The 57,671-nt window shown below is 49.7% G+C and carries 46 protein-coding genes, 1 tRNA gene and 1 pseudogene (2 of these 48 only partly in view); 27 read left to right on the forward strand and 21 right to left on the reverse strand.

The window, feature by feature from the left end; genetic code table 11:
* Together C1752_RS13190 and C1752_RS13195 are read left to right on the forward strand one after the other, a co-directional pair.
* Positions 1 to 142, forward strand: partial view of a precorrin-2 C(20)-methyltransferase gene (locus C1752_RS13190; protein WP_110986535.1) — the end only. The gene continues 632 nt to the left of window position 1, outside the view; only the last 142 of its 774 coding nucleotides appear in the window; its start codon lies off the left edge, out of view; the stop codon is at positions 140 to 142.
* A 219-nt stretch (positions 143 to 361) separates the two neighbouring features.
* Complete coding sequence (locus C1752_RS13195) at positions 362 to 1,480, forward strand: ABC transporter ATP-binding protein (protein WP_110986536.1); 1,119 nt, start codon at positions 362 to 364, stop codon at positions 1,478 to 1,480.
* Between the two features lie 71 nt (positions 1,481 to 1,551).
* Here C1752_RS13195 and C1752_RS13200 read toward each other — a convergent pair whose 3' ends face one another.
* Entirely contained in the window at positions 1,552 to 2,523 is a 972-nt protein-coding gene (locus tag C1752_RS13200) for a serine/threonine-protein kinase (RefSeq protein WP_110986537.1), read from the reverse strand.
* Positions 2,524 to 2,675: 152 nt separating this feature from the next.
* Positions 2,676 to 3,056 (reverse strand): PadR family transcriptional regulator, encoded by a 381-nt coding sequence (locus C1752_RS13205; RefSeq protein ID WP_110986538.1) that lies wholly within the window; start codon positions 3,054 to 3,056, stop codon positions 2,676 to 2,678.
* 566 nt (positions 3,057 to 3,622) lie between these two features.
* Between C1752_RS13205 and C1752_RS13210 the strand changes: the two genes are divergently transcribed.
* Positions 3,623 to 5,242, forward strand: coding sequence for a protein kinase domain-containing protein (locus tag C1752_RS13210; RefSeq protein ID WP_110986539.1), 1,620 nt, complete (start codon positions 3,623 to 3,625; stop codon positions 5,240 to 5,242).
* A 28-nt stretch (positions 5,243 to 5,270) separates the two neighbouring features.
* Here C1752_RS13210 and C1752_RS13215 read toward each other — a convergent pair whose 3' ends face one another.
* Positions 5,271 to 6,152, reverse strand: a complete 882-nt coding sequence (locus tag C1752_RS13215; RefSeq protein ID WP_110986540.1) for a universal stress protein — start codon at positions 6,150 to 6,152, stop codon at positions 5,271 to 5,273.
* 108 nt (positions 6,153 to 6,260) lie between these two features.
* On the opposite strand from C1752_RS13215, the gene C1752_RS13220 reads away from it, so the two are divergent.
* From C1752_RS13220 to C1752_RS13235, 4 genes are all read left to right on the forward strand, one after another.
* Positions 6,261 to 7,298: a DMT family transporter gene (locus C1752_RS13220; protein ID WP_110986541.1), complete on the forward strand. Its 1,038-nt coding sequence runs from the start codon at positions 6,261 to 6,263 to the stop codon at positions 7,296 to 7,298.
* A 342-nt stretch (positions 7,299 to 7,640) separates the two neighbouring features.
* On the forward strand, positions 7,641 to 9,566 hold the full coding sequence (locus tag C1752_RS13225; RefSeq protein WP_199464387.1) for a two-component system response regulator: 1,926 nt from the start codon (positions 7,641 to 7,643) through the stop codon (positions 9,564 to 9,566).
* A 108-nt stretch (positions 9,567 to 9,674) separates the two neighbouring features.
* The gene (locus C1752_RS13230) at positions 9,675 to 10,784 is read left to right on the forward strand and encodes a Gfo/Idh/MocA family protein (protein WP_110986542.1); all 1,110 of its coding nucleotides are present in this window, start codon (positions 9,675 to 9,677) and stop codon (positions 10,782 to 10,784) included.
* A 92-nt stretch (positions 10,785 to 10,876) separates the two neighbouring features.
* Positions 10,877 to 13,099: a transglutaminase TgpA family protein gene (locus C1752_RS13235; RefSeq protein ID WP_110986543.1), complete on the forward strand. Its 2,223-nt coding sequence runs from the start codon at positions 10,877 to 10,879 to the stop codon at positions 13,097 to 13,099.
* An 11-nt stretch (positions 13,100 to 13,110) separates the two neighbouring features.
* Here C1752_RS13235 and C1752_RS13240 read toward each other — a convergent pair whose 3' ends face one another.
* On the reverse strand, positions 13,111 to 13,668 hold the full coding sequence (locus tag C1752_RS13240; protein ID WP_233501587.1) for a hypothetical protein: 558 nt from the start codon (positions 13,666 to 13,668) through the stop codon (positions 13,111 to 13,113).
* A gap of 119 nt (positions 13,669 to 13,787) precedes the next feature.
* Between C1752_RS13240 and thiD the strand changes: the two genes are divergently transcribed.
* A complete protein-coding gene (gene thiD, locus C1752_RS13245; protein ID WP_110986545.1) occupies positions 13,788 to 14,630 on the forward strand; it encodes a bifunctional hydroxymethylpyrimidine kinase/phosphomethylpyrimidine kinase in 843 nt (280 codons plus the stop codon).
* Positions 14,631 to 14,666: 36 nt separating this feature from the next.
* Positions 14,667 to 15,209 carry a hypothetical protein gene (locus tag C1752_RS13250; protein ID WP_110986546.1) on the forward strand — a complete coding sequence of 181 codons (543 nt, stop codon included), beginning with the start codon at positions 14,667 to 14,669 and terminating at the stop codon, positions 15,207 to 15,209.
* A gap of 40 nt (positions 15,210 to 15,249) precedes the next feature.
* On the opposite strand, the gene C1752_RS13255 is transcribed toward C1752_RS13250, so the two are convergent.
* From C1752_RS13255 to psbO, 7 genes are all read right to left on the reverse strand, one after another.
* On the reverse strand, positions 15,250 to 16,335 hold the full coding sequence (locus tag C1752_RS13255; RefSeq protein WP_110986547.1) for an LOG family protein: 1,086 nt from the start codon (positions 16,333 to 16,335) through the stop codon (positions 15,250 to 15,252).
* Positions 16,336 to 16,535: 200 nt separating this feature from the next.
* A complete protein-coding gene (gene trxA, locus C1752_RS13260; RefSeq protein WP_110986548.1) occupies positions 16,536 to 16,871 on the reverse strand; it encodes a thioredoxin in 336 nt (111 codons plus the stop codon).
* 269 nt (positions 16,872 to 17,140) lie between these two features.
* Entirely contained in the window at positions 17,141 to 18,304 is a 1,164-nt protein-coding gene (locus tag C1752_RS13265; RefSeq protein ID WP_110986612.1) for a GuaB3 family IMP dehydrogenase-related protein, read from the reverse strand.
* Between the two features lie 98 nt (positions 18,305 to 18,402).
* On the reverse strand, positions 18,403 to 19,392 hold the full coding sequence (gene patR, locus C1752_RS13270) for a heterocyst master regulator PatR (protein ID WP_199464388.1): 990 nt from the start codon (positions 19,390 to 19,392) through the stop codon (positions 18,403 to 18,405).
* 247 nt (positions 19,393 to 19,639) lie between these two features.
* On the reverse strand, positions 19,640 to 20,629 hold the full coding sequence (gene fmt, locus C1752_RS13275) for a methionyl-tRNA formyltransferase (RefSeq protein ID WP_110986613.1): 990 nt from the start codon (positions 20,627 to 20,629) through the stop codon (positions 19,640 to 19,642).
* A gap of 67 nt (positions 20,630 to 20,696) precedes the next feature.
* Positions 20,697 to 21,494, reverse strand: coding sequence for an RNA polymerase sigma factor SigF (locus C1752_RS13280; protein WP_110986549.1), 798 nt, complete (start codon positions 21,492 to 21,494; stop codon positions 20,697 to 20,699).
* A gap of 260 nt (positions 21,495 to 21,754) precedes the next feature.
* Positions 21,755 to 22,558, reverse strand: a complete 804-nt coding sequence (gene psbO / locus C1752_RS13285) for a photosystem II manganese-stabilizing polypeptide (RefSeq protein WP_110986550.1) — start codon at positions 22,556 to 22,558, stop codon at positions 21,755 to 21,757.
* A 121-nt stretch (positions 22,559 to 22,679) separates the two neighbouring features.
* Between psbO and C1752_RS28440 the strand changes: the two genes are divergently transcribed.
* Entirely contained in the window at positions 22,680 to 22,829 is a 150-nt protein-coding gene (locus C1752_RS28440; protein ID WP_158535090.1) for a hypothetical protein, read from the forward strand.
* A gap of 261 nt (positions 22,830 to 23,090) precedes the next feature.
* Here C1752_RS28440 and C1752_RS13290 read toward each other — a convergent pair whose 3' ends face one another.
* Entirely contained in the window at positions 23,091 to 24,005 is a 915-nt protein-coding gene (locus C1752_RS13290; RefSeq protein WP_110986551.1) for a branched-chain amino acid transaminase, read from the reverse strand.
* Between the two features lie 634 nt (positions 24,006 to 24,639).
* Here C1752_RS13290 and C1752_RS13295 point away from each other — a divergent pair.
* A complete protein-coding gene (locus C1752_RS13295; RefSeq protein WP_110986552.1) occupies positions 24,640 to 27,264 on the forward strand; it encodes an EAL domain-containing protein in 2,625 nt (874 codons plus the stop codon).
* A 42-nt stretch (positions 27,265 to 27,306) separates the two neighbouring features.
* Here the strand turns inward: C1752_RS13295 and topA are convergent, their stop codons facing one another.
* Complete coding sequence (gene topA, locus C1752_RS13300; RefSeq protein ID WP_110986553.1) at positions 27,307 to 30,000, reverse strand: type I DNA topoisomerase; 2,694 nt, start codon at positions 29,998 to 30,000, stop codon at positions 27,307 to 27,309.
* 437 nt (positions 30,001 to 30,437) lie between these two features.
* On the opposite strand from topA, the gene C1752_RS13305 reads away from it, so the two are divergent.
* From C1752_RS13305 to C1752_RS13335, 7 genes are all read left to right on the forward strand, one after another.
* Positions 30,438 to 32,009 carry an NAD(P)H-quinone oxidoreductase subunit N gene (locus C1752_RS13305; RefSeq protein WP_110986554.1) on the forward strand — a complete coding sequence of 524 codons (1,572 nt, stop codon included), beginning with the start codon at positions 30,438 to 30,440 and terminating at the stop codon, positions 32,007 to 32,009.
* 59 nt (positions 32,010 to 32,068) lie between these two features.
* A complete protein-coding gene (locus C1752_RS13310) occupies positions 32,069 to 32,356 on the forward strand; it encodes a DUF2288 domain-containing protein (protein ID WP_110986555.1) in 288 nt (95 codons plus the stop codon).
* Positions 32,353 to 32,781: a dUTP diphosphatase gene (dut, locus tag C1752_RS13315; protein ID WP_110986556.1), complete on the forward strand. Its 429-nt coding sequence runs from the start codon at positions 32,353 to 32,355 to the stop codon at positions 32,779 to 32,781. The genes C1752_RS13310 and dut overlap by 4 nt, the downstream gene beginning before the upstream one ends.
* A gap of 50 nt (positions 32,782 to 32,831) precedes the next feature.
* Positions 32,832 to 33,407 carry a Uma2 family endonuclease gene (locus C1752_RS13320; RefSeq protein ID WP_110986557.1) on the forward strand — a complete coding sequence of 192 codons (576 nt, stop codon included), beginning with the start codon at positions 32,832 to 32,834 and terminating at the stop codon, positions 33,405 to 33,407.
* A 67-nt stretch (positions 33,408 to 33,474) separates the two neighbouring features.
* Positions 33,475 to 34,050, forward strand: a complete 576-nt coding sequence (locus C1752_RS13325; RefSeq protein ID WP_110986558.1) for a hypothetical protein — start codon at positions 33,475 to 33,477, stop codon at positions 34,048 to 34,050.
* A gap of 129 nt (positions 34,051 to 34,179) precedes the next feature.
* Complete coding sequence (gene clpB, locus C1752_RS13330; protein WP_110986559.1) at positions 34,180 to 36,900, forward strand: ATP-dependent chaperone ClpB; 2,721 nt, start codon at positions 34,180 to 34,182, stop codon at positions 36,898 to 36,900.
* A gap of 89 nt (positions 36,901 to 36,989) precedes the next feature.
* On the forward strand, positions 36,990 to 37,574 hold the full coding sequence (locus C1752_RS13335) for a YdeI/OmpD-associated family protein (protein ID WP_110986560.1): 585 nt from the start codon (positions 36,990 to 36,992) through the stop codon (positions 37,572 to 37,574).
* A 34-nt stretch (positions 37,575 to 37,608) separates the two neighbouring features.
* Here C1752_RS13335 and C1752_RS13340 read toward each other — a convergent pair whose 3' ends face one another.
* The 3 genes from C1752_RS13340 to C1752_RS13350 all read right to left on the reverse strand — a co-directional run bounded on the left by C1752_RS13340 (position 37,609) and on the right by C1752_RS13350 (position 40,420).
* Positions 37,609 to 38,334, reverse strand: coding sequence for a hypothetical protein (locus tag C1752_RS13340; protein ID WP_110986561.1), 726 nt, complete (start codon positions 38,332 to 38,334; stop codon positions 37,609 to 37,611).
* 121 nt (positions 38,335 to 38,455) lie between these two features.
* Positions 38,456 to 39,127 (reverse strand): CAP domain-containing protein, encoded by a 672-nt coding sequence (locus C1752_RS13345; RefSeq protein ID WP_110986562.1) that lies wholly within the window; start codon positions 39,125 to 39,127, stop codon positions 38,456 to 38,458.
* A gap of 162 nt (positions 39,128 to 39,289) precedes the next feature.
* Positions 39,290 to 40,420, reverse strand: coding sequence for a DegT/DnrJ/EryC1/StrS family aminotransferase (locus tag C1752_RS13350; RefSeq protein WP_110986563.1), 1,131 nt, complete (start codon positions 40,418 to 40,420; stop codon positions 39,290 to 39,292).
* 144 nt (positions 40,421 to 40,564) lie between these two features.
* Here C1752_RS13350 and pyk point away from each other — a divergent pair, with 144 nt between their 5' ends.
* A complete protein-coding gene (gene pyk / locus C1752_RS13355) occupies positions 40,565 to 42,052 on the forward strand; it encodes a pyruvate kinase (RefSeq protein ID WP_315865260.1) in 1,488 nt (495 codons plus the stop codon).
* A complete protein-coding gene (locus C1752_RS13360; protein ID WP_110986564.1) occupies positions 42,033 to 43,022 on the forward strand; it encodes a 2-hydroxyacid dehydrogenase in 990 nt (329 codons plus the stop codon). Before pyk ends, C1752_RS13360 begins: the two co-directional genes overlap by 20 nt.
* Before the next feature lie 98 nt (positions 43,023 to 43,120).
* Here the strand turns inward: C1752_RS13360 and C1752_RS13365 are convergent.
* The 4 genes and pseudogenes from C1752_RS13365 to C1752_RS13380 form a co-directional block, all read right to left on the reverse strand.
* Positions 43,121 to 43,194, reverse strand: a tRNA-Pro gene (locus tag C1752_RS13365).
* Between the two features lie 175 nt (positions 43,195 to 43,369).
* The gene (locus C1752_RS13370; protein ID WP_110986615.1) at positions 43,370 to 43,894 is read right to left on the reverse strand and encodes a globin family protein; all 525 of its coding nucleotides are present in this window, start codon (positions 43,892 to 43,894) and stop codon (positions 43,370 to 43,372) included.
* 326 nt (positions 43,895 to 44,220) lie between these two features.
* A pseudogene (locus tag C1752_RS30290) lies at positions 44,221 to 44,412 on the reverse strand (hypothetical protein); the annotation flags it as partial.
* 54 nt (positions 44,413 to 44,466) lie between these two features.
* Entirely contained in the window at positions 44,467 to 45,117 is a 651-nt protein-coding gene (locus C1752_RS13380; protein ID WP_110986565.1) for a DUF1361 domain-containing protein, read from the reverse strand.
* 146 nt (positions 45,118 to 45,263) lie between these two features.
* On the opposite strand from C1752_RS13380, the gene C1752_RS13385 reads away from it, so the two are divergent.
* Complete coding sequence (locus C1752_RS13385) at positions 45,264 to 46,172, forward strand: class I SAM-dependent methyltransferase (protein ID WP_110986566.1); 909 nt, start codon at positions 45,264 to 45,266, stop codon at positions 46,170 to 46,172.
* A gap of 15 nt (positions 46,173 to 46,187) precedes the next feature.
* Here C1752_RS13385 and C1752_RS13390 read toward each other — a convergent pair whose 3' ends face one another.
* Positions 46,188 to 47,813, reverse strand: a complete 1,626-nt coding sequence (locus C1752_RS13390) for a B12-binding domain-containing radical SAM protein (protein WP_110986567.1) — start codon at positions 47,811 to 47,813, stop codon at positions 46,188 to 46,190.
* Between the two features lie 439 nt (positions 47,814 to 48,252).
* On the opposite strand from C1752_RS13390, the gene C1752_RS13395 reads away from it, so the two are divergent.
* The 6 genes from C1752_RS13395 to C1752_RS13420 form a co-directional block, all read left to right on the forward strand.
* Positions 48,253 to 49,182 (forward strand): pentapeptide repeat-containing protein, encoded by a 930-nt coding sequence (locus C1752_RS13395; protein WP_110986568.1) that lies wholly within the window; start codon positions 48,253 to 48,255, stop codon positions 49,180 to 49,182.
* Positions 49,183 to 49,233: 51 nt separating this feature from the next.
* The gene (locus C1752_RS13400) at positions 49,234 to 49,851 is read left to right on the forward strand and encodes a hypothetical protein (protein ID WP_110986569.1); all 618 of its coding nucleotides are present in this window, start codon (positions 49,234 to 49,236) and stop codon (positions 49,849 to 49,851) included.
* Positions 49,852 to 50,718: 867 nt separating this feature from the next.
* Complete coding sequence (locus C1752_RS13405; RefSeq protein ID WP_110986570.1) at positions 50,719 to 52,173, forward strand: sensor histidine kinase; 1,455 nt, start codon at positions 50,719 to 50,721, stop codon at positions 52,171 to 52,173.
* 21 nt (positions 52,174 to 52,194) lie between these two features.
* Positions 52,195 to 54,339 carry a putative bifunctional diguanylate cyclase/phosphodiesterase gene (locus tag C1752_RS13410; protein WP_110986571.1) on the forward strand — a complete coding sequence of 715 codons (2,145 nt, stop codon included), beginning with the start codon at positions 52,195 to 52,197 and terminating at the stop codon, positions 54,337 to 54,339.
* Positions 54,340 to 54,420: 81 nt separating this feature from the next.
* Positions 54,421 to 56,646 carry a DNA helicase RecQ gene (recQ, locus tag C1752_RS13415; protein ID WP_110986572.1) on the forward strand — a complete coding sequence of 742 codons (2,226 nt, stop codon included), beginning with the start codon at positions 54,421 to 54,423 and terminating at the stop codon, positions 56,644 to 56,646.
* Positions 56,647 to 56,847: 201 nt separating this feature from the next.
* On the forward strand, positions 56,848 to 57,671 hold the 5' portion of the coding sequence (locus tag C1752_RS13420; RefSeq protein WP_233501590.1) for a putative bifunctional diguanylate cyclase/phosphodiesterase. Its footprint extends 811 nt past the window's final position; only the first 824 of its 1,635 coding nucleotides appear in the window; its start codon is at positions 56,848 to 56,850; its stop codon lies off the right edge, out of view.

Below are 57,671 nucleotides of genomic sequence, written 5' to 3' on the forward strand. Positions count from 1 at the left end.
CAGCACTACTCAACAGCAAATTTATCAGAATTTACAAAATTATCCCCAGCTTGAGCTGCCCTACTTTTCGTTGCTGATTATTCACGTCAAGGTCACTAAAGAAAAGGCATTGCCGAACTCGAGAGGGCTGTCTCGCACCTAAAATGGTGGAGCTGATTCAAAGAATAGGGTTGTGAGTAGTCATTTCTAATCGCCTTGGATTGAGCCTCAACAAGTGTTTCTTTCGATACCTTCACTCTCATCTACCCCAGGCTTAATGAGAATTCTTGCGGATACCGCAGATAATGTAGACAATAGAAAAACACTCGCCAGTGGTAGGCCCATCGCAAGCGATGTCATGTACACCTGCATCTTGTCTTAAATGGAGTTCTCCTCAATCCTTCAACTCGAAGAGATTACTAAGTCTTTTTCTCCTAAAATCCCTCCAGCGGTTGACCACGTTACCCTTGAGCTTGAGAAAGGGAATATTTTGGGTCTACTGGGGCCATCAGGGTGTGGTAAGACCACCTTACTGAGAATTATTGCTGGTTTTGAGCAGCCGCAAGGCTATCTATGTTTAGATGGTGTTCTCGTCTGTGGTCAAGGCGTTTGGGTTGCACCCGAGCATCGCTCGGTGGGAATGGTTTTTCAGGATTTTGCTTTATTCCCGCACCTGACGGTTGGCGATAATGTGGGGTTTGGGTTACAGGGCAGTCGAAAGACCGGCGATCTTTCCCGACGAGTGGCTGAAGTAATGGATCTTGTCGGTTTGCGGGGCATGGAAAAGCGCTATCCCCACGAGCTATCGGGAGGGCAGCAGCAGCGGGTGGCGCTGGCGCGGGCCTTGGCGCCCCAACCGAATTTAGTGTTGCTTGATGAACCCCTTAGCAATTTAGATGTGCAGGTGCGGCTGCGACTGCGGCAAGAGCTTCGAGATATTCTCAAGATTGCTGGGACGTCTGCTGTTTTCGTGACCCACGATCAAGAAGAAGCAATGGCAATGGCTGATCAAGTGGCCGTGATGCGAGCCGGTAAACTTGAGCAGGTCGGCAGGCCAGAAGATATTTATCAGCACCCTCAGTCTCAATTTGTGGCTGAATTTGTAACTCAGGCTAATTTCTTGCGCGTCCACCGTCAAGGAAATGACTGGCAAACGGAGGTGTCAGATTTTGCCATCGTTCCAGATGACTCAGAGACCCTCATTGATGCCGCACTGCTTGACAGCTGCTCTACAGGCACCCTTATGATTCGTCAAGAGGATTTGCAACTACGGCCTAATGCTGAATCTACCACCACGATTCGAGATCGCCAGTTCCTTGGGCGTGAATATCGTTATTGTCTCCAAACTGATTCTGGCAAGGAGTTACACGCCCGTACAGGAATCGGCCAGGCGCTGGCTATTGGTACGGCTGTGAAGTTGTCGCTGGCAACTCAACGCGTCCAGATTTTCCCAGACCTAGCCTCACCGAAATTGTCTCGCCCTATGACCTTGCAATGTTAATCCCACCGGATTGTTACCGTCGGGATCAATCGGTAATTTACTGTGGGAGATGCTTCTATTGTTGGTGCGCACTACTGGCGGCTGCTTATTTCCCTGTTTGCTGCAGCAGAAAATATTTTCTTTAGCGCCTGGGACAATGATGGATTGCGCTTGAAGGCTTCGTAGGCAACTCCAGAGCCGAGTAAAGCCATCCCCCAGAAACCGACGGCTTGAAACACTCGGCGACGCGAAAAGAAACCGCCCTGAGCAAGAGGCTCAATTGCTTCCAGTGCATCCATTGCTGATGAATACCGCTGCCGAAAATCGTAGCGCACCATCTTATCCAAGACCTCAGCCAATGCAGGGGTAACGTTGGCATACCGTCGCCAAAGAATCTCACCTGTCTTCGGATTGGCCGACAGTTTTCCCTTCGCTGGATCCCGTCCCGTTAGTGCCTGGATCGCAATCATGCCTGCTGCGTAAACGTCGCTACTGTAGTTGGGACGTCCCATCGATTGTTCCCCTGGCATGTATCCTGAGGTTCCAATCACGACGGTTCGAGAGGGTTGTCGCTGACTTTTTACAGAGCCAAAGTCAATCAAAACTACTTTTTTGTCTTTGCGTCGCCGGATTATATTAGCGGGCTTGAGATCGCGATGAATTACGCTTTGCCGATGTACAAATGCTAGCGTCGTCAGAATATCCTGAAGAAAAGCAATAACCTTCGCTTCACTCCAGCGCCGTCCCCACTGCAGCTCCTGCTTCAGATTTCGCCCATCAATATATTGCTCAACCAGAAAAAAATCTTGGTCTTCAACGAAATTGTCAAAAAGTTCAGGGACTTGGTCATACTTTCCTAAACGTTTAAGAACCTTGATTTCAGTTGAAAAGAGCCGTCTAGCCGTCCGAACCGTAAAATTATCATCGGAGTCTGTCTGCAGCTTCTTGACAATGCAGCGTCGTCTGTCTTGCTGCGTATCAATGGCGAGAAAAGTTTTGCTAAATCCACCGCCTCCCAAACTCTTGACTATTTTATAGCGATCAGCGAGCTTGCGTCCTAACATGAATTGCGAATGCCCTTGCCGTGCCTGCAGTAAACTATCATACGGCACAGCCAAACCGCGCCGGACGACTACATAGTCGTCCGGCCGATACTTTCTCTAACGAGGGAAGATATGGGTCAATCTTTCCCGTATAAAGAGAGGGTGAGGATGTCTTAGCCTGATTGTCGCTGTTGAGGCTTGACCGCCGATTCTTGCTCGCCGATGTACTTATGCCACAAACGGCCTAGGCTTCTGGCTTCATCCCGCTTTTCTGTATCAATTTGGTACATTCGCCGAGGTCGACCTCGACCCTGTACCTTCTGCCAGTAGCCTCTGATTACCCCTTCTTCTTCTAAAAACTTAAGGGCACCATATAGAACGGTATCCGATAAGCGATAAAGCGAATGCTCAGCTTCGACTAGCTGAATCAGAGCGGTTCCGTAGGAATCACCATGTTCTACTAAGACTGCCAGAATATAGCAGACAGCTACTTCCTTGCTGAGATAGATAGGTGGTGGATCTTGAAAATACTGGTAAATATCTTGAAATTTCATATTCCTGTCTCTACCAATTGGCCCCCCGATAGCAATGCAAACAGGTCTGTGCACTTGCGTAATTGTGTGATTAAAACCTCACAACTGTCGATATAAGTCAAAAATAGCGATTTTTATCACGATTTTTAACTTAACGGCATGCATTAACCTGCGATTAGGATATTATCATGTACTTTCACCAACAAGAGTTAAATTCCCCTCGACAGGCATCCTTATTTAAGGTACTTAATCTAGGCTCGAAAACCACCCCATTCTCTTAGACCTCCATTCAATATTTTATTTGATGTGTTGTTGAGGCCAGAGAACCTGTATTCTTAGCTCCTTTTGTTCTATCGACTGCAATGCTTGACTCGTGGTTCTATTGGTACCGTAAAACCGAGTGATTTACGGTTGAAGACGTCAATCAATTTGGCACTATCGACCCCATGACCCTTTGTCTACCAGCAGTATGCAATTGCCGGTTTTGCTGTGGATAAACCGAAGGAGTAGGTATCTTATACGCTAACTGCATGCTTTTTTGAGCCTAACGCTACAATCAGAGGCAGGTTTAAGGAATGAGTTAAAGAATGGCGTCGCAGGCAGATCCCAACCTTGGTCAACTTCTTCTCAATCGATATCGACTCGCTAAGTTGGTGGGGCAAGGCTCGATGGGTAGAGTCTATCTGGCTGAAGATCAAACATTGGATGGTGTTCCAGTGGCTGCAAAATTCCTGTCCCAGGCATTACTGAGCGAGAAGATGAAAACTCGGTTTGCTCAAGAAGCCCGAACTGGAGCTAAGCTGGGTCACCGTAGTAACCATATTGTCCGCGTGATTGATTACGGCGTTAATCATGCTGACGTTCCGTTCTACATCATGGAGTACATGGAGTCTGGTGGTAGTCTTAGCGATTTGATTGCGACCAAGCCGCTGGTGCTCGATCGGTTCCTCAACTTGATGCGTCAGGTTTGTCTGGGTCTTCAGGCTGCCCACGCGGGAATCAAACTCGATGGTCAGCTCTATCAGGTTGTCCATCGGGATATTAAACCGAGTAATGTGTTCATCATTCCAGATCCAGCTTTGGGAGAACTGGCTAAGGTGCTGGATTTTGGAATTGCCCAGTTTCTGTCGGACGGGATCGAAGGAACCCAGAACCGCTCATTTATGGGGACACTAGCCTATGCCTCTCCTGAGCAAATTGAGGGACAAGATATTGACGGGCGTTCTGATATCTATAGCTTAGGTATCACAATGTTTGAGGTGCTAACAGGAAGAATGCCTGTTGAACCCGCCACGAACTCCATTGGTAGCTGGTATAAAGCTCACCGTTCTCAATCTCCACGAAAGTTTTCAGAGGTTGCACCTCATCTGCAGCTGCCGGAGACTTTGGTTGATTTGATTATGGGTTGCTTGGAAAAGGGACCTGCTAATCGCCCCCAAAATATGGCTGAAATCTTAGATGTTCTTCAGCTTCTGGATCATCCTACTCCTGTAGATCCCTCTCCGGTACGTGAGCCACGGGTTGAACCAGCCTTGCCAAATCAGCAGACTCCTGAGCCAGTTCTTGAGCCAGTCCCTGAGCCAGCAGCCAAAGAAAAATCCGCTCACGGGCCAGCAACTCCCAATCCGCAACAGCTCATTTGGTCAATTGAGGGCGCTGGCTGGGATGTGCAGTGGCCTGCTGATAAGCCGATTAAAGACATTGTGTTCCCGAGTGTACTGGAGTCTGAGCACCAAGAGGCGATCGGGCTCTGGATGATGTTGTCAAGGAATGAGATTCAGCAGCGTCTTTTGAATGCTCGCTATAACCAGTTTTTGTGTACGATGCAGCCCCATCCCATGATTCTGTGGATTACGACGCTTTATGATCGTAGCCTTGGTGCGCGTTGGCTGCCTTGTTACCTAGATCTGAAGCATGCACGAGGGCGAAAGATTGCCAATTTACTGAGTCAGACAGGTTACTATCCGGTACTCTTTTTTGCTCGTGAAGATCCTGAACAGCCTGCAAATGTCCGTACGTTTTCGATTGCGCCGGATCAGCGCGTGAGGTTCCAAGAGTGGTTGCAACAGTCTAAACATGCTCTTTCGGTAGATTCCTCGATGACGAGCAAGCGGCTTCTAAAGGCTGAATTAGAAAAAAATAAGCCTAAAATTCTGCGGAAGCTGCAGCTATCGCAAGGTCAGAGTATTGCGAGTTTATTCTCTTGAGTGCAGGGGCGAAACCCCAATTTTGAGGCTATGACTTTGAAGGCGGTACAAACAGGATCGGATGCCAACTTCGGCGAATCATTTCACCCGTAAAGCTGGGAATTGACAGTTCCCATAAACGACCGAAGTGCCGAGAGGATACTGCAATGGCGCTAATGTCGAACTCAAGCGCAACCTGGTTGACTTCTGCAATGGCATTGCCGGTGCGTACCTGATAGTTAACGGTGAGATTGAGCTGTTGCAGATCTGCTTGGAGCTTTTGTAGAATCACCTGCTTATCATCAAGATGGGGCTGAAGAGATCTTTTTGCTCGTCCTGATGCCTCTACGACCCAGCAAAGCATGCAGGATTCTAGGGAATGGGGCGGACGGTTGATGGCCTGCTGTTGAATAAAAGCGATCAGTTGCTGTCCTGAAGCACTACCGTCATAGGGAATCAACAGGTAGCGAAACAGATGGCGACAGCGTAAAGAAAGCTCTTCGACTGTATACGCTGAGACTAATTGAGGTCTCAAAATGAGTAGCGGAACTGCCACAAGTTGGGCCAGCTTACAGGTCGTGCTACCAAATAGCTTCTCGTTGAGCAGGCTGTGGGTCGACATGCCTACCATCAATAGATCGCTATCGTATTTATCGATTGCTTTAACAATTGCTTCTGAGGGTTTGCCTGCGGTGACCTCAATGTTGACTGTTATGGAGTCTAGATGTGTTTCTAGAGCAGGTGCTAGCCGCTGACGAGCCTCGGACAGTTTTGTCTCGTCAACACGGGGAATGCTGCGGTCCTCTTTGAGGGGAACGCAGTGCAGAAAGGTAATCTGCTGCAGGCCCGTCTGCGCAAGGTCAGGGATAAACTGAACCAGGCGTTGAAGGCCATCAGAAAAATCTGTTGCAATGAGAAGCCGATGAAACATAGGGTAGACGAGTGATGCGGGAGTGTATCTTCATTATGCGGTGTTGGCTGACCGAATTGACTCAGTGCTAATTGATAAAGAGCCGTTTTAGAACTACCAGATTTGCTTATGTCTCAGCTCCTTTCTTTTTGGCGACGCATCTCGGGACGGGTTTATCTGGGGATCGCCGTTTTGCTGTTTGGCTCTGCTAGTGCTGTGACCCGAAGGCTAATGCAGGTTGGTGCTCTGCACAGCATTGATGGGCGCAATCCGCTCTCGTTCTGTAATGTTTTGCTGGTGGGTAATCTCTGTGCGCTGCTGGTCTTGTGTTTGGTCTATGGTCGCCCCCAGCTTTTGACTTCATTCCAGCGACTTTCGGGACGAGACTATCTGGCTCTATTGAGTGTTGCCTTGCTGGCCGGAGCGCTCGCCCCATCTCTCTTTTTCATTGCTTTGGAGCAAACTAATGTTAACAACGTTATTCTCATTGGCCGCATCGAGCCGCCTTTGACGCTGGCTCTTGCCGTGGTTTTTTTAAAGGAGCGAACGAATATTTGGATTGTTGGGGGGGGCGCTTTAGCTTTTGTCGGCGTTTTGCTCACGATTATTCTGCAGGCCCACGGTGCGGAAGAGGTGATGGTAAGTATGGGTCGCTTTGAGATCGGTCGTGGAGAACTGTGGACGCTGATGGGTGCGATCGCAACTGCCATTGCCACCGTCATCAGTCAAATTGGCCTGCGTCAGGTACCCCTAGGTTTGTTTGCAATCGTCCGTACTGCGGTCGGCTCTGCTATTTTCTTTCTGATCGTGCTTCAATTTTTTGGGGTCAACCACTTTGCTGATATTCTTACCCCTTCTGTTTGGCAGTGGATGCTGATCTATGGAGCCGTTATTGTTGCCGGCGGACAGCTTTGCTGGTTCCAAGGTCTCAAAACGACCAGCGCTGCGGAAGTGTCTCTTGCCAGTGCCTTCGGACCAATCGCAGGCTTCCTGGCAGCCTACTTTATTCTTGGGGAGCCTCCGACCGTGGCTCAATGGATTGGAGGTCTTGTACTTATGGCAGGGATTGCTCTCAATCAATTGGGTGTTTCTCGACAGATTGCGAAGCAGAAAACCAGCGTAGGGTTACAGGAGCTGGACCTCGAAGTTGGGTTTAAAGGTATTTAGCACAACGATCAGGGTACTTTAGAGATAGTCGGCATGAGATTGTATCGCATTGTGTGCAATCAGAGGCAATTTGTATCTGTTTCCGTACAAGCACGGTGTGCGCTAAGCCTTAACAAATACTACACTTAAGTCAACATTCGTTTGTCTTTATTGTGTAAGCACCTATCTAATTGGGCTGCCGATTGTCCGTTCTAGCTCCTCGTTCTTGGCTGGAAAAAGCAAGTATTGAAAGCTTCACTGCTTGCACCCCCAAGTCTTTAGCGAGGTTACTGGTTGATATCTATGGCCTGCAAGCCGTCATGCTAGGACCGACTGTAGACACCCTGAAGATCGTCTCTCATTATGAGTTCAGCGCAATCTATCACTAGCCTCCCGCAGGAGATGAAAGCTTTGGCCAGTAAAGGTCTAGTGCTGATTGTTGACGATACTCCTAACAATATTCAAATTCTTTCTGAAGCACTGATCCAGCAGGGATATCAAGTGCGAGGTGCCGTCAACGGTTCTATGAGCCTGATCAGTGTCAAGCATCTGAGGCCGGACGTAATCTTGCTGGATATCAAAATGTCCGATATGGACGGCTACGAAGTCTGCCGTCAGCTCAAGTCTGACCCTGAGACGGCGAGTATCCCAGTGATTTTTATCAGTGCGCTGGATGATGCCTTAAACAAGGTGAAGGCCTTTGCCGTGGGGGGCGTTGATTACGTCACGAAGCCCTTTCAGTTTCCTGAGGTGCTCGCTCGAATTGAAAATCAGTTGACCATTGGCCGACTACAGGATGACTTGCAGAGTCAAAATCTGCGCTTGCAGCAAGAAGTGCGAGAGCGCATCGCGGTGGAAGCACAGGTGCATCGCTTAAATGCAGAGCTTGAAGAACGTGTGAAGCAGCGAACGCTGCAGCTCGAACAAGAAATTGTTGAACGGGAGCAAGCTCAGGAGCAGTTACGGTATCGAGCGATGCATGATCCGCTCACGCGCCTGCCCAACCGGACATTGCTGATGCAGTGTTTAGAGGAGGCGATCGATAAAACGCAGCAGTCCTCTGGCTTTGCCTTTGCGGTTCTCTTTTTGGATTGCGATCGCTTCAAAATTGTCAATGATTCCCTTGGACACTTTGTGGGTGATCAGTTTCTAATTGCCATTGCTGAGCGTCTTCAGTGTTGTTTGCCACCGGAGACTACCTTGGCCCGTCTCGGAGGCGATGAGTTTACGGTTCTCCTTGACGATCTCAGCCAGCTATCTGAGGCAACGGCAGTGGCCCAAACCATTCAAGCTGCTTTGAGCGCGCCTTTCCAGATTGACGGTCACGAATTTTTTATCACGGCCAGCATTGGTATCGTGCATAGCTGCTGGGGTTATCTGACCCCCGTCGATATTCTTAGAGATGCCGACACCGCTATGTATCGGGCTAAAGCACAGGGGCGTAACGGTAGCCGCTATCAGGTTTTTGATCCGAGTATGCATGCCGATGCCCAGACGAGTCTGCTACTGGATACCGATTTGCACCGGGCTATCGAGCGCCAAGAGTTTTTCCTGCATTACCAGCCCATTGTTTCGTTAGCTACTGGAGAAATTCAAGGATTTGAAGCGTTAGTGCGCTGGCAGCATCCTGAACGGGGTCCGGTTTCGCCGGGGGACTTCATCCCTGTTGCGGAAGAGACGGGTTTGATTGTTCCCATTGGCCAGTGGGTTTTTCGTGAAGCCTGCCGTCAGTTGAAGACCTGGCAGCATCAAAAGCTGCTGCGTGGACCGATGTATATCTGTATAAATTTGTCAGTCAAACAATTCTCACAGCCTGATTTAATCGAGCAGATTGATCAGGTTTTGCAGGAGACAGGACTTGAGGGGCGCTACCTAAAGCTAGAAATCACAGAAAGCGCGATCATGAATAATTCGACCTCTGCCGCTGAAATTCTAGAACGGTTAAGCGATCGCAACATTCAGCTCAGTATTGATGACTTTGGCACCGGCTATTCTTCCTTGAGCTATCTTCATTATTTCCCCGTTGATACCCTCAAGGTCGATCGTTCTTTTATTAACAGCATGGCGCAGACCCATAAAACCCCTGCAATTGTGCAAGCCATCATCACCCTCGCCCATAATTTGGGGATGGACGTCGTTGCGGAAGGAATTGAAACACCTGAGCAACGCCATCGCTTGGCAGAGCTAGGTTGTCAATATGGTCAGGGCTATTTATTCTCGAAGCCCGTTGACACTCAAGCCGTTGTTGGGATGCTTAGCCATCGGGATCAGATTTTGCTTGGTTCTTAAACCATGACTCTCTTCGTCAGTATTCGACGTACTTGCAGTCAGAAAATTGTGGTACCTATAGATTTGAGCGGTTCTTAGATCCGCTGCCCTAATCAAACCCCTCAACCTATGACATCTGACACCTCCATTGGTATTGCTGTTGTCGGCACTGGCTTCGGTCAAAAAGTGCATATTCCAGCCTTTCAAGATGCTGCAGCCACTGAAGTCGTGGCCGTCTACAACCGCGATCGTTCCAAGGCTCAGCAGGTTGCTGCTGCTCATCAGATTGACAATGCGGCTGACTCCCTCGAGGAAATTGTCAGTCTGCCGGGTGTGCAAGGTGTGAGTCTTTCTACGCCTCCCTTCTTGCACTATGAGATGGCCCAAAAGATTCTTAAGGCCGGGAAGCATCTGTTTCTAGAGAAGCCCACCACACTCACCGCATCTGAGGCTAAGTCTCTGCATGTTCTGGCGCAGCAACATCAGGTACAGGCAACCTTGAACTTTGAATTTAGATTTGTCCCTGCCTGGATGCATCTGAAGCACCTTTTAGACCAGACCTACGTCGGGCAAACGCGGCTGATTAAGGTTGATTGGCTTGTAGGTGGACGGGCGGATCCCCAGCGTCCCTGGAGCTGGCATGCAAGCAAAGAACTGGGTGGCGGCTCTCTAGGGGCTTTGGGTTCTCACACCTTCGACTACATTGCCTGGTTATTTGGCTCTGTTAAGCGTCTATCGGCGCAGCTGATCACCTCTATTCAGCAGAGACCTGACCCCCAGACTGGGCGGGCAAAGTCGGTGGATGCTGACGATACCTGCGTTCTGATGCTGGAGCTGATGAGTGGCACGATCTGCCAAGTGAATATCAGCGCGACTGCCTATGCCGGACGGGGGCACTGGGTTGAGGTCTATGGCGATCGCGGCACCTTGGTGCTGGGCATGAATACCCCCAACGATTATGTTCACGGTTTTGAGCTTCAGGGCAGCCAAAGCGGTGCGCCACTGGAGACGATTGAGATTCCTGATTTTCTGGAGTTTCAGCAAACCTATGATGATGGCCGTATTGCCCCCACTAAACGGGTGATCGATCACTGGGCTGAGATGATTCAAACGGGTAAGGAAACGGCTCCCTCTCTGCGAGAGGGAGTTTATTCGCAGTTGTTAATGGACTTAGCCCATCAATCTCATCAACAGCAGTGCTGGGTCGATGTCCCGGTGCTGGAGACCTTCCTGGCGTAGTCTTGTGGTTCTCTGGAGCCGTTAATGGATGGCGTTGGGCCCACTGAGGGCAGACTAAGACAGAGTATTGCCCTACCGTTTGAAGACTACCCATGAGCACTGCACTGCGCCAAAGATTCCAGCAATTGAGGTTTCCTAAAACTTCGTCTCATGCTGTGGCGCTTGTGGAGGACTCCGTGGCGCTGCGCGTCAGCGTGCAGGCTTTGGTGTCGGTTGGTATCCTGGCGACGGATATGGCTGCCGCTACAGGGAACGGGCTATGGGCCATTCCCTTGAGTTTGATGGGGGCAGCTTGGAGCTACCGCCAACGGCGTCGACGTAATCTGGGGGCCAAGATTGGTATTGCAGTGGGAATGCTGCTGGTTTTATTCTTTTTTCTGTCTCGGCTGGTGACGCAATTGGGCGATTCACGAGTTGCCCTCGCTGAACTCTTGATTCAGCTGCAGGTTTTACATACCTTCGATATGCCTCGGCGAAAAGATCTGGGCTATTCTGCCGTGATTGGCGTTATTTTGCTGGGGGTTGCGGCGACAATCAGTGAGACGACAGCTTTTGGGGGATTTTTACTTCTATTTTTAGCGATTGCTCTCCCGGTGTTGATGCTGGACTATCGCTCTCGCTTGGGTCTGGGAGCAGTCAAGCAGCAGATCTCCCTTGCGCCGCGCAGGCTTCTCGGGGTTCTGCTCACCGTAGTTATCCTGGGGCTAACGATTTTTGCGCTATTGCCTCGACTTCCGGGGTATCAAATCCGAACGTTTCCAGTCAGCAATCCCATTGAGTTTCAGGGACAGTTTGATGGTCAAAAGATTGTCAACCCTGGCTATGTGAAGGGCGATCCCTCTCAGGCTGGAGAAGGCGGTCAAACTTTTGCTGATGGGGCTGAAACCGGCCAGCTTGATTCTGAGTTTTACAGTGGTTTCAACCAGACCATGAACCAGAATTTGCGCGGTAGCCTGACGCCAAAGGTAGTGATGCGGGTGAGATCGCAAGCTGAGGGATTTTGGCGAGTTCTCTCCTTTGACCAATACACCGGCCAAGGCTGGACCATCTCACGCAATGACAACGTCAAGACCCTGAAGCGTCCGGCTTGGTCCTATCGCTTTTTTACGCCTCCGACAGTGGCCCAAGGTCAAAGCAAAGAGATTGTTCAAACCTATTCTATTCTGGCGGATTTCCCGAATCTGATTCCGGCCCTGAGTCAGCCTAAAGAGATTTATTTCCCTACCCGAGAGATTGCTGTTGATTTAGAGGGAAGCTTACGATCGCCCGTTCAGCTAGAGGAGGGGCTTACCTACACCGTGATTTCAGAGGTGCCCTACCGTGATCGCACCCTACTGAGCCAAGCGACCACAGACTATCCCGCAAAGATTCAGCCCTATCTCCAGATTCCGGTTGAGATTGCCCAACCTGTGCGCCAGCAGGCAGAGGAATTACTGTCTAAGGCTGACCAGATGCCCACCTCGGCCTATGAAAAGTCTCTGTTCCTTGCCCAGGCACTCAAGCAAAACTACACCCTCCAGCCCAATCTGCCGCCGCTAACTGACGATCAGGATTTGGTGGATGCCTTTTTGTTTCAGTATGAGGGCGGGTACCCTGATCATTTCTCCACGACGCTGACGGTGATGCTGCGCTCTTTGGGCATTCCGGCCCGGTTGACGACGGGATTTGGTTCGGGTCAGTTCAATGCTTTGACGGGCATGTACGTGGTCAAGAACACCGATGCCTATGCGATTACTGAAGTGTACTTTCCGAAGTATGGCTGGTTCGCTTTTGATCCGATTCCAGGCCATGCTTTGGTTCCGCCTTCGGTGGAGCAGAATCAGACCTTCACGGTGCTGCGTCAGTTCTGGAACTGGGTGGCAGGATGGTTGCCGTCTCCGCTCACGGGACTGCTGAGTGGTTTATTCGCCCTAATTGCGTCTGCTTTTGCTCGCCTCAGCCTTTTGAGCGGCTGGCAAGGGATTGTGACCGGGTTGCTCTTGGTTGTGGGGCTTGTATTCGCTGGCTGGCTAGGCCGACTGCTGTGGCGTAGCTGGCGCTATCGTCGCTGGCTGTCAACGCTACCGCCAATTGTGCGGCTCTACCAGCAAATGCTGAAGCAGCTTAGGGAACGTGGTCTACCCAAGCGATCTCAACAGACACCGCAGGAATACGTCCAGCAGATTCAACAGCAGTCTCCTGGACTAGCTGATATTGTTGCTGAAATTTCCCATGCCTATGTGGGGTGGCGTTATGGAGGACGACCGGCCAATTTGCCTTACCTGCGTCAGCAGCTCCGGGCGTTGATGAAAATGAGGTCTCGATCCGTTAAGTAGATCGCACAGGGCTATGTTTTTTTCGCTCCGCGCTGCTTTCTGAGCTTTTTTTTCAGCCATTTCCTGGGGTAAAGAGGGGCAATGGTTTCATAGCGGGCAACAATGCCCTCTTTGCTGACCACGTAGGGGATGCCATCAGTGCTGTAGTAAGAGTCGGAAATGACGCCCACCTCTTCTGCTAATCTGGCCCAAAACTGGAAGTCGAGATCTCTTAGCTTCAGGGTTCCCTGGGAGGTGACAACGTAGGACTTGCCGATGTAGCCAGAGAGATCGTAGAACACTTGATGAATGTGCAGATCAAGTTCCTGTTCATCTTGAAACTGAGGCCGATAATAGTCCTTGATTTCGTTTTCGATGTTTAGCTCTTGCAGCCGGTCGTGCAGCGTAGCCTTATCCTTGTCGAAGTATGCTTCGCGGGCTGGACCGTCTGTTAAAAACTTAAAAATAATTGGCAGCGGCACCCCTTTAAGGGTGAGGGAAGGTGCGATCGCAACTCCAATGCCAACAACAATGGCGACACTGACTAGAACCTTTCCCCATTTTGTTGCGGATCTGGGCTTTGATGGCATCCGTTCTCGGTCAAACCAAAACTTTACGTTTCCAAGATAGCCCATGAATTTTTGGACTGCGCTCGTTCACGCCGTTTGTAAATAACCCCTTATGATTTGAGATAAATTGCGTACCTTATATGCTGCCTCTAACTTACCGCCCTGTTCCAGTCGCCTTAACCATTGCCGGTTCTGATAGCGGTGGTGGTGCTGGCATCCAAGCTGATTTGCGGACCTTTGCCTTCAACCAAGTACACGGCACCAGCGCGATTACCTGCGTGACGGCCCAGAATACTATGGCGGTCACGCGAGTAGATGTCTTATCCCCTGAGGCTGTGATTGCTCAAATTGAGGCAGTTGCTGAAGATATTGGCTTTGATGCTGTCAAGACTGGCATGTTGCCCAATGCTGAGATTATCTTGGCCGTTGCTCAGACTGTTCAGAAAAACAATCTTCAGACCCTGGTGGTGGATCCAGTGATGGTGTCCCGAGCTGGAGCGCGGTTGATTGATGAAGATGCGATCTCAACCCTAAAAACCCATCTAATCCCTCACGCCCTCATCCTGACCCCCAATCGCTATGAAGCCGAAATCCTCAGTGATCAGTCCATTGAGACCCTACAGGATATGAAAGCCGTCGCTATCGCCATTCACCAGCTTGGCTCTCAGTCTGTCCTCATTAAGGGCGGTGGCTGCACAGGCGACCTGCAGGGCACCGATGTTTGGTTCGATGGTCAGCAACTTGAAGTCCTAAAGGCTGACCCTGTGCCCACTCCTAACACCCACGGTACTGGCTGTACCCTCTCCGCTGCGATTGCAGCCCAGTTAGCCCTCAGTCAACCGCCTCTCAACGCCGTTAAAGCCGCTAAAGACTACATTACCCAAGCTCTCCATCATGCTCTGCAGATTGGTCAAGGCCCCGGCCCCGTGGGTCACTGGTTTCCCCTAATCCAGGCCGCCCCCTTGCCGCCCGTAACCGAATAAGAGACGATAGGCCCATCGCTTACAGGGTCAGGATCGTTGAATATCGAATGCGACACCCGTATCCCCTTTCCCCGCCCCTTGGTTTTCCAGACCTATCGAGATCAGCTTTTAGATCTGATTCCCTACCTGCCCAACGTCCGCAGCATCGACATCAAGTCCCGACGTGACGTTCGCGGGCAGCTTTTTTGCATCAACCATTGGCACGGCGGCGGAGAGATTCCAGCCCTGGCTCGCAGCATTCTCAGTGACGATATGCTGTCCTGGACCGAGCACAATATTTGGGATTCAGACACTTATACTTTGATCTGGCGTATTGAAACCCATGCCTTTACCAAGGCCGTGAGCTGTGGTGGAGAAAATCGGTTTGTTGAAGATGGTTCCCACACCGTCGTGGAAAATCGGGGCCGTCTCGCCATCAATCCTCAGCAGCTAGAGGGCATTCCCGATCTGGTCAGAGGCCACGTTGCCTCGGTTGTAGAAAACTATCTGTCTCAGAAAATTGCGCCCAATTTACTGGAAATGAGTCAGGGCGTCCAACAGTATCTAGAAGCTTCATCGCTATCCAGCCAAGACATCTAAAAATTCTGTATTCCAGCATCAAAGTTAACTAAGGGCCGCTTTACTTACGCTCAGGATGCTTATCAGCCTTCTGGCCCATTTGATTGAGCACCCTGATCATCTGGTAGAGGCGACCGTGATCACGCTGGTTAAAGTGGAAGATCAATCGAGGCAGATGCTCCGTTGCATCTTGGGTTTGATGGGGTTGGGGCATCTGGCTTTCCTCAGGAAGGGCAGCACAGGTCTCAATCTGGCCCGAAAGCAAAATGTCGCTAAACTGCTGATTGAGGGTTGTCAATTCAGCCTCTGAAAGTGTCTGGTTGAGGCGGATCACGAAGCGGTCGCCCACATAGCGACTAGAGTGGTAGACCCGATAGAAGTCAGAAATGGCCGAGCAGGCCGTCGCCAAATCATCGGTAATCATGTATAAATTGCGATCGTCGGGATTAATGAGGCCGCGATCGGCCAGATTCTTCTTGATGTAGGCATCCCACTCTGACCAGTACGTTCCGCCGGGTTTGTCGATTAGCACCAACGGAATCGGAGCAGATTTCCCTGTTTGAATCAACGTTAGACATTCAAAGGCTTCGTCTTGGGTTCCAAATCCCCCCGGAAAAAGTGCGATCGCATCTGTCTCCCGGAGAAAAAACAGCTTGCGGGTGAAAAAGTACTTGAAGTCAATCAGCTTGTCATTATGGGTGATGAAGGGATTTGCGCCCTGCTCAAACGGAAGTTGAATATTGAGACCAAAGGATTTTTCTGCCCCTGCCCCTTGATTCCCGGCCTCCATAATCCCACCGCCAGCTCCCGTCATTACCATGAATCCTTGCTCTACCACGCAGCGAGCAAATGCAATGGCGAGCTGATACTCTGGGCTATCTGACGGGATGCGAGCAGACCCAAAGATAGAAATCTTACGCACGTGTCGATAGGGATGAAAGGTCTCAAATCCCTTTTCTAAATCCTGCAGCGAAGCACTAAGAATCTTCCAGTCGAGGCGATCTGCTTGCCCCGCCGCTATCTGCAGCACCGTCATCAGCGCCTGATGGATTAAATCATTGTTCTCCAAATCTGGCAGATGATCGACGAGCTTCTGCAGACGGCTATAGAGAATATCAATATCGTTTACATCAGAAAAAGAGGCCATAGACCTTGATCCAAACCCTATGAGTGAACGGATTGCCGTGTGGCATCAAAGTACGGCAGACGCAGCATCCCTTGCCCAGCACCAGTCTGACCTCCAAAACAAAGGGAGCCTAATACTAGACTCCCTCTATTCTTCGTGCTCACCGTAACAATTTCGGCTGGAAACTTTGAGATATCTCCAAGACCTAGTAAATACAGGGCTTACAAATATTTCTCAAGTGTCGTTGCTAAGGTTGTTTTTGGAACCGCGCCCACAACCATATCAACACGCTGACCTCCTTTAAAGATCATCAGAGTTGGGATGCTGCGGATGCCGTACTGACTGGCAACCTGAGGATTCTCATCCGTATTGACTTTGAAGACTTGGATTTGACCTTCGTATTGCTCAGCAATTTCAGCAACAACAGGTCCAACCATGCGACAAGGACCACACCAGGGAGCCCAAAAGTCTACTAATACCGGAACATCACAATCGATTACTTTCTCTTTAAACGTATCGTCCGTGACGTCCAAAACTAACTTTGAACCTTCTGACATGCTTGGAGACCCTTGCGATCATTTTATCTACAGTTCTCACGATACCAGGAACTCCTGCACTTCGATGTAAATTTAGCTATCGAATCCCGTATACAACAAAGCTATATACAGGAAGCCGCCCGAACATACGCTCAGGCGGAGTGTGGTGTGAGGAGTGAACGGAAACATTTGTCTCCGCACATATCTATTGTATGCAAGTCATCTCCGTTTGCCACGTCTTTTGCCGTAAAGTCCTATGACGAACTCCTCGTACACAGAATAAAATGGGCCTACTTGCCCATTCCTAAGTGCTGAGCCTTCTGATAAACTTTTCCTTCTGTTAACAGTGAGGGAGCAATGACAACTTCCACTTGTTGCATTTCTTTGATGTCTTTCGCGCCCAACGTACCCATGCTAGTTTGCAGAGAGCCTAAAAAGTTATGGGTGCCGTCGTCGAGCTGAGCTGGCCCCTTCAGGATCTGCTCTAACGTGCCTGTCGTACCCACGCGAATTCGGGTGCCTCGCGGCAGAACGGGGCTAGGTGTCGCCATCCCCCAGTGAAAGCCTTGACCAGGGGCTTCGCTGGCTCTGGCAAAGGGAGATCCCATCATGACGGCATCGGCCCCGCAGGCAATACACTTACAAACATCACCGCCCGTCACCAAGCCGCCATCGGCAATAATGGGGATGTACTGACCGCTTTGTTGGTAGTAGTCATCGCGGGCTGCTGCGCAGTCAGAAATGGCGGTTGCTTGAGGAACACCGACGCCCAGTACTCCCCGAGACGTACAGGCGGCTCCTGGACCAATCCCGACCATCACACCCGCAGCACCCGCTTTGAGCAAATTAAGGGTCACGTCGTAGGTGACACAGTTGCCCATCACTACAGGAATCGGCATTTCTTGGCAAAAACCTGCTAAATCAAGAGGTGTGACCGATTCCGGTGATAGGTGGGCCGTTGAGACCACGGTTCCCTGGACAAAAAACAAGTCAGCACCGGCTTCTGCGGCAATAATGCCGTACTGACTGGCTGCAACAGGAGTGCCGCTCACTGCTGCAATACCACCCTGCTGCTTAATCTCCTGAATCCGCTGACGTACTAGCTCCGGCTTGATCGGTTCAGCATAAAGCTTTTGCATTAACGTCACAAAACCTGTGACTTCGACCTGAGCAATTTGTTTGAGAATTGGCTCTGGGTCTGCGTATCGAGTTTGAATGCCCTCTAGATTGAGGACACCCAGGGCACCAAGCTGAGAGAGCTGAACCGCCATCCTGACATCGACAACACCATCCATTGCGCTAGCAATAATGGGAATGTCTCGATGAATGCCACCAATCTCCCAACGGGTATCTGCTAATCGCGGGTCCAATGTCCGCTGTCCTGGAACCAGAGCAATCTCGTCCATGCCATAGGCGCGGCGCGCGATTTTACTCCGACCAATCTGAATATCCACTCTGTATTCCCCTTCCAGAACCATTTAGCTAGACTAGCAAAGCCCAAAATGCCCTGTCAAAAGGAGATTTATCGAGCAGCCGTTAGATTGTTATTGACTTACTCATTCCCTGAAGAACGGGCCTGCCGCTTGATGGGAGGCTCAATGGTGCGTGGCCCCCTCTTCGGTGCAGTTACCGGCTTACCGTGACCTACCCGGGGTGCGTCTGATTTCTTCTTAGGATGTGGAGACCCAGACTTTTTGCGTTTCTTCAGGGGGACCATGGCCACGGAGGTGCCAGCTGTGATGGCTAGGGCGTTGCCTTGGCGTTGGACCTGTAGATCCCAGAAGTAGCCAATGGGCTGCCCTTCAAGAGTCCCCAGCAGCTTGAGCTTGAAGTCTTTAGGGCGATCAGAGCTTTTGCGCGGTGCCTGCTGAATCTTGACCAGTACAAACTGCTTCTCCGGCGAGTGAAAGACGACTTGGCCCCGCACTGAGAAGTAGCCATCTTGAAGGGGGGCTGCTAATCCAGCGCTATTGGCTGTGTTGGTTTCGGATGGCTCATCAGCTGACTCTTCTTCTGCCCCAAATCCTTCATCTGACCAGACACCTACTATTTGGACGTGTAGGGTCTCTTGTTTGTCACGGGTTCTGGGATAAACCACCCAAAGGTAGGGTTGCTCTAAATCGAGATACTTTTTGACGAGGCTCATGACCTGCCCTAGCAGGACTGCATCTAAATGCGTCCCGTCTTCCGTGACGAGGGTCCCTCGATTGAATTGTTCCTCTGATGGCTTGTACGTGCCCCGTACAAGCCCAATGGCCCGATACTGCATTGGCTCACTGGGAGAGGGAATGGGCTGTTGTGCACCCAAGTCGGCGGTTGAGCTGTCGTCTGGAATAGGGGTGGTGGCTTCTGCGGGTGTCTCAGACTCCGGCTGCGGCTCCGGTGGTGTGGGGCGACGAGGGCGATGCAGAAGGATCTCGCTGGCCGTGTGTCCTTTCGAGCCACCTGTCTTTTTTATATCCGGTGCCTGTGGAGACACAGCACTGGAGCGGTCCTTCTGTGAAGGATCAGTAAATTTAGAAGACTGTTCGGAGGAACTCATAGGTATTGCAGACTGATCAACCGGACTATTGCATGGGTTTGTTGTGGGTTTGTTTTACCATCCTAACTGGGGAATAGCTAAAACACTAACTTGAACGGAGGAACACAGCTTGGCCACAGCGATTCTAAAATAGACCAGGTTTTGCAATTTCTTTGCATGATAAATAATTGTAATTGATGCGCTGGTGTAACAACAGGATCGAATTGTATCTAGCAATAAATGAGATTGAAACAGATCTTAGGACAATCTATCCATTTTCCAGAGTTTCTTCAATTGATAAATGTAAGCCGTTGGCGAAATCCCAGCCAGACTGACGTTTTTTGCCAGATAGCTGTACTGTTTTTAGCAAAAGATATCCCTCTCCTGTTTGGATGATAGGGCCTTTATTCTTGGCGATGGACACAACATCCCCTGGTACTTTGTTGACGAGCTGTTCAAGAGCTGGGAGCGATCTGCTTCCGCTCAATAGTGGGGTGCCTTGGGCGTCGAAGGGGACTGTCGCAGTGATTTTAAGGGGCTGTCCTCGAAAGCTAGCTATGCAGAATGGGAAAAAACCGCGCACCTGATTATGGAGTAACAGGGCTGGGTTGGCCCAGTCTAAGCGAAAATCGTCTTTCTTGATCAGACGTGCATAGGTTGCTTGCGCTTCATCTTGGGGGATGGGAACAATCGTGTGTTTCTCCAGTTGGGTTAGGGTCTCTACCAATAGATTCCCAGAGAGTTGTGATAGCCTTTCTGCAAGCTCGTGGGCGTTCTCAAAAGGATCAATATTAGTGGTTGACTTCAACAACATATCCCCCGTGTCCATGCCGACATCCATCAACATTGTTGTTAGGCCCGTGGCTTTTTGACCGTCATGTAAAGCCCATTGAATAGGGGCTGCACCTCGATAAGCTGGCAGTAGGGATCCATGACTGTTAATGCAGCCTAAACGAGGAATGGCGAGTATCTCCGGGGACAGGATTTGGCCGTAAGCAACAACGATGAATGCATCGACGGGTTGCGATCGCAACACCTCCAGCGTCTCCGCATCTTTTTTGACAGAATGCGGCTGCCATACCGGCAAACCATGCTTTAACGCTGTTTCTTTGACAGCTGAGGGAAGCAACTGCTTCCCCCGTCCTCGTCGCCGATCGGGTTGAGTGACAGCTCCCAAAACCTCAATATCTGGCTCTTCAAGCAAGCGTACAAGACTTGGTACAGCAAATTGAGGCGTTCCCCAAAAAATGAGCTTAATCACACCGTTATTCCTATTAAAATCTGCTGCAAAGCTTATTATAAATACTTTTCAGAATATCGATGGACTAAACGTCAACTTCCTCCGTAGCCTCGTCGGCTCCCTTAAGCAGGTGTCGCAGCGCCGTCAATCCTTTCTTGACCTGCCGAGAAACCGTGACCGCACTGATTCCTAAACGCTCTGCGGTTTCTTTCTGAGTCAAATCGTACAGAAAGACAAACTCCAGTACCTGAGACGTTCGCTTTTCCAGCTTTGCTAAAGCCTGCTGAACCCGAATCTGATCTTCTTGAGCCAGTTGGAAACTTCGATAGTGGCCATCCGTTAACAGATCGCCCAAAGACGTTGACTCACTCTCAGCCTGCTGAATAGGCATATCTAAACTGAGGGGCGAACGGTTAGACATCGCTACCTTGGCCTCCTGCCATTCCGTCAGCGAAATGCCCAACGCTTCAACAACCTCAGCCTCGGTTGGTTGTCGCTGCAGATTGTCCCGCATCCGATGTGTGACCTGAGCTGCCTGTCGCTGCAGCTCCTGCCATCGGCGTGGAATCCGAACCTGCGGACTCTTATCCCGTAGATAGTGCTGAATCTCACCTCGAATATAGGGCGTTGCAAAGGAACTGAACGCACTACCCTTTGTTAGATCGAATCTCTCAATCGCCTGAATTAAACCAAAGCAACCGACCTGTAGCAAGTCCTCAAAATTTTCTCCCGAATTGTGGACCCATCGATGAGCTTCTTTGCGCACCAACCCCAAGTTCATCTGCACTAACTTGTTTCGGACCTGTGTACTGGGATTAGACTGATAGCCCTGCAGAAGTTGTAGACTTTCGCTCTTAAGCTCTTGAGTGCAGGTTGAAAGCATGCGTGTAAGTAATAGATGAACTGATCGATCGGAAATTATTACCATGGAGAGGCCCTCTATTAACCGATAGAGCCTTCTCTAAGATTAGAAATCTCGGTCACAATAAGCATCAGCAAAATTACTGATTTCTCATCTGAAGCTCTACACCGCTAGTCTTCATGCTGCATTTTCCCCACGCCAAAAATGCAAAAAACGACTGAGAGAATACTGAACTCTCCCAGTCGTTGAAAATACCGAAGCTATAGTCGAACTCAGAAGAACTACTCTACTCGGCCGTAAACAATACCTTCAATTCTGACTTCAAGCGGGTCAACAGCACCTAAATCAGAGTCTGCAAACTGCTCGCTTGCAAAAGTTCCCGTGAACTCACCAGTTTCACTATCAACGGCTGAGACGTTCAGTGCAATCTCACCCTTCGACACGTCAAAACGTTTTGCATTGGCGCGATTTAGTTCATCAGCATCAGCGCCTGCAGGTATCGCAACTGCATTGTCGTAACCCGCCGCAACACCTCGTCCCTTGGGATCAAGGAAGTTTGATGTTCGGTAAGAAGGAACCGTATATTGTCCTTCAAACGCCGTACCTGGCTCAATAGAGCTACCGCTTGCCTCTGCAACTAGCTGTTTAACTGTAAACAGCATAGGAACCCGCTCACCGTTAGGAATCTGAACAGTGATGGCCTGAAAATCAATTCCATCTTTTTCTGTGAAAGTAAGACCGCTTCCACTAGAAGAAAGCGGACCTGACACTGATTCCAGCGTCGTGGTGAATCGAGTCATCACGTTTGCCGTGACAAACTCAGCCTCTCTGCGAGCATTCTTAGGTTCTTCCTTTACATAGAAAGAAGTTGGATGCATACACAGATCAACGATGGACTGACCTGAACTCACTGATATGGAGCCACTGGTGTCACCCACTAAGCTTGGGCAGTTATCAGCAAGGCCAGTATTTTTGACTTGGTCGTAGGTTAGACCAGCCGGGGTAACAGCTAAAGCAGTCTGAGTAGCTGCAAACATCCCTAAACAAACTGCAAAGAATGCAACAATTAAAGCGCGAAATCTCATTGATTACCCTCAGTATCAAAAGTATGTAAATATCTAGTACCAGCTTCGAGAGGGGCACCCCTACTGCAACCTGATATGAGAAGAAGTTCAGCCTTCAGTCCAATAATAATTTCTATCAGTAATGGCACATCACGGGTACTACAAAATAAATGTAACGACCGGTGACAAACTCCATGCTCTACAGCAGAGCTGTACCAATACGATGGTCTTTGACCGGCTTTCGGCCATCGTAAAAGAGGGTTACAAACGCATGACTTTGGCTGATGTGTAGAACACCAAAGGGTAAAAGGTATTCACTCAAAGGACAAAGTAGGGTTCGCTCTCTCTTAAAGCATTGTACACGGGGTTGTCGCCTTTACCGTGACTGGGTCTAGAAAACAAATATCTAACCCCATTCATGCAGCTTCGCTAGTGGGCTTTCATGACTTTGCAAAACTTAATGATATGTGAATTCTGCTAATGTGTGGGTCCAGCTTTATGGTTCTGTTCAGATATCATTCGGTCTGATTAGAAATGAGATTTGAATCGTCAATTAGTCTAGTGAAATCGGAAAGGTCCAATCCTGATAGGTCGGATCCCGGTTTTCAGTGATGGCCGTCAACTTGTCTCTCAGTTTTTGCGTGAGGGGATTGTTGCTGGGCAGAACAAAGTTCTCGACCCGCTTGACCGGCGTAACTTTGGCCGCCGTTCCACTGAGAAACACTTCGTCTGCAATAATCAGCTCTGACTTATCGATGGGGCGCTCCACTACTTCTAAGCCAATGTCACGGGCGAGCTGAATGAGGCTATCGCGGGTAATGCCTTCCAGGATGTCTTGATCGGTGGGGGGAGTGAAAATGCGTCCCTGTCTAATCACAAAAATGTTCATGCCCGAGGCCTCGCTGACCTTGCCCTGGGTATTCATTAAAATAGCTTCATCAAAGCCTGACTCTACGGCCTCAGTTTTAGCCAGTGAAGATGTGATGTAAGCACCACTGATCTTGCCTCTGAGCGGTAGACTACGGTCTTCCTGCCGTAGCCACGAGCTGATGCGGCAGCTCACACCGTCTGGTGACAGATAATCTCCCAACTCAATGCCATAAATAAAGAAGCTTTTTTCAATTTTGTGCAATCGTGGCGCAATCCCCAGATCAGAGGTATAGACAAAGGGGCGAATATAGAAGGGGTTCTGAGGCTGATTCTGGTGCACAAATTCAGTAATTGCTTTTTGGATTTGCTCAGCAGGCAACTCGTAGTGGAGAAACTGGGCACTCTGGCTCAGGCGTTGACAATGGCGATCAAGTCTAAACAGCAAAATCTCGCGTGGATTTTGCGGATTGGGCAGACCCCGCATCCCTCCGAAGGCGCCTGTCCCATAGTGCAGGGCATGGGTTGCAATGGAGATATTGGCCTCTGCAAACGGAACAAATTTTTCTTGAAAGTAAGCGATGGGGAGGAAATTGTCCATAAATCTAAGGGTGGCAGTGGGCTGTTCTCAGCCTATTGGACGGCAGAGGTGATGGCAACCACAACAGAATATAGATTCTGTCGCAGATGGATACTCTCTCTCAAGTGATATCCCAGATGTTCTGTGCTGCCTTTTTTCTTCGGTTTTTCCACTGTTTAGACCATCAACTTGCAGAAATATCGATGTTTATACGGATGCTGATCTCAACGCCAGTCTTTAAGCTGGGGATGTAATTGTGACAGTGCAAAATAAATGTGTTCGCCAAATGAGTTGCAGGGCAATTAGCTTGTTGCTGAGCTGTTTTCGGGCTGTCAAGGGTAGCGATATCAATCTTTAGTGATTAAAAGAATTTAAGACTCATGAGTGAGTTTGTGTCACTGCTCCCATGATTCTGCGAATACTAGCGCCTGTAAAAATCTACGCTGTCATTCTCTGAAAGAAGAGATCTTGGTCGTGTTTCCCATGGAAAAAATGTGGATATTTCAAGTGCCCCTTATGCATCTCATTGGGGCGTTTTTGGGCATCTTAAGACAAGAGAGATGAATCTATCGCTGCTAAGCACACCTTACTTTTGCATGGGAACGTGGCTGTAACTGTTACGACCAATTTAAAGAGAACGAGACACCTACTGGTCATGGATGAAGGTGAGGGGCATCGCGTTATTGAATTGAAGGCCTCTTCCTATTTTGTGGGTAGGGATCCAACCAATGCGATTGTATTAGAGTCTAAAGATGTTTCAAGGCAGCATGCTATCTTTTTGCGGCTAACGAGCACAAATCCTAATGACTATAGCTTCTTGCTAATTGATGGCAATCTTCAAGGGACAGCTAGCTCAAACGGAACTAAGGTCAATGCTGAACCCTGTCTATCTACACGTCTTGGCCATGGCGACCAGATTCGATTTGGCTGTCAGGCAAAGGCTAATTATTTCATTTTAGATCCACTGACGGATCAAGAATTTCAAGATTACTGCGAGGGACGTGGCTACGAAGATTTACTGACTGAAGTGCATAATGCACGCGGTACGATTATTATCGATCACCCTCAGCAGCCTAACTTTGAGGCGGCTTCCCTTGTTCGTTTAGCCTCCTTTCCCGAAATTATCCCGAGTCCTATGTTTGAGGTTAATCTTCGGGGAGAGCTGACCTATCTGAATCCTGCGGCAATGCAGGATTTCCCGAATTTGCATAGCTTGGGCCTGGATCATCCGGTGATGCAGGGGTTGATGGCTCTCATTAAGCAATCGAGTCACAACATCCTTAGTCGTGAAGTTGAGATTGCAGGTAAAGTTTTTGAGCAGTCGATTCACTACATTTCAGAATCAAGCCTGGTTCGCTGCTGCTTATTTGATGTCACTCAGCGCAAGCATGCAGAATCTGAGCTTCTCAAACGCGATCATCTTCTGCAGAGTGTGGCTAAGTCCACAGCGCATCTACTTACCAATGTTGATTATGAAACAGCCATCTCCAAAGCATTAGCAACCTTCGGAGAGGTGGCGGGTGTTGATCGCATTTGTGTTGTCGAAAATCATCTTCAAGCTGAGTCCCTGCTCGCTAGCCTGCGCTTTGAATGGAGGCGGGATGCTGTTTCTTCAGTGCGTGGTACCTCTCATCGACAGCAGCAGCCTTACAATAATTCATATCTGCAGCGATGGCTGCCAATTTTGGCGAACGGCGGTATCATTCGAGACTCGGTTCGGGCGTTGCCTGAGCTAGAACGTCAGCAACTTGTCCAGGATGACATTTTGTCATTAATGGTTGTCCCCATTATCGTCAGCGGTAGTTTTTGGGGCTTTATTGAATTAGATAGCTGCGTTGAGGAGCATCGTTGGTCTGCTCAGGAAGAGTCAATCGTTTCAACCCTAGCTACTAGCATTAGTGCCGCACTGCAGCGTCAGTATAAAGATGAGATTATTCAGCTACAGGCTTTTCATGATGCTTTGACGGGTTTACCTAACCGCATTTTGTTTACGGATCGCCTTAACCTTTCTTTGGCTGAAGCACGGCGATCTCAACACAGCTTAGCGGTCATGTTTATGGACTTAGATCGGTTCAAAACAATCAATGATACCCTGGGCCACTCTGCAGGCGACGCCCTGCTGCAGGAAGTGGCTAATCGCGTTAAGCACTGCTTGCGAGAGAGCGACACCGTTGCTCGATGGGGCGGTGATGAATTTACGCTGCTGCTGCCAAATATCGATCATGTTGAGGATGCAACTCGAACGGCACAGCGTATCTTAGAAGCTTTTCGAGAGGTCATTCCCCTTGAAGGCCATGATATCTATGTCAATACCAGCATTGGCATTGCCTTCTATCCGGCTGACGGTAAGGAAGCCGAGACGCTCTTAAAAAATGCAGACGTAGCGCTCTACCAAGCTAAAGAACGAGGACGCGGAATCTATCAACTCTATAATCGAGTCATGAACTCTGAAGCCTCTGAACAGTTTGTGCTTCGCAACGGACTCCGCCATGCCCTAGATCGTCAGGAGCTATTACTGCACTATCAGCCCCAGGTTGATCTCTTAAGTGGCAGATTTATTGGGATTGAAGCGCTTTTGCGATGGCAGCATCCTGAGAAGGGCTTGATTCCTCCGGCAACCTTTATTCCTCTGGCAGAAGAAACGGGCCTAATTATTGAAATTGGAGAGTGGGTATTGCGCACGGCCTGTCAGCAAGCTGTGGAATGGCAACAAGAGGGCCTGCAGCCTCTATCAATTGCTGTCAATTTATCTGCGCGTCAGTTCTATGAGCCAAACCTAGTAGAAATGATTGCTGACATTCTGCAAGAGACTCAGCTCGACCCCAGCTCTCTTGAACTAGAAATTACTGAATCGACTGCCATTAAGAATATTGATGTGACCCAAGGGATCCTGGCACAGATTCAAGCGATGGGTGTTCGTATTGCGATGGATGACTTCGGTACAGGGTACTCGTCTCTGAATTACTTAACTCAGCTACCGTTGGATACTCTCAAGATTGATCGAGCTTTTATCCAAAATCTGTGGTCAGAAGCCAAAGAACTAGAAATTATTCATGCCGTTATTGCCCTAGGACGAGCACTCGATCTAACGGTGATTGCCGAAGGCATTGATAATACAGAACAACTGGACCTGTTAAGGTCTCTCAATTGCCCCATCGTGCAGGGCTATCTAACCGGACGTCCCTCACCTGCGAATGAGCTTAGAGGTGTTCTGCAGGCAAATTGGCAGCAGCACTGTCCTAGTGCTGAAGTTGAGCTTGCGCTTCAGACATTCTCTTGAACGGCGCCGATCATAAGGACATGACTCGGTGAAGTGACTTGCTCAGGATTTTTTAGATGTTGCCTTCTTAGATGTTGCTTTCTTCGCCGTTGTCTGTTTTGCCGTTGTTTTTTTAGCTGCTGTCTTTTTTGTCGTTGTTTTTTTTGTTTTCGATGCTGTTCGCGTTGATTTTCGCTTTGTTGACTTACTTGATTCTTTTGTTGCCAATAGGTCTACGGCCTGTTCTAGTGTTAGATCTTCTACCTTTTGTCCTTCGGGAATCGATACGTTGGTTTTGTTGTGCTTAATATAGGGGCCGTAGGGACCGTCGTAGACGTTGACTGGTGCTTCATCACCGGGATGGGCACCTAGTTCCTTTAGGGCAGTCTTTTGTGATCGTTGTCCTCGTCCCCTTTTGGGTTGAGCTAGTAGCTCTAAGGCCCGCTCTAAGCCAATAGTGAATAAATCATCCTCTTTTTTTAGAGAACGATAGTCTTTGCCCTCTTTGCCCTGATCATGCAGAACATAGGGGCCAAACCGTCCGAGACCCACCTTAATGTTGCGGCCTGATTCAGGGTGAACCCCTAATAAACGCGGAAGGGCCAATAGGTTCACAGCCTGCTCTAGTGTGACGGTTTCCATTGCCACACCCTTGGGCAGAGAAGAGCGCTTTGGTTTTTTGTTTTCTTCTGTGACGTCACCTAACTGCACATAGGGACCGTAGGCTCCTAACAGAACGTAAATTGGCTCTCCTGTTTCTGGATGGAGACCTAGCTTCTCTGGTCCCTCTAGCTTTTGTTTCAGAACTTGCTGAATTTGTTCAGGACTCAGATCGGCGGGCGTTAGATCCTTTGGTAGCGATGCTTTAACAGATTTTTCGCTGTCTCCATCCACAGATTCTACATAGGGGCCAAATCGCCCAATTCGAACGGTTGCTTCGAGGTCCGCAAGATCAATAGTCCGAGCTTCTGCTGGATCAATTTGTGTTTCCCGTTCTTTGACCTGACCTTCTAGACCTGTGTCGCCAGAGTAAAACTTTGTGAGGTAGGGGAGCCACTCTGCTTCACCCATGGAAATTTCATCCAGGGTTTTTTCCATTCGAGCAGTAAAGCTGGTATCCACGAGATCGGGGAAGTGTTTCTCGAGTAGCGTTGTGACAGCAAAGGCCGTGAAGGTGGGTATTAAAGCATTGCCACCTTTTTGGGCATAGCCACGATCAATAATTGTGCCGATGACAGAAGCGTAGGTACTGGGTCGACCAATGCCTTCTTTTTCTAAGGTTTTGACGAGGCTGGCTTCGGTGAAGCGAGCGGGAGGCTGCGTTTCGTGGCCGATGGCGCTGAGTTCTTTGCATTCAGGTGTATCGCCTTCTTTGAGCGGCGGCAGGATTACCTCTTGATCATCCAGTGCCGCATCAGGATTATCGGACCCTTCAACGTAGGCCCGGAAGAAGCCCGGAAAATCGATGCGTTTACCGCTGGCTCGGAAGCCCGCGTCCTCGACCTGCAAGTTCACTGTGATGAAAGTTTGGCGGGCCTCTGCCATCTGGGTTGCAATAGTACGCTTCCAAATCAGATCGTAGAGGGCCAACTCGTTTTTCTGCAGCTTTGTTTCTTTGGGGGTGCGGAAGCTGCTGCCTGCGGGGCGAATGGCTTCATGGGCCTCTTGAGCGCCTTTGCTTTTGGTGGTGTACTGACGTGGTTTAGGGCTGAGGTAGGACTTGCCATATAGAGTCTCGACTCCACTGCGGGCGGCTTCGATGGCCTGCTGGGACAGATGAACGGAGTCCGTTCTCATATAGGTAATAAAGCCCTTTTCGTACAAGCTTTGGGCGGTCCGCATGGTGTCTCGGGCCGACAGACGCAGCTTGCGGTTGGCTTCTTGCTGCAGGGTGGAAGTGATGAAGGGAGGGGCTGGTTTACGTGTGCTGGGGCGCTCTTCTAGGCCAGACACCCGCCAGGCTTTATCTTCTAAACGGGCCTGAAGACTACGGGTCTCGGCTTCGTTGAGCAATACAACGTCCCGACCCTCAATGATTTGGCCGGTGTTCTCATCAAAGTCATTGCCGGTTGCCAGTCGCTTTCCGGCGAGGGTGGTGAGCTTGGCTTCAAAAGGGAGCTTTTCTTGCTCAAGAGCGGCTTTGAGATCCCAGTAGCTACCTTGTCTGAAGGCTCTGCGCTCTCGCTCGCGCACGACCAAAAGCCTTACGGCAACGGACTGTACACGCCCTGCGGAGAGACTGGGAGCAATCTTTTTCCACAAGAGGGGGGAGAGGGTGTAGCCCACTAGGCGATCTAAAATACGTCGGGTTTCTTGGGCGCGGACGAGGCGCTGATCTACTTCGCGACAGTTGTCGAGGGCGGCTTTGATGGCTTCGTCGGTAATCTCGTGGAAGACCATCCGCTTGATGGGCACCTTGGGCTTGAGAACCTGTAGCAGGTGCCAGCTAATACTTTCGCCTTCGCGGTCTTCGTCAGTTGCCAGAATCAGTTCGTCTGATTCTTTGAGCGCGTCTTTCAGCTCTTTGACAATTTTCTTTTTGTCTTTGGGAATAACGTAGAGGGGATCGAAGTCGGACGAGACATTGACGCCCAGGCTCGACCATTTTTCGCCTTTGACTGCTGCTGGAATTTCGGTGGCGTCGCGGGGTAAGTCGCGCACATGCCCCATCGAAGCGGTGACGTGATAGCTCGACGGGAGGTAGTTCCGAATAGTACGGGCTTTGGTGGGAGACTCAACGATAACCAGGGTGGACATGGTCTCAGCGGGTTGTAAGGACGGATGGACTTAACTTTAGTATAGGGACAGCTTTTGGGGATGACGATTTTTTGATGACCGTTCGCCAGATGCTTTGTTGGCAGACCGATCGATCAGAGGGGCGTACAGCTCTTTAGGCTGCACTACTGTCCTCAAGTCCTGAAGCCAGGATATCATCGGTCAAGCACGGTGGTGGGTTCGTTCGCAGATTGAGTGTTGCGACTTCTTTGTGGGGGTGAGATATATAAATCCGGCAGGTCCAGCGAAGTTCACTGCATTTCGGCTGTTGGGGATGGCCGCAATCTTGTTATCCTGTTGAATGGTAACGGCACTTTGAAAATCTTAGTTCTTTAAGAGATACAGGGAGTTCCTTGTGGTTCACCTCGCGCTCTCGAAGCTGAATTAAGTGCTAATGGTCCTACAATAACCCGCCAACTATGGATGTCGCTAATCTCGCTACTCAACTGAACGCTGCTACGATTTTGCCGGAGGGGATTGTGATTATCACCCTCCTGCTGGTGTTAGTGGGTGATATTGCCTATGGTCAAGCCTCGGCACGCTGGACGCCCTATGTTGCGATCGCAGGTCTGTTAACCTCCGTCGCATGTCTCTATTTACAGTGGGATCAGCCCGATTCAATTAGCTTTTTGGGCAGCTTTAACGGCGATAACCTCAGCATTGTTTTCCGAGGGATTGTGGCGCTGTCGTCTGTGGTGACGATTTTGATGTCGATTCGCTACGTAGAGCAATCTGGCAGCGCCATCGGCGAATTTATGACAATTTTGCTGGCGGCCACTGTGGGCGGCATGTTCCTATGCGGTGCCGAAGAGTTGGTAATGATTTTCGTCTCGCTGGAGACGCTGAGTATTGCCTCTTATTTAATGACGGGCTATATGAAGCGCGATCCCCGTTCTAATGAGGCGGCGTTGAAGTATTTGCTGATTGGGGCTTCGAGCTCGGCGATCTTTCTCTATGGTCTCTCGCTTCTCTATGGCTTGTCTGGGGGTGAAACCCATTTAGGCGATATTGCTGCAGCCTTGCCTGATAGTTCTGGATCCCTGGCTCTGGCTATCTCGTTGGTGTTTGTGATTGCGGGGATTAGCTTCAAGATTGCAGCGGTTCCGTTTCACCAGTGGACGCCGGATGTTTATGAAGGAGCGCCGACGCCGGTTGTTGCGTTTTTATCTGTTGGTTCTAAAGCGGCGGGATTTGCGTTGGCGATTCGGCTGTTGACGACAGCGTTCCCGATGTTGGCGGCCCAGTGGCAGCTGATCTTCACTGCCTTGGCGATTTTGAGCATGATCTTGGGGAATATAGTTGCGATCGCACAAACCAGCATGAAGCGGATGTTGGCCTATTCTTCGATTGGTCAAGCCGGATTCATCATGATTGGCTTTATCGTCGGCACTGAGGCCGGTTACGCCAGCATGTTGTTCTATCTACTGATTTATCTATTTATGAACCTGGGAGCCTTTGCCTGCGTGATTCTGTTCTCGCTACGGACGGGCACCGACCAAATCAGTGACTATGCGGGTCTCTATCAGAAGGATCCCTTTCTAACGTTGGCGATGAGCATGTGTTTGTTGTCCCTGGGTGGGATTCCGCCGTTGGCTGGGTTCTTTGGTAAGCTTTACCTCTTCTGGGCCGGTTGGCAGGCAGGGGCTTATGGTCTGGTGATCTTGGCGCTGCTAACCAGCGTGGTCTCGATCTACTACTACATCCGCGTAGTTAAGATGATGGTGGTCAAGGAGCCTCAAGAGATGTCGTTGGTGATCCAGAACTATCCTGAGACAAACTGGAAGCCCCTAGGTATGAGACCGTTGCAGGTCGGTGTGTTGGTGACGCTTGTACTGACAATGGTTTCAGGCGTGTTGTCTAACCCGCTGTTTACGCTCGTGAATACTTCAGTGGCCAGTGTGCCTGTTTTTAATCAGGTTTCTCAAGCTAAAACGGCTGACTCTATTGCAATGCAGGTTTCTACGACAGCTCCTGATTTGGAGCAACTTTGATGCTTCAATCAGCAAAAAGTAGATACTAAAGCTCAACTATCGCTCAAATATTTAGGTGAATGTCAGATACTAGAACCCAGCTTGCAGACGAGCTTGCAGATATTGAGTGGCGAGATATTATCCCCCACTCTCAGCGCGATGCTGTCATTGTGGTCACGTCTTCGTTGAATATGCTGGATGTGGGCATGGCTCTAGCTAACGATGAAGTGCAGTCCGTCCAGCACTGGATCAGCGAACAGCTTATCTATAAGCCTTCTGAGCAAGAACTCAGTGACTGGAATGGAGAGCCACAGAAGACCTTTCAGGCTCTGATCGTTCAGCCCTTTGTCTTGATCGCAGCGCCATGACTCTCCAAGTGGTGCGTCTGCATGAGCAGGCTCAGCTTCCGAGGTATGCTCACGCTAATGATGCAGGGTTAGATTTATTCTCTGTTGTGGAAGTCACGCTGCAGCCTGGGGAATCGAATCTGATTGCGACGGGAGTTGCGATCGCACTTCCTCCAAACACCGAAGCGCAAGTCCGACCCCGCAGTGGCCTAGCGCTCAAGCACGGTATTACCGTTCTTAATACGCCTGGGACTATTGATGCAGGCTATCGCGGCGAAATCGGCGTGATTTTGATCAACCACAGCCAGCAACCGTTTCAGATTCACTGCGGCATGAAAATTGCCCAGATGGTAATTGCACCTGTAATGCGCGTGGCTGTTCAGGAAGTTTCTCAGCTCGACAACAACACTGCCCGAGGAGAAGGTGGCTTCGGTTCTACGGGTTAGTGAACACTATGATAGAAATCTAAACCTCTTGATACCGTGAGGTCTGAGTCATGACTGCGATCGCCTTTAAGCTTGAACCGCTCGTTGAGTTGACGGATGATGCTTTTTATCAACTCTGTGGGGCCAATCCTGACGTTAAGTTCGAGCGATCTGCCCAAGGAGAATTAGTCGTTATGCCGCCGACTGGAGGATTCTCGGGTAATCGAAATAGTAAGCTGACCGCTCGTTTAGAGACGTGGGCAGATGCAGATGGAACAGGACTAGCTTTCGACTCAAGCACGATGTTTAAGCTACCTAACGGTGCTTACCGTTCACCGGATGCTGCTTGGATTCTTCTATCGCGGTGGCAGACATTGACGACTCAAGAGCAGGAACGTTTCCCCCCCATTTGCCCAGATTTTGTAGTGGAGCTGCGATCTGCCAGTGATTCACTCCGACCGCTTCAGGACAAGATGCAAGAGTATCTGGAGAACGGGATACAGTTAGGCTGGTTGCTTGATCCGCAAACTCGAATGGTTGAAATCTATATTCCCGATCGAGAGAAACAAATCGTGCCGGCGCCTATTCAACTCTCCGGTGAATCTGTTCTGCCTGGGTTTACACTAAGTACCGCTGGAATTCTTTAGCATCTCGGAGACGTTTTAACCTGTGGCTATATTCAAATTGAGAAGCATTACATCCCGTTGGATAAGCGTGTTGGCTTGCTTGCCAGTTGCGATCGCAACTCCCTCATTCCTTCCGCCTTCTCCGGTACACGCTAGCGAACTCAGCGAGATCTTTGTAGACCCGAGCATCCCTGCCACTCTGCAGCTCAAAACCCTAGACGAAACCTGGAAGCGGCTACAGCTTAACGAAGATACTCCAGGGCTATCGGCTTCCATGCTTTTTGGTATATCAGGGTTGGTACGGTCAGCTCTCAGGACGGATGTGTACTATACCCAAGGTAAAACGGTCACCATTGGCAAACAGAAATATCTAGTGGCTTACCGACCTGAAAGCAGCAATATCAATTTTTTAGAACTCATGCAGTCGGGGCGTAACAAATCACCTGAAGATATCATCGAACCGCTAACGCCAGAGAGTCCATTGACGCTCTCTTTATTTAATCTAAGTACCCTCAGCGGTCTCAGAGATATTCAACCCTTCAATCTGCAAAAAGAAATCGAAGCCTCTAAGAAGGCTATCCCTGAAGAACCCGAAAAGAAACCCTCTACCTCAGAAAAGCCTGCCAGTGCTGAAGACGTTCCTGCTCCTGAGTCGTTGAGTTGATCTTGAAAAAGGGCTGGCAGTTACAGAGGGGTTGCTTAATTCATGAGTCAGTTGAAGCGAATCGGCCCAAGAAGATAGCTTGGTATAGTAAAGCTACTCAACGAATCAAGCAAAAAAGCCCGTACCCCTATGCAACCGACCGATCCTGAACAATTTACTGAAAAGGCGTGGGACGCTATCTTTCAATCGCAAGATGTTCTTGATCGCTTCGATACCACCTGTCTAGAAGTTGAACATCTTGCGATCGCACTTTTAGAAGAAGATGAAATTGCCGGGACGCTCTCGGATCATCTGGGGGCAGATCCAGAATTTATGCTGGAGCAGTTCAACGAATTTGCCAATAGTCCCCAGCGCGATCTAGAAGATGATTACATTGACTTTTTCCATAGCGGTCGTTGGCTAGAGCAGCTCCTAGATCGAGCGGATGCCAGCCGGGAAGACTTCACCGAACCGCGAATTTCCGTCGATCACCTTTTGCTCGCACTGGCAGAGGATCCTCGCATTGGTAAATCTGTGTTCCGCGATCAGGGGCTGGCTCGCATTGATGTGGAGCAGGCCATTGAGAGAATGCGGAGTCCTCAGCCAGCAATGGCGACCTCTGAAGAAATGGGTGAGCTGACGGCAGAGCCTGCTAAAAAGCAAAAAGCCGAACCAGAGCCTAAACCCTTAGAAAAATATGGACGCGATCTAACCGCACTGGCGCGAGAAGGCAGACTCGACCCCGTTATTGGCCGGGATGAAGAGATCCGGCGGGTGGTGCAGGTGCTGTCCCGGCGGATGAAAAATAATCCGGTTCTGATCGGGGAACCGGGTGTTGGCAAAACTGCGATCGCAGAAGGCTTAGCCCAGCGGATCGTCAATGGCGACGTGCCTGAATCTTTGAAAAATCGGCAGCTGATCAGCCTAGATATGGGCAGTCTGGTCGCTGGAGCTAAATACCGAGGTGAGTTTGAGGAACGGCTCAAGTCTGTCCTCCATGAAGTTACCCACTCTGACGGCCAAGTCGTTCTATTTATCGATGAACTCCACACCGTTGTCTCCACCGGCGGCGGGTCCAGCAAGATGGATGCCGGTAATCTACTGAAGCCCATGCTTTCTCGGGGGGAGCTGCGCTGTATTGGGGCTACCACCCTCGATGAATATCGGGTCAGTATTGAAAAAGATGCTGCCCTAGAGCGTCGATTCCAGCAGGTTTATATCGGTCAGCCCAGCGTTGAAGACACAATCTCAATTTTGCGCGGCCTCAAAGATCGCTACGAAGTGCATCACAACGTCAGAATTACTGACTCCGCCTTGGTTTCAGCTGCTACGCTGTCGAGTCGCTATATCTCAGATCGGTTTTTGCCAGATAAGGCCATTGATTTAGTGGACGAGGCTGCCGCCAAGCTCAAGGTGGAGATGACCTCCAAACCGGCTGAACTCGAAGCCGTCGAACGACGTCTGATGCAGCTAGAAATGGAGCGAGTGTCTCTGCAAGAAGAGAGCGATCGCGACTCTCAAGACCGCCTGCAGCTTCTTGAAGCAGACCTTGTCAACATTAAAGAGGAGTACCAGACTCTCAACGGCCAGTGGGAGTCTGAGAAAGGCATTCTCGACAAGATCCAAAATACAAAAGCAGACATTGAACGCGTCAATATTGAACTGCAGCAGGCCAAGCGAGACTATGATCATGAGACCGCCGCTCAGCTTGAGTTTGGGAAACTGACCGTCCTTCAGGGACAGCTCGAAGCTTCAGAAGCAACCCTGACCCAGGCTCAGAATAGCGGTTCTTCTATGCTGCGAGAAGATGTCACTGCCGAGGATATTGCTGAGATTGTCTCTAAATGGACCGGCATCCCCGTTAATCGCCTACTGGAATCAGAACGAAAGAAGCTGCTCGAACTAGAGCAGTACATTCATCAGCAGGTCGTGGGTCAGCAGGAAGCCGTAGCTGCTGTTTCAGCAGCCATCCGTCGCGCCCGAGCTGGTATGCAGGATCCGCGTCGGCCCATTGGTTCGTTTCTGTTCTTGGGCCCAACAGGAGTTGGAAAGACCGAACTAGCCCGCGCCCTAGCGCAGCTTTTATTTGATACAGAGGATGCTCTGGTCCGCATTGATATGTCCGAGTATATGGAGAAGCATGCGGTTTCACGCTTAGTGGGGTCCTCTCCAGGTTATGTGGGCTATGAAGAAGGGGGACAGCTCTCGGAAGCGATCCGGCGGCGACCCTATTCTGTGGTGTTGCTGGATGAAGTCGAGAAGGCGCATCCAGAGATTTTCAACATTTTGCTGCAGGTGCTAGATGATGGCCGGATTACGGATTCTCAAGGGCACAATGTGGACTTTCGTAACACCGTGATTGTGATGACGAGCAACATCGGGAGCGGCCATATTTTAGATGTGGCGGGCGATGATTCCCGATACGGAGAAATGCGCGAACGGGTGATGGGGGCTTTGAAATCCCATTTTCGGCCTGAGTTTCTCAATCGAATTGACGATACGATTCTGTTCCATGCCCTTGATCGGGAACAGCTTCGTCAGATCGTGAATATTCAGATGCTGCGTGTCGACGAACGCTTGGCGGAGCAAAAGCTTTCCATTCAGTTTACGGAAGCGGCGCTGGAGCACGTCGTTGAGGCTGGCTATGATCCAGTTTATGGGGCGCGGCCTCTGAAGCGAGCTATTCAGCGGGAGCTAGAGAATCCGATTTCGGTGAAGATTCTAGAGAGTACTTTTGCGCCAGGAGATACTATCTTTGTGGATTGGACTGAGGCTGATGGCCTGATCTTTGGATCTCAGCAGGAGTCCTCGGTGATTGTCCCTGAGCCTGAAGATGATGAGGCTAAGCCTTTAGCTGAGAGTGCAGTTTGAAAACGTAGCTAAATTTATCAAATGTGTTGCGCTAGATCTCTGAAATCTCTGTTTTTGAACTTTGAATTCTCGTTTCTCAGCATATTGTGATGAAAGCTCCCTCTAATTCGACGCAACCTAGCTCCAGGGAAGAGTGGAGAGCTTGGCTGCGGCAAAATCACACTCAGGATGGGGGGATATGGCTAATCAACTACAAAAAAGCAACTGGCCAACAGACCTATACCTTTGACGAAGCCGTTGAGGAAGCACTTTGTTTTGGCTGGATTGACAGTAAGCCAAGCAAGGTGGATGAGCAACGTTCGATGTTATGGTTCTCACCTCGTAAACCGGGTAGTGGTTGGTCTCGCCTCAACAAAGAGCGTATTGAAAAGATGATCCAGCGGGGGCAAATGGCAGCAGCAGGGCTCGCAAAGATTGAGGCAGCAAAGTTAGATGGCTCATGGACTTCTTTAGATGCGATCGAAGCTTTGGAGATCCCATCTGACCTAGAGGATGCTTTCAGCCTCTATTCATCAGCTCGACAAAATTTCGAAGCTTTCCCTCGCTCTGCTAAACGCGGCATTCTAGAGTGGATTTCTAAAGCAAAAAGGCCAGAGACCAGAGTAAAAAGGGTAAAAGAAACGGCACAACTCGCAGAAGAAAATATTCGAGCCAATCAATGGAAACGCAACTGAGAAGCATGAGTTTATTCGTACTAGACTCAGAATTCTATTCAATGATGTAATCCGGCTCTAGATACAGGGAATATTTTGCCCCATCAAAGCTCAATGCATCCCACTGAGGAAATCCTGCCATATCTAAATATAGAGAAATGACCTGTTCTTGCTGGGTTCTTCTGCGTAGTCTAGGGGTGTGATTCGATGATAGGAGTCTTTCAATTAATGAAATCAGATGTTCAGTCTGCTCGATAAAGCTGCCATCGGATGAGGCCATGATGATGTCGGGTAGAAGTGATGGCTTTCTCTCAATATGGCCTAGTACTTCACTCGGAGCTTCCCATTGGAATAATTTGGATGTCTCCCAGCTCGTGAGCTGACGTAGTTCTTCGAATACTGGGAACTTCGCAATGTTCGATAAATGGTTTGTGTAAAAATCTTTCTCTGTGAAAATTGCCCCTTTCTTGTGTAGATAGAGAGGGGGGAAGTAATCTGCTGCCAAATCCTGAGATGCTTCTTTGATAGATGTGAATGCTGGGATGATGACGGCTATTGATGCAGTCTGTCTGATGGAAACCCATCCGCTTGGCTGGCATCCGACATAGCCACAGGCACAAATCTGAAATTGCAGGTCATCATCCTCCCAATTAACACGCTCAACGGCGTTAATGATCTGAACATCGTTGTCCCATAGTTCTGTGATAGATGTTTTAGGGTATCCAGAAACAGAGAATTTTGATTTCGCTCTTTTTATTGTTGGATTGGATAATTGCCACATTTCTAGTGATGCTCTGCTAGGGATGGATTTGCGATCGCAAACCTTACTAACATTTCATTGCTTGAGATTTGAGATTAAAGTGAACCCAACTCTTAATCTGTGAATTCTGACGCTTTCAAACCTATCGCGTCATAAACAATTGAGTGAAGAAAAACTGATTACCTGTACGAAAAATCCCTACCCCTGTTTCTCTAACCTCGGGTCTCAAAATATTGGCGCGGTGTCCAGGACTGTTGAGCCAACCCTGCACAATATGATCAACTGGGTCTGGAGCGTTCTCAACCCAAGCAAGGTTCTCTGCGACAAGTTGATACCGAATCCCCGCACCTTGCACGCGTTCAGCTGCTGAATTGCCGCTCGGGTCTGTATGTCCGAAAAATGAACGAGCTGCCATGTTCTGGCTGTGCCCACGGGCGACCTTAGCAAGTCTGCGGTTACCCTGCATAGGCTTCAGATCATAGGATCGGCGAATCTGATTGATTTCAGCTTGCACCCGCGCTTCCAGATTGCTTAAGCTGGCGGTAGCAACGGGTTGCCGGGGCACGGCAGAGGCGGGAACAGTTACTACGGGACGACGATTGGAAGGAATCGTACGAGCCGGCGTTCTCCGCTGAGGGACAACCACGCGGGCCGGATTAGAGCGTTTAGGCTGTGGACTGGAACAGATGCCCGGGACCGAAAACGGCAGTTTGACCGGAAGCACCACACAGCCAAGCAACATAATCTGCCAGGGTCTTTGAGAACTGAGCAGTGGAGCGTCAGCACGTGATTTTTTCTTTAGCCAAGGAATCATGTCAGATCTGCAGATGGGACAACAGCCACCACGAGACGCTCGAAGTAGGATGAAATTTTATTTATCTGGAAGAAAATATCCCTGGATACCCCTACCCCTAAGTTCCCCTACTTAATCGTTCGTAACCCAGCTGGCTAGCTCTCTTGAAGCGTTTCTTTAACCTTAAGTTCCCGCCAGGGCCTCTTTTAGACCGTCACGAACGCATTCTTGCTCAATGGTTGTCAACTCTGGAAACATGGGCAGCGATAGCACCTCATGAGCCACCTGTTCTGAATGGGGAAGCCGTCCGGGCTGATAGCCTAAGGCTGTATAAACAGGCTGTAAATGTAGGGGGAGAGGGTAATAGACCATTGAGGCAATCTCAAGATTGCTGAGGTATTGACGGATGAGATCGCGTCTCTCCCCTGATTTATTGCAGGTAATGCGAAGGGTGTACTGATTCCAGACCGATGTTGCCTCCGGTGCCACCTTTGGCAAAACGATCCCTGGTATGTGCTGCAGCAACTGATCGTAGCGTTCTGCTGCCGCCTGCCGCTGCTGGTTCCAGCGATTAAGGTATCGCAACTTAACGGACAGAATAGCAGCCTGCAAACTGTCAAGACGGCTGTTGACGCCCACTGTCTCATAGGTATACCCTCCCCGACGGCCATGATCTCGTAAAAGCCGAATTTGGGCTTCGATTTCAGGATCGTTCGTGGTAACTGCGCCTCCGTCACCGCAGGCACCCAAGTTCTTGGTGGGGTAAAAACTAAAGCAGCCCACATGACCGATTCCGCCAACGGCTTGGTCTTTCCAGGTGGCTCCAACGGCTTGGGCACAGTCTTCAATAACGTAGAGGTTGTGATCTGTGGCAATGGCCTGTAGGCAGCCCATTGCCGCTGCCTGTCCAAACAAATGGACTGGGATAATGGCCCGCGATCGCGGAGTGATCGCCGCTTCCAGTTTCTCTGGGTCCAGATTGAAGGTGTTGGGGTCAATATCGATAAAAACCGGCGTTGCTCCGACCCGGCTGATCACCTCGGCTGTGGCAATGAAGGTGAACGGGCTAGTGATCACCTCATCCCCGGGACCAATCTGGAGGGCACGAAGCGCCAAATAGAGGGCATCAGTTCCTGAGTTGCAGGCGATGCAGTGATCAGTCCCGACATATTGGGCGAACTGCTGTTCAAAGTCACTGACGGCAGCTCCACCAACGTAGTTTCCTGAAGCGAGTACTGACGCAACAGCAGCACTGATTTCAGGCTGAATCGCAGTAAACTGGCGCTCTAGATCAAGGGGTGGAATTTTGGGCACGAACGAGGATTTCTAGAGATAAAGCCAGCCTATCACCTTATCCTGGCTCTCTTGGCACTGGTATGGGCTAACTTTGAAACCGTCACAAAGACTGATTGCAAGGAATAGTCGCCTCCAAAACAGCAAAACTTTTGACGAAGGTGCATGATACGCACATGTGCCTATCGTCCCTATCCTGTTTTTGCAATGTTGAACGATACCATGATGAACCACCGCACCAAGATTGTGGCGACAATTGGTCCCGCGAGTCAGTCGCCTGAGGTGCTGAGAGAGATGGCCTTGGCCGGGATGACGGTGGCGCGACTCAACTTTTCCCACGGGAGCTATGAAGACCATGCGCAGACGGTGAAATTGTTGCGATCGCTCTCTCAAGATCTCGATACCCCCATCACCCTATTGCAAGATCTCCAGGGTCCAAAAATTCGGGTCGGTATTCTAGAACAGCCCGTTGAGCTGATCGAAGGTGAAAAGCTAACGTTGGTCCCTGTTCCTGACTTTCAGCAGCAGCCCCATACCATTCCCATTGACTATCCACATCTGGCTGAGGAGGCTCAGCTGGGAGCGCAGGTTCTACTAGATGATGGTCTCTTAGAGCTGAAAATTGAGGCTGTTTCTGAAGCGGCTGTCACCTGCCAGATTATCGAAGGAGGGTGGCTTAAAAGCCGCAAAGGGATCAACCTACCTAGTCTGGCACTGCGTCTCCCCTCCCTCACCGATAAAGATAGACAGGACTTAGAATTTGGCGTTGCCCAAGGTGTTGACTGGGTCTCCCTCAGCTTTGTTCGTCGCCCAGAGGATATCCAGCATCTCAAGCAGGTTCTCAAGGAGCTAGGCGCTGAGTCGAAGCCTGTGATTGCCAAAATAGAAAAGCCCCAGGCCATTGACCACCTAGAAGCCATCGTGAACGCTTGTGATGGTGTTATGGTGGCGCGCGGAGACCTTGGGGTGGAGATGCGTCCTGAGAAAGTGCCCAGGCTGCAAAAGCGGATCATTCGGCTCTGTAATCAGCGCGGCATCCCTGTGATTACGGCAACGCAGATGCTAGAGAGTATGATGCAGAACCCTCGTCCGACGCGGGCAGAGGTCAGTGATGTCGCCAACGCCATTATTGACGGAACCGATGCCGTGATGCTGTCGGGCGAATCTGCTGTCGGTAAGTTCCCTGCGAAGTCTGTAGAGATGCTGGCTCGAGTCGCAGCAGATGTAGAAGTGGATGCCCAATTCGTTAACTATCCGCCGACAGGAACCGACGAAACCCACGCTCTCAGCGAAGCACTAAATATCTTAGACAAGACATTGGACCTGCGCTGTATTGTCGCGGTGACGACAACCGGCTATACAGCAATGCTGGCAGCGGCGGAGCGATCAAAAGCCCCTGTCATAGCCCTGACGCCGCAGCTAGAAACCTATCATCGTCTCAATCTAGTGTGGGGTGTGCAGCCGCTCTACTGGGAGCGACCTATGGAACCCGTCGAAACTTTAATCGATCAGGTGCAAGCCTGTTTACTAGAGCGTCAGTTAGCTGCAGCAGGAGATACTGTTTTGATCTTGGGCGGCATTCCCTCTCGTGCGCGCGGGACCAATTTCTTGAAGATTCATCGGATGGGTGGCTATGAAAATCGCAGTCTTTAGCAGTAAGTCCTACGATCGCAACTTTCTCGAAGCGGCTAACTCTGAACATGAACTTGTTTTCTTTGAACCGCGCCTCACCGCAGCCACAGCTCCCCTTGCGGATGGGTTTCCAGCAGTTTGCGTGTTTATTAACGATCGGCTCCAGGCTGAGACACTGCGGCAGCTTGCAGACCAGGGTACACGCCTCATTGCCTTGCGTTCCGCAGGATTTAATAACGTAGATTTGGCGGCTGCAGCAGAGCTAGATCTCACGGTTGTGCGCGTGCCAGCCTACTCTCCCTATGCAGTGGCGGAACATGCGGTGGGACTGATTTTGATGCTCAACCGGAAGCTGAATCGCGCTTATAACCGAGTGCGGGAAGATAATTTCGCCCTAGAAGGACTGCTGGGTTTTGATCTGCATGGGGCCACGGTGGGGATTGTGGGTACAGGCAAGATCGGCCTCTGCTTTGCCCAGATCATGAATGGATTTGGCTGTCGCCTGCTAGCCTATGATGTTTACCAAAATCCTGACTGCTTGAAGCTGGGGATAGAGTATGTGACACTTCCTGAGCTGCTGGCACAGTCTGATGTGGCGTCGCTCCACTGTCCGCTGATGCCGGAGACCCATCATTTGATTAATACTGAGACGATTGGGCTTCTCAAGCCAGGGATGATGCTGATTAATACGAGTCGCGGCGGTCTGATTGATGCGGCTGCTGTCATTGGAGGCATTAAATCGGGCCAGATTGGCTATCTAGGCATTGATGTTTATGAACAGGAAGAAGATCTGTTTTTTGAAGATCTGTCGGACACCGTTATTCAGGATGACACTTTTCAGCTGCTGCAGTCTTTCCCAAACGTGGTGGTTACAGCACACCAGGCTTTCTTTACGCGGGAGGCGCTACAGAACATCGCTCAAACAACGATAGGCAACGTCTCTGATTTTGAAGCAGGTCGACCCTGCGCTAATCAGATTGAGCATCGATAAAAGTACAGCCGTTGCCAGCTGAGTTAGGGCAGCACTCCTCTACCGGGCACAGCTTCCGGGCATTTTGATGCCTTAGTCAATATGTCAAAGATTGTAAATCGGGATGGCAGGATTTGAACCTACGACATCCTGCTCCCAAAGCAGGCGCGCTACCAAGCTGCGCTACATCCCGTAACCTGAATATCCTATCACAAGGTTATGGATAAGAAACTGTTTGTGGTCTGGATTGGTTCGTGACTTTTCGCAAATCGACGACACCTCAAAGTGAGTACGGTGTTTCATGGCCTATCCCACTCCGATCAGTGATTTGAGCTGTCTAATTAATCGCAGTGGTGAGTCGTTTCGTTCTAGGAAGTTTTTCCGTATTGAAAATTCGTGAGACTGAAGATCGCATCTTTTACCTTTGGGCTTCCTTCGCCGTATAAATCGACCCAATCATAAAAGGTGAGTTCCGGTTCAAGATGGGCTTGAGGATTTTGAGCACCCTCCAGCATGATGGTGGCAATAGCCTCATAGGCTTCTTGCCAAGCATCCATCGTTGCTGGCGTCCAGTCAGAACCAAGATAGGCTGCAAAGGTCTCAAAGAGAGCTTGACCAACCAGGGGATAGTGTTCTTCTAAGGTCCCTACTTCAAAGTGCCTGGCGCCTAGACTTTTGAGTGCAGGTTCGAGTACCTCAGGACTTCTTAGGTTCTCAATGATTGCCGCGAGGGAGAAAATGAGCTTTTTCCCTTGGGCCTGCTGGCTAATATTGGCAAACAGTGGTTTTATGCCAGGATTGTGGCGAAAGAGCGTTTCATAGAAGTGGTTGGAAAAAGCGATCGCTTGAGGCCTGATCTGTTCAAACGATCTTTCGAGAAGCTCGATGTTCATAGGCGAATTACGGTAGGTTCGAAGCGAAAGAGGTACACAAGCAAGCAGCATCTAAGCTTTACTCTCTCTGACGCTGACCGAACTACGATATAGACAAAACGTGCTGGAGTAATGTCAATCTCGATACAAAGACCATCATGCTCCTTCAAGCGACTATTCCTGATTAAATGACCTTTAATGGATAGTCTTGAGAATCCTTGAACATTTTGCTATAGGTAGATCCCATCTTCCTCATCGGTTCTTAATGGAGGAGCATCGCCAAATTCAATTCGTTTGCTGGGCATTGGCAATTGCTCATCGGTGTTGGTTCCCGTGGGAGGGTCGCCAATCTCATTGTTTTTGCCTTTGACGGGGGGGAGCTTATCGACTAGCCCCATCGTGAAAGCTGTATCCGGGAGCTGCCCTGAAATATACTTCCCAGGCTGGAAGACGCGACCCGGCGTGAAGCAAATCTGCTTTAGCTCCACGACTTCGTCGGGTAAAAAGTTATCCCGAGACATTTTCCGTTCTAGGGGCATGATGACTTTCCTTAGAAGCGTTCTGGTCCTATTTTGGCATGATGGCTGTTACATCTATTGGAAAGGAGGAGAATCGAGTTGCTCTTGCTGACGTCCGTAGCGGATCTGCAGGGCCAGTCCAAGGACGATTTGCTTCATCAGCCAGTAGAAAAGGGTGAGCACGATAAAGGTAATGACGATCACGAGGGCTGGAAATTTGGAGGTGATGTCGTTGAAGGTCATCAGCAATAGGTTGCCTGGGTCTGTGATTAAGTCCCAGCTATTGAAGCGGAGAAATCGGCCCATGTAGACGCCAAGAGCTGATAGGGCATGAACCATTAATTCTGCAATGAGGACAAACTGTTTGGCTCCCTGACGCCTGAGGTAATGGCCCTGATTAATCAGCGAGATGACGTAGGCTCCAAAGCCAGCCAGAATGGCAAATAGGTGGAGCGGTATGAAGACGAGCGTGATGATCCAGATGGAGTTAATAGCGCGCGTGGCTCTAATCAGGTGAATGATGTCGGTTAGCAGATAGGGTGCATTGGGCAAGAAGGCAATAAAGACGATTAGCGCCAGCCACCAGAGGGGTGATCGCACACTCTTCCGACGCCGAAACAGCCAAAAGCTCAGCGCTAAAGGAATAAAGGCTAGGAATAAATTCCAGATAATCCAGCCACTGTAGCGATTGAAAAGTCCTAGGGCGTTGCCGAGTAGCTGTTCCATCTGCGTTGTGCTCGATTCGTAAATTTACTTTGTGCCCCCAGATACTGGGATGCTTGATTGCACATTCTTGTTCCAGTCTCTGTCTTTTTATCTGCTGAGATCGCACAATTTGCGATAATTAACTGAGTTTTGTTGGAGCTGTACCCATGACTGCTGCCCCTGGAATGGCCTCTCGGATTGTCAACGGGCTACTCGCGATTGATCCAGTGGCTAAGTTTGCCAAGCACAATGCTCGTAACATGATGATTAAGCGGGCAGAGTCGATTGGAGTGCATTGGCTGAAGGAATCAGCGGCTCTGCAGGCCCGAGGCTCTGAGGTCTGGGAGGCAGAGCGTCAGGCACTCTCGCAAGATATTGAGTATCCAGACTATTATTTAACCTCGTTTCACGCCTATGAGTCGGGCAATTTGAGTTGGGATGCGGCAACGGAGGTGGAGTCTGCGGCGCGTGCTGTTCATGCCAAAATCTGGCCTGAGCTGGAGGCTAAGGGAGATGCTCATCTGCGACAGACCTATCATGATTTGCTTCGGCAAAATATTGAGACTGACCCACAAGCTATTTTAGATGTGGGTTGTGGGGCTGGGATGAGTACGATCTCACTACAGGCAATTTACCCTGACGCTCAGATGACGGGCCTAGATTTGTCGGATTATTTTCTTGCGATCGCAAACCACCGCACTCCCCAGCAGAACATTCAGTGGCTCCACCGCCCAGCGGAAGAAACCCAGCTTCCCGACCAAAGTTTTGATCTTGTGTCTATCTGCCTAGTTGTCCACGAACTCCCGCAGGAGGCTACCCGCAAGATTCTGCAAGAAGCCCGTCGTCTCCTTCGCCCTCAGGGACACTTGGCGATCATGGACATGAACCCGCAAGCTGAATTTGTGCAGCGGTTACCGCCCTACGTACTGACGCTTCTCAAAAGTACCGAACCCTATCTGGATGACTACTTCAGTCTAGATATCGAACAGGCCGTCCAAGAATCAGGATTTATGCTCCCCAAGGTCTTTGTCAATAGTCCTCGCCATCGTACTCTGATTGCTCAGATTCAAGGTTGATAGGCTTTGCAGGAGCTACTGCTCCTGCCGCAGTCGTTGAGAATAGAAAGAGGCGGACTCGTTACCTGTGCCGCACTCTTGAGCAAAGGTGATCAGGTGGTGACTGACGATGCCGATGTGAATCAGACTTTGGATACGACCGGCTTTCAGCGCCGGCCACGCCATTTTCCAGAAGGTGCGACGGTAAGAGCCGAACAATCCGATCTTGAATAGCAGTTTGCCGAGGGTCCGAAAGCCACGCTTGATATTGAACAAAGAGAGGCGAGCCTTGCTGTTGGGCACCTCAATTCGATTTAAGAAGGTGGTGCGGTAGTGGTGGTCGAAGCGTTCGTATAAAAACTCCGGCTCATAGGCTTGGGTGATGCAGCGCCGCCACATGCCCACCACCTGCTCGTAGGGCATCAAAAAATCGACGTTGGATTCGCGGGTCTCGTCGTTGTGAATCAGCCGTCCTTCTGCCTCCAATCGCCGCCAGAGCTGCGTGCGGGGCAACGCATGCAGTAAATTGATGGTCAGGGTGGGGATTTTGGACTGGCGGATGAAAGTGAGGATGCGATCGCAAGTCTCCTCCGTGTCTGTATCAAAGCCGATAATGATTCCCGACACTACTTCCATCCCATAGCCGTTGAGCGTCTCAATTGCCTTGAGGATCGGCATACTCAGATTCTGATCTTTTGAGATCGAATGCAGCGCCTCAGGATCCGGCGTCTCAATGCCGCAGAATACCGTACAAAAATAAGCCTCACGCATCATTTCTAATAGCTTGGGGCTTTGGGCAATATTTAGCGTCGCCTCACAGGCAAACTGCACCGGATAGCCGTTCTGCTTTTGCCAGTCGACTAAGTAGGGCAACAGCTCCATAACGGCGCGGCGGTTGCCAATAAAATTATCATCGACAAAGTAAACCGCCCCCGGATTGCCCGATTCCAGCATTGCGTCTAGCTCCCGCACAATCTGCTCTGGCACTTTAAGGCGCGGGTTGTGACCGTAAAGCTCTGGGATATCGCAAAACTCGCAATGGAAGGGACAACCGCTAGAGAACTGAACGCTACCAAGAAAATATTGCTTGAGCTGAACCTGTTCGTAGGCCGGAACCGGAAACTGATCGAGGGGCAATCGCTCCTGAGTCTCAAAGCAAAGCTGCTGGTCAGGACGCTCGGTGTGCCGATCTAAATGCTTAATCAGTGCATCATCAGCATCCCCCAGCTCGCCCACCCGGAGGATATCGAAGTCTGGATAGTATTCAGGACAGCCGGAGACCGAAGGGCCGCCCACCACCGTGATTTTGTTGTATCGATGTGCGATCTCATTTATTTCATTAATCTGGGGCCGCTGAATATGCATCCCGCTGGTGATCACCACATCAGCCCATAGATAATCCGACTCTGTTGCCGCTTGAACATTTTCATCAACCAGCCGTACCTCCCAGCTTTTGGGTAAGTAAGCCGCCACCAGCAAAATTCCTTGAGGCGGCATAAAAGCCTTCACATTGCCCATGAGGGGATAGGCATGGTGAAACGTCCCGAAAGAGCGGCTATAGCGCGGAAACACACAGAGAATGCGGCGTTGATTTGCCGGGAAATAGGATATTCTTTCCTGGTGGGACTCAAAGGGAGCCTGTGGCGCCAAGGTTCCGGTCATAAGATCCTGCACTCCTCAACATTGCGATCAAAAAATTACGCCCGCTCTTGCAAGCTCAGAGGTTAAAGGTATTGACGAGTATATCGTTCGTAAATGAGAGAGCTGGCCTTACAGAAAAGCTCCCTTGTTTGTTAAGACCCGTGAATCGCTGATCCGTTCCAGAAAGACCGAGCTAGATCGAGCTGGAGGTCAATGAAGTCACAAGTAACACCGCGTACATGACCCTCGCACAGGGCCAAAAATCAATGCCTCAGTAAGCCCGCAGAGGCGCGACAAATCTCTAAAAGATTGTGTTTACTGAAAATTAACGCTAGGTTGGCATCTATAGGTGCAAGAACAGCAGGGTTCCGCCATTGTTTCAGCTCTATCTGCTAGATAGTAAACCGCCTGATTGTTTCAGCCCTGACACCTTCTGCTGGCGTTCCTGTGATTGTTGAGTATGCCAACTATCCATGACTACTATCGCATCCTAGAGCTGAAGTACGGTTCTCCGATGGAAGAGGTGAACCAAGCCTATAAAGATTTGGTGTTTGTCTGGCACCCCGACCGCATCCCCACTGAGCGCGAGCGTCTTCATGAAAAAGCCGTTGTTAAGCTGCAGCAGCTCAATGAAGCCCGTGACTTTCTAAAGGCTTATTTGCAAAAGCGATCGCGACCAGCCGCCAGCCAGCGGACCGCACAGTCAACGGCTCGCTCGACCGCATCGGCTGCGAACCGCCGCACGCAGACAACGGCCCGAACTGCAGTCCGGACCACTACGGCCCGGACTGCCGACCGCACAGCACAGACATCAACTCGACAGAGAGCCACAGCTCAAGCTACTGCAACTCGTACCGGGGGCCGCACCACCACTCGTACCTCAACCCAGCGACCGACTCAGAGATCGAGACCTGCGGCCGCTGCTAGCTATGCGACGAAATCTCCTGTCCCAACGAATAATCGTCCATCGCCGCCGCCAGCTTCACAGCCTGCTGTTAGGACACAGTCCACTCGTCATCCCCACCTGCCCGATCTCAGCGGTGTCGATCTGCAGGGATCTGATTTACAAGAAAAAGATTTGTCCGGTCGCAACCTCAGTCGCGCCAATTTGACCAAAGCCAACCTGAAAGATGCTTTCTTACACAAGATCGATCTTTCAGAGGCCAACTTGTCCCAGGCCAACTTAACGCGGGCAAACCTTCTGCAGGCTAATCTCAAAAACGCCAATTTGCGAGGCGCAAACCTGACCTGCGCTGACTTCAGCGGCTCTGACTTACGAGGTGCAGACTTAACTGGGGCCAGTATGGGCAGCAGCAGCCGAGTGATGGTGAAGCTGACGGGGGCCAACTTGTCAGGGGCCATTATGCCTAACGGGGCTGTACATCCCTAGGTTGATAGGGCAGTTTCTGTAGAATAAAAGTGAATGTTGCGGAAACCTTCTATGCTTGCTCAACTCGTCCGTCCCCTCGTTCGCACACAAATCCAGCTTTTAACCCAGACGCAATCCTCCAGCGCCAAGCTTGTTAGCATGATTTCTCAGTGGCTTGGATACTTGGGCATTCAAGCACACGTCAGTCACCTAAAAGTTGGTGACGGCAGGGTCAAGATTTCGTTAGATGTCGGTAAACCAGAGCAGTGCGAACCCCAAGAGTGGCAGCAGATTTTAGATAACATTGCTCAGACTCATGGTCGTCAAGATCACGAGTCTGAATTAACCTACGCTAATATGCCCAGCGATCAGCAACGCAAGGTAGCTCGACTATTGACCTGCGTCATTCAGGCGGGGAATCCTGAGACAGTGCCTGACCAGGATATTCTTCAGCAGCGATTGTTGAAAATGGGCTTCGACGAGTCCCTTGTGCTAGAGATTAAGGCAGCCGTGAAGGTGCCAGGTGTTTTTGAACCTCTTTTGGAAGATTTAGAGCCAGATCTGGCGGCCTTTGTACTTTCGAAGGCGATCGGCATTGCGCTGATGGATCAGGAGATTAGCCAGAAAGAAGATAGTGCACTGAAGGCTATCTATCATGTGCTGGAAAAGAAGGCCAGTGTTTCTGGTTAAATGCTGACTTGAATGAAAAAGAAAAATCTTTCTCAGACAATCAATGAGTGAGCTTTGACCGCAAAGCATCGCTTTCAGAGTTGTGGTGGACTCAACTCTTGGATTCGTTTTCCCTACCTTTCCTCATATGTTTTGGACATGCGATACCTTCTGACCCACTGTTAAGATGAGATCGCATCCTCTCGGGTCAGACGAAACTCCTCTACGTATCCCCTGAACACGGCCTCAATTTTCTTGACCGGGTGAAAGCGAAGATTGATTTTGATGAGACCTTTGTTCTAGAGATTAAGGCAGTCGTGAAGGCCTCGGATTTTTTTGACTTTTCTTTAAAGGCTTTCGAACCAGATAAGGCATATTTGTATGCTGTCTTCAAACTTATCTCAGACAGGCCAATAAAAGAATAACGACTCGTACGAATGTTAAAGAAATATTATACTTAGCGACAATATAAAGTAACTCCGTGACGCTTAGAAACCTATCTCTTTCAATGCCAACTAGTCGCTCAATGGTTTCTTGATCAAGACTCTCTACTCGTCTGAGAGGACTCTAAAAACAAGATATACTTTACTTATACGTTATTTATACATTCTCTCTATCTCAAAAGCTTTATGCTGTAGATGTATAGCTAGTTATTCTTTCTCTGCAGTTTTTTGTTGATCTTTATTTAGGAAGATTGCGGAGAGAAAGTAAGAAGAATCAAAAATCTATAGTTATGAATTTTTCTGTTGAAATTTTAGACTTAATCTCAAATTTTTTGGTGTACTACTGTACAACGTTCCTCTCTGTAAATGCTGTGATGCACTCATGGATGTTGGATAGCAGCGTGCAAATATCTAACTGAGACCGCATCGTTGATGGAACAAAGATATGCCAGGAGGAATCTGTAACAACTTCATTAATCTTGCGCTCACGCTGAATGGGCAAGCCCCCCAATGGGATCTGACGCTAGTATGGCTGCATACTCTATCTGAAGCCTGTATCGCTTCGGCATATTTCTCGATTTTATTGGCGCTCATCTATTTTGTTCACCAGCGGAAAGACCTGCATTCCTGGATCTTTCCGCTATCTGGGGCCTTCGCTTTCTTCGGTGGCTTGACCCATATCATGGAAGCCTATGCACTATGGTGGTATCCAAACCATTGGGTATCAGGCGTCATTAAATTCCTGACCGCCGTTATTTCATTAGTGATGGCAGCTGCGATGATTCCTATCATCCCCCAGGCATTGACTCTTTCGAGTCGTGCAGAATTGGAAGTGGCTAAGGCAGAGTTAGAAGATCGTGTTCTCGAGCGAACGCAGGCGCTGCAGATTAGTGAGGAGCGCCTTCAACTGGCCCTTGACGGCTCTGGTGATGGGGGCTGGGACTGGAATATTTCTACAGGGGCTTTGTTTCTTAGTACCCGATGGCAGGAAATGTTGGGCTACGGCGCCAATGAACTATCTGGAGAAGTGAGTGCTTGGGAGAGCTTAATTCATCCAGAAGATAAGTCAAGAGTCATGAAAGTACTAGAGCATCATCTTCAGGACAGTCGCGTGTCCTATGCTTTTGACTATCGCGTAAAAATGAAGTCAGGAGAATGGAAGTGGATAGGGAATTATGGCCGAGTTGTGGCCCGAGATGCGCAAGGTGCAGCGCTTCGTATGGCCGGAACTCATAAAGACATTAGCAACCGCAAACACTATGAGCAGAAGCTTTCAGACTCGCTGGACGAAAAAAATATCATGCTGCAGGAGATTCACCATCGGGTAAAAAATAATTTGCAGGTGATTTGCAGCTTACTTAGTTTACAAACTCAAAGTAATACCGATCCGAAGATAATAAAGATTATGCAAGAAAGTCAGGATCGGGTTAGATCGATGGCCTTAGTCCATGAAAATCTATACTTGTCTAGAGAATTTTCAAACATTGATCTTGAAAGCTATGTGAATGACTTGACGAAGAATTTATTGCGTTCTTATCGTTCTAAAATAAGCCTGACAAAGATTGACGTTTCTATCTCAGACCTGCGTCTTGACATCGATAGTGCGGTTCTCTGTGGATTGATCATAAATGAGCTGGTGTCTAATGCTCTGAAATATGCTTTTCACCAGCGTCAAAATGGAGAGATTTGCATCAAAATGGCCGAAAGAAACAGACAGGATATAATGTTGACGGTTACTGATAACGGTATCGGTTTACCCTCTGATATCAATATTGAGAAAACCGAGACAGTCGGCCTCCAAATGGTCAAGGCGTTGACGCAACAAATGTCAGGAACTCTCAGTATTAGCCGATGCCCAGGGACTTCGTTCTGTATTACTTTTCCTCAAGTTTTTTCGTGATTCTTTTTTGCGGCTATATCTATGATTGAATCTGAAATAATATCTGCTTCTATCGCCACACCTGCAAGGATCTTGATTGTTGAAGATGAAGGTCTCGTGGCCCTAGATATAAAACAGCGCCTACTTGACTTAGGCTATCAAATTGCCGGGATAGCTGAAACCGGAAAAGCTGCGATCAGGCAAGCTTTAGACTCCGAGCCTGATTTAGTTTTGATGGATATTCGACTCAAGGGAGAAATGGATGGAATTGAAGCGTCAACCTCTATTACCGCTCAACTTGATGTTCCCATCATCTTTCTCACAGGGTTTGCCGATCAGCAAACCCTTGATCAGGCTAAAGAAACGTTTCCCTTTGGCTATATCCTTAAGCCCTTCGATACGGTTGATCTATTCACGGGTATTGAGATTTGCCTTAAACGGCATCAGTTAGAAAAAGCTGTAAAGCATCAAAAAAATTGGCTAGATATTGTCCTTGAAAGCATTGGAGATGCTGTTGTAGCTACTGATAATAATGGCGCTGTGACTTATATGAATCGAGTTGCTGAGTCGATTACCGACTGGCAAAGAATAGATGCGTTGGGTCGAGATGCCAATGATGTTATGCCTTTGATGCTAGGTCATACAAAAGATGCCATAGAAAACCCTCTTAAGCAGGTTTTGAGGGAGGGGCAAGGGGTTGTGCTACCGGAAAATACTTTTCTCATTACTAAAAATAAGAAAGAGGTTCCAATTGAAGATAGTGCTGTTCCTATATTAGATGCAGACAATCAGTCCCATGGTGCTGTGATTGTCTTTCGAGATATCACGAAGCGGCTGCAGACGGATCAAGAACTCTTTCATCACGCTTACTATGACGCATTGACAAACTTGCCAAATCGCTCACTATTCATGGATCGCCTTCAACATCTGGTTGATCTCAACCAACGGTATCCGAACTGTAGCTTCGCTGTGCTGTTTGTTGATTTAGATCGATTTAAGTTGATAAATGATAGCTTAGGTCACCCTATTGGTGATCAGCTATTGATCCTCACGGCTCAACGGCTGCAAAAATGTCTGCGACCGACAGATACTGTTGCTCGATTTGGTGGGGACGAGTTTGCTGTCTTATTAGAACAGATTGTAGATCTTGAGAGTGTTCGCCTACTTGCAGAGCGTATTAATCAGGAACTTGGGGAGACCTTTCATCTCGAAAATTATGATCTTTTTAATTCTGCCAGTATTGGCATTGTCCAGTGGCATCCTCGATATAAACAGGCCGAAGAACTGATTCGTGATGCCGACACCGCCATGTACCAAGCTAAGGCTAATGGTAAGGGATGTTATGCTGTTTTTGATGCTGCGATGCATACTCTGGTTAGAGGGCAGCTCACGCTAGAAAATGAGCTTCGGTGGGCTATTCCTAATAACCAATTAACCCTTGAATACCAGCCAATTATTTCATTGGCTGATCAGGAGATTATCGGTTTTGAAGCTCTTGTTCGCTGGCAAAACCCGCAGCGAGGACAGATTTCGCCAGGGGTGTTTATCCCTATCGCAGAAGAAACAGGACTCATTGTTCATTTGGACTGGTGGGTTCTTCGCCAGGCTTGTCAGCAAATGAAAATTTGGCAAGATCAGTTACCGCCTGGGAAAAAATTAGAAATTAGTGTTAACCTTTCAAGTCACCATTTCTCACTCCCGAATGTAGTCGAACGAATTGAGAAGATTCTAAATGACACAGGAATGTCTGCTGCTAGCTTGAAGTTAGAAATTACTGAAAGAATACTTATTAAAAATCCTGACTCAGTTGCCCAGATTTTGTTGAATTTAAAGCGCTTGGGTATTCGTATTCATATGGATGATTTTGGTACAGGCTATTCGTCTCTAAGCTATTTGCATAAATACGATATTGATACTATTAAAATTGATCGGTCCTTTATCCAAAACCTGGACTGCAGTGCTGAAAGCTTGGAGATTGTGCGCACGATTGTGCTGCTGGCTCATGCCTTAAAAATGGATGCGATTGCAGAAGGTGTTGAAACGGCTGAGCAACTTGCAATGGTCAAAAAACTGGGCTGTGAATATGTGCAGGGGTACTATTTCTCTCAATCGATGACCTGTGAGCAGGTGATGACCTTGGTTGCTCAGAAGCAGTTCAAGCTTGATCCTGTGTCTCCGCAGGATTGACCCGAGTCGCTTCAGATCGCAAACCCTGGTTCTAATTTGAGATGATAGGGAGAATAAACTGAGATTCTAGCGTTCCCTATTATGCCTGCTCTTTCCATTCCCGGGTTTGAATCCTTAGAGGCTGCTCTCAAACACTTTTTTGGTTACGATACTTTCCGGCCCGGGCAGCAGGATGTGATGGCGGCGGCCCTGCAGAATCAAGATCTGCTGGTGATCATGCCCACGGGAGGTGGAAAATCCCTGTGCTTTCAGCTTCCGGCCTTGCTGAAGTCGGGGCTAACGATTGTGGTGTCTCCTTTGATTGCGCTGATGCAGGATCAGGTGACGGCGCTGGAAGCCAATGATATTGCGGCAACGTTTCTCAACAGCAGTTTGGGGGCTGTGGAAGCTCGGGAAAGATGCGATCGCATCCTCTCTGGCACCGTCAAACTTCTCTACGTCGCCCCCGAACGCCTGCTCAACGAAGGATTTCTCAACTTTCTCGATCAGGTGAAAGCCAAGGTTGGCTTGGCGGGCATTGCCGTCGATGAAGCCCACTGCGTTTCAGAATGGGGCCATGACTTCCGCCCTGAATATCGCCGCCTTGCCGAAATCCGGCAGCGCTATCCTGACGTTCCTGTGACCGCCCTGACCGCCACTGCCACTGAGCGCGTTCGGGGAGATATTTTGCATCAGCTCCGACTTCAAGATCCCCACGTTCATGTCTCTAGCTTTAATCGCCCCAATCTTTACTACGAAGTGCGGCCTAAAGAGCGAAATTCATACAACTCCCTTTATCAAGAGATTCGCCAACAAGATGGAGCCTCAGGCATTATCTACTGCCTCAGTCGGCGCGAAGTCAATGAACTCACCGAACGTCTGCAGGATGACGGCATTAGCGCCCTGCCCTATCACGCGGGCCTCAAGGATGCCGATCGCAGCCAAAACCAAGACCGCTTTATTCGAGACCACGTTCAGATCATGGTTGCCACCGTTGCCTTCGGCATGGGTATTAATAAGCCCGATGTTCGGTTCGTCATTCACTACAATCTGCCGCGCAACATTGAGAGCTACTACCAAGAAGCAGGACGTGCCGGACGGGACGGTGAATCCTCACGCTGTCTGCTTTACTTCAGCCTCAAAGATATTCACACTCTCGACTGGTTGATTGACCAAAAGGTCGATGCCAACGGGCAACCGCTCGAAAACGAACAGCGGGTGGCGCGGCAGCAAATGCGTCAGATGATTGACTATGCCGAGAGTACAGAATGTCGGCGCACCATCCAGCTTGGCTACTTCGGCGAAACCTTTGCTGGCAACTGTGGCGAGTGCGACAACTGCCGTCACCCTAAACCCGTCGAAGACTGGACCGTGGAGGCGCAGAAGTTCCTCTCCTGCGTGGCCCGCTGTAAAGAGCGATTTGGCATGAACCACATTATTGATGTACTGCGCGGCTCTAAAAGTCAGAAGGTGCTGAGTCGGGGGCATAATCGGCTTTCGACCTACGGTATTGGAAATGATAAGACGGCGGATCAGTGGCGACGGTTGGGGCGATCGCTGTTGCATCAAGGTCTGGTTGCTGAAACCACTGACGGTTATCCAGTGCTGAAGCTGAATAACCAAAGCTGGGCGGTTTTGAAGAAAGAGCGTGTTGTGCAGGTTGCGGTGCCCCGAACACCGGAAAAAGATCCGACTCAGGTGGATCTGAAGCGTTCAGAGGTGGAGGCTTTGTTCATGCGGTTGCGATCGCTTCGCAAGCGGTTAGCGGATGAGCAGTCGGTTCCCCCCTACGTCGTTTTCGGCGATTCCAGCCTTAAGTTTATGGCTCAACAGCAGCCTCAGACTTTAGCTGATTTTGGACAAATTTCGGGGGTCGGCCAGCGCAAACTGGAGCAGTACGGCGAGATTTTCACTGAAGAGATTCGAGCCTATCGCCAAGAGCAGGGGCTACCCGTGGTGGCGGCAGAGATCATAGAACAAGAAGACTTGCCCAAACGCAGAGAGCGTCCGAAATCTACGCAGCTATCGAACACCTTAGCAATGACGTTAGCGCTGCATCAGCGAGGGGAGACACCTGAACAGATTGCTCAGCAACGGGGTGTGAAAGTGACGACGGTCTTTAATCATCTGGGAGAACTGTTGGAGAAGGGGCAGCCAGTGGTGCTAGAGCAACTCGTGCCAGTTGATCGCCAAGCTTCGATTATGCAGGCGATAGAGCAAGTTGGCCCTGACTATTTAGGACCGATTCGTGAGCATTTAGGGGAGCAGTATGAGTACAGCGAAATCAAATTAGTTCGAGCTTGGTGGCAGCAAAATCAAAAAGCGTAGAACTCAGATTCGCTATAAATCAGGCTGTATTCTGGCTCCAACGGTAGATTTTAGCCCTGTGGGCAACAAAGGTTTATTATTCAAGTCTGAGTGGTGGTTGATGCTGGGGGGCGATCAAAAATGTCAATGATGACGCCAAATTTGTGGCTGTATCGATCTTTATCGCGGTTTAGGTGGCTGTGGGGCTATAAGAGCAAAATCATGGTTGTTGCCTTTGTCGGTATCCATGTGCCTCTGTTGACCTTGCTGGTTAGTTTTTTGGTGTCATCGACTTTCCCGATGGGGCTTACCGTCCGAGTGCTCATAATTGGGCTTTGTGCGACTCTGGCCGGGACCATCTGTACGCTTTATGCGCTCCGTGATTTATTAGCCCCGGTGGTTCTAACCGCTAAGAGTCTGCGTGATTATGCCAATCTCAGGGCGTTGCCCAATCTGCCCACGGAGTTCTCTGATGAAGTGGGACTGCTCATGAGCAATACCTCTCGAACGATCCAACAGTTGGATCAAGTGATTCACTACATGGCAAGCTATGACGATCTCACTGGCTTGCCCAATCAAACTCTCTTGTCTAGCCGCCTGCAGCAAAGGCTCTCTCATGCGCAGCAGAAGCATCAATTCTTTGCTGTCTCATCTTTTGCCATCGGGAATCTAGACGCGGTTTATAGTGCGTTTGGCAAAGAGAGCAGTGAGTCCTTTGTTAGGGCCGTTGCTCAGCGCCTTAGTCTGCAGTTCCATGAGTCCGTTCTTTTTTCTTACTTGGGCGGTGGCTTATTCACCGCTGTTCAGACCCATTCTGAAGAGTCAACAAATCGAGCTGTCCTGGCCCAAACGATTCTCGAAGCGCTGCAGGAACCTTTCATGCTTGATGAGCAAGAAATCTATGCGGTCGTGAATATAGGCACGAGTGTCTACCCCTATGACAGTACTGAGATCAATCAACTGCTGCAGCATGCCAATGCTGCCCTGAATCAGGCCAAGCAATTGGGGCGAAATACCCATCAGTTTTTTGCCTCTGAAATGAATGT

It is taken from the genome of Acaryochloris thomasi RCC1774, assembly GCF_003231495.1.
Taxonomy (GTDB): domain Bacteria; phylum Cyanobacteriota; class Cyanobacteriia; order Thermosynechococcales; family Thermosynechococcaceae; genus RCC1774.

Bases quoted from the DNA above. Each gene is read 5' to 3' on its own strand.
- C1752_RS13195 (WP_110986536.1), top strand. From the start codon at position 362: ATGGAGTTCTCCTCAATCCTTCAACTCGAAGAGATTACTAAGTCTTTT.
- C1752_RS13200 (WP_110986537.1), bottom strand. From the start codon at position 2,523: ATGTTAGGACGCAAGCTCGCTGATCGCTATAAAATAGTCAAGAGTTTG.
- C1752_RS13205 (WP_110986538.1), bottom strand. From the start codon at position 3,056: ATGAAATTTCAAGATATTTACCAGTATTTTCAAGATCCACCACCTATC.
- C1752_RS13210 (WP_110986539.1), top strand. From the start codon at position 3,623: ATGGCGTCGCAGGCAGATCCCAACCTTGGTCAACTTCTTCTCAATCGA.
- C1752_RS13215 (WP_110986540.1), bottom strand. From the start codon at position 6,152: ATGTTTCATCGGCTTCTCATTGCAACAGATTTTTCTGATGGCCTTCAA.
- C1752_RS13220 (WP_110986541.1), top strand. From the start codon at position 6,261: ATGTCTCAGCTCCTTTCTTTTTGGCGACGCATCTCGGGACGGGTTTAT.
- C1752_RS13225 (WP_199464387.1), top strand. From the start codon at position 7,641: ATGAGTTCAGCGCAATCTATCACTAGCCTCCCGCAGGAGATGAAAGCT.
- C1752_RS13230 (WP_110986542.1), top strand. From the start codon at position 9,675: ATGACATCTGACACCTCCATTGGTATTGCTGTTGTCGGCACTGGCTTC.
- C1752_RS13235 (WP_110986543.1), top strand. From the start codon at position 10,877: ATGAGCACTGCACTGCGCCAAAGATTCCAGCAATTGAGGTTTCCTAAA.
- C1752_RS13240 (WP_233501587.1), bottom strand. From the start codon at position 13,668: ATGCCATCAAAGCCCAGATCCGCAACAAAATGGGGAAAGGTTCTAGTC.
- thiD (WP_110986545.1), top strand. From the start codon at position 13,788: ATGCTGCCTCTAACTTACCGCCCTGTTCCAGTCGCCTTAACCATTGCC.
- C1752_RS13255 (WP_110986547.1), bottom strand. From the start codon at position 16,335: ATGGCCTCTTTTTCTGATGTAAACGATATTGATATTCTCTATAGCCGT.
- trxA (WP_110986548.1), bottom strand. From the start codon at position 16,871: ATGTCAGAAGGTTCAAAGTTAGTTTTGGACGTCACGGACGATACGTTT.
- patR (WP_199464388.1), bottom strand. From the start codon at position 19,392: ATGAGTTCCTCCGAACAGTCTTCTAAATTTACTGATCCTTCACAGAAG.
- C1752_RS13280 (WP_110986549.1), bottom strand. From the start codon at position 21,494: ATGCTTTCAACCTGCACTCAAGAGCTTAAGAGCGAAAGTCTACAACTT.
- psbO (WP_110986550.1), bottom strand. From the start codon at position 22,558: ATGAGATTTCGCGCTTTAATTGTTGCATTCTTTGCAGTTTGTTTAGGG.
- C1752_RS28440 (WP_158535090.1), top strand. From the start codon at position 22,680: ATGGCACATCACGGGTACTACAAAATAAATGTAACGACCGGTGACAAA.
- C1752_RS13290 (WP_110986551.1), bottom strand. From the start codon at position 24,005: ATGGACAATTTCCTCCCCATCGCTTACTTTCAAGAAAAATTTGTTCCG.
- C1752_RS13295 (WP_110986552.1), top strand. From the start codon at position 24,640: ATGGATGAAGGTGAGGGGCATCGCGTTATTGAATTGAAGGCCTCTTCC.
- topA (WP_110986553.1), bottom strand. From the start codon at position 30,000: ATGTCCACCCTGGTTATCGTTGAGTCTCCCACCAAAGCCCGTACTATT.
- C1752_RS13305 (WP_110986554.1), top strand. From the start codon at position 30,438: ATGGATGTCGCTAATCTCGCTACTCAACTGAACGCTGCTACGATTTTG.
- C1752_RS13310 (WP_110986555.1), top strand. From the start codon at position 32,069: ATGTCAGATACTAGAACCCAGCTTGCAGACGAGCTTGCAGATATTGAG.
- dut (WP_110986556.1), top strand. From the start codon at position 32,353: ATGACTCTCCAAGTGGTGCGTCTGCATGAGCAGGCTCAGCTTCCGAGG.
- C1752_RS13320 (WP_110986557.1), top strand. From the start codon at position 32,832: ATGACTGCGATCGCCTTTAAGCTTGAACCGCTCGTTGAGTTGACGGAT.
- clpB (WP_110986559.1), top strand. From the start codon at position 34,180: ATGCAACCGACCGATCCTGAACAATTTACTGAAAAGGCGTGGGACGCT.
- C1752_RS13335 (WP_110986560.1), top strand. From the start codon at position 36,990: ATGAAAGCTCCCTCTAATTCGACGCAACCTAGCTCCAGGGAAGAGTGG.
- C1752_RS13340 (WP_110986561.1), bottom strand. From the start codon at position 38,334: ATGTGGCAATTATCCAATCCAACAATAAAAAGAGCGAAATCAAAATTC.
- C1752_RS13345 (WP_110986562.1), bottom strand. From the start codon at position 39,127: ATGATTCCTTGGCTAAAGAAAAAATCACGTGCTGACGCTCCACTGCTC.
- pyk (WP_315865260.1), top strand. From the start codon at position 40,565: ATGATACGCACATGTGCCTATCGTCCCTATCCTGTTTTTGCAATGTTG.
- C1752_RS13360 (WP_110986564.1), top strand. From the start codon at position 42,033: ATGAAAATCGCAGTCTTTAGCAGTAAGTCCTACGATCGCAACTTTCTC.
- C1752_RS13370 (WP_110986615.1), bottom strand. From the start codon at position 43,894: ATGAACATCGAGCTTCTCGAAAGATCGTTTGAACAGATCAGGCCTCAA.
- C1752_RS13380 (WP_110986565.1), bottom strand. From the start codon at position 45,117: ATGGAACAGCTACTCGGCAACGCCCTAGGACTTTTCAATCGCTACAGT.
- C1752_RS13385 (WP_110986566.1), top strand. From the start codon at position 45,264: ATGACTGCTGCCCCTGGAATGGCCTCTCGGATTGTCAACGGGCTACTC.
- C1752_RS13390 (WP_110986567.1), bottom strand. From the start codon at position 47,813: ATGACCGGAACCTTGGCGCCACAGGCTCCCTTTGAGTCCCACCAGGAA.
- C1752_RS13395 (WP_110986568.1), top strand. From the start codon at position 48,253: ATGCCAACTATCCATGACTACTATCGCATCCTAGAGCTGAAGTACGGT.
- C1752_RS13400 (WP_110986569.1), top strand. From the start codon at position 49,234: ATGCTTGCTCAACTCGTCCGTCCCCTCGTTCGCACACAAATCCAGCTT.
- C1752_RS13405 (WP_110986570.1), top strand. From the start codon at position 50,719: ATGCCAGGAGGAATCTGTAACAACTTCATTAATCTTGCGCTCACGCTG.
- C1752_RS13410 (WP_110986571.1), top strand. From the start codon at position 52,195: ATGATTGAATCTGAAATAATATCTGCTTCTATCGCCACACCTGCAAGG.
- recQ (WP_110986572.1), top strand. From the start codon at position 54,421: ATGCCTGCTCTTTCCATTCCCGGGTTTGAATCCTTAGAGGCTGCTCTC.